56 protein-coding genes and 1 pseudogene (2 of these 57 cut by a window edge) are annotated in these 57671 nt (G+C 50.8%); 27 read left to right on the top strand and 30 right to left on the bottom strand.

Features of this window, described 5'->3' with window-relative positions:
- Window positions 1-54 carry the 5' portion of an NADP-dependent isocitrate dehydrogenase gene (icd, locus tag H8K26_RS11350; protein ID WP_186883252.1) on the bottom strand. The gene continues 1200 nt to the left of window position 1, outside the view, so the window shows 54 of its 1254 coding nt (coding positions 1-54); its start codon is at window positions 52-54; the stop codon falls past the left edge of the window.
- A gap of 182 nt (window positions 55-236) precedes the next feature.
- Here icd and H8K26_RS11345 point away from each other — a divergent pair, with 182 nt between their 5' ends.
- From H8K26_RS11345 to H8K26_RS11335, 3 genes are all read left to right on the top strand, one after another.
- Entirely contained in the window at window positions 237-782 is a 546-nt protein-coding gene (locus tag H8K26_RS11345; RefSeq protein WP_190479569.1) for a pseudouridine synthase, read from the top strand.
- 143 nt (window positions 783-925) lie between these two features.
- Window positions 926-1126: a hypothetical protein gene (locus H8K26_RS11340; protein WP_186896672.1), complete on the top strand. Its 201-nt coding sequence runs from the start codon at window positions 926-928 to the stop codon at window positions 1124-1126.
- 173 nt (window positions 1127-1299) lie between these two features.
- Window positions 1300-1689, top strand: a complete 390-nt coding sequence (locus tag H8K26_RS11335) for a DUF192 domain-containing protein (protein WP_223826993.1) — start codon at window positions 1300-1302, stop codon at window positions 1687-1689.
- 131 nt (window positions 1690-1820) lie between these two features.
- On the opposite strand, the gene rpsT is transcribed toward H8K26_RS11335, so the two are convergent.
- Window positions 1821-2084, bottom strand: coding sequence for a 30S ribosomal protein S20 (gene rpsT, locus H8K26_RS11330; RefSeq protein WP_186883248.1), 264 nt, complete (start codon window positions 2082-2084; stop codon window positions 1821-1823).
- Window positions 2085-2327: 243 nt separating this feature from the next.
- Here rpsT and H8K26_RS11325 point away from each other — a divergent pair, with 243 nt between their 5' ends.
- The gene (locus H8K26_RS11325; protein ID WP_370527152.1) at window positions 2328-2921 is read left to right on the top strand and encodes a GNAT family N-acetyltransferase; all 594 of its coding nucleotides are present in this window, start codon (window positions 2328-2330) and stop codon (window positions 2919-2921) included.
- Between the two features lie 11 nt (window positions 2922-2932).
- Complete coding sequence (locus H8K26_RS11320; RefSeq protein WP_190479567.1) at window positions 2933-4102, top strand: vWA domain-containing protein; 1170 nt, start codon at window positions 2933-2935, stop codon at window positions 4100-4102.
- A gap of 9 nt (window positions 4103-4111) precedes the next feature.
- On the opposite strand, the gene H8K26_RS11315 is transcribed toward H8K26_RS11320, so the two are convergent.
- Window positions 4112-4945, bottom strand: coding sequence for a response regulator (locus tag H8K26_RS11315; RefSeq protein WP_190479565.1), 834 nt, complete (start codon window positions 4943-4945; stop codon window positions 4112-4114).
- A 135-nt stretch (window positions 4946-5080) separates the two neighbouring features.
- On the opposite strand from H8K26_RS11315, the gene H8K26_RS11310 reads away from it, so the two are divergent.
- A complete protein-coding gene (locus H8K26_RS11310) occupies window positions 5081-7072 on the top strand; it encodes a DNA topoisomerase IV subunit B (protein ID WP_190479564.1) in 1992 nt (663 codons plus the stop codon).
- Between the two features lie 164 nt (window positions 7073-7236).
- Window positions 7237-9552 carry a DNA topoisomerase IV subunit A gene (parC, locus tag H8K26_RS11305; protein WP_190479561.1) on the top strand — a complete coding sequence of 772 codons (2316 nt, stop codon included), beginning with the start codon at window positions 7237-7239 and terminating at the stop codon, window positions 9550-9552.
- Between the two features lie 117 nt (window positions 9553-9669).
- Here parC and H8K26_RS11300 read toward each other — a convergent pair whose 3' ends face one another.
- The 7 genes from H8K26_RS11300 to hutU form a co-directional block, all read right to left on the bottom strand.
- On the bottom strand, window positions 9670-11322 hold the full coding sequence (locus H8K26_RS11300) for a diguanylate cyclase (RefSeq protein WP_190479559.1): 1653 nt from the start codon (window positions 11320-11322) through the stop codon (window positions 9670-9672).
- Window positions 11323-11715, bottom strand: a complete 393-nt coding sequence (locus H8K26_RS11295) for a response regulator (RefSeq protein ID WP_186883241.1) — start codon at window positions 11713-11715, stop codon at window positions 11323-11325.
- Between the two features lie 152 nt (window positions 11716-11867).
- Window positions 11868-15587, bottom strand: a complete 3720-nt coding sequence (locus tag H8K26_RS11290; protein ID WP_190479557.1) for a DUF748 domain-containing protein — start codon at window positions 15585-15587, stop codon at window positions 11868-11870.
- Window positions 15588-15924: 337 nt separating this feature from the next.
- Window positions 15925-17133 (bottom strand): imidazolonepropionase, encoded by a 1209-nt coding sequence (hutI, locus tag H8K26_RS11285; RefSeq protein WP_190479555.1) that lies wholly within the window; start codon window positions 17131-17133, stop codon window positions 15925-15927.
- Entirely contained in the window at window positions 17133-17765 is a 633-nt protein-coding gene (locus H8K26_RS11280; protein ID WP_190479553.1) for a HutD/Ves family protein, read from the bottom strand. Before H8K26_RS11280 ends, hutI begins: the two co-directional genes overlap by 1 nt.
- 6 nt (window positions 17766-17771) lie before the next feature.
- The gene (hutH, locus tag H8K26_RS11275) at window positions 17772-19313 is read right to left on the bottom strand and encodes a histidine ammonia-lyase (RefSeq protein WP_190479551.1); all 1542 of its coding nucleotides are present in this window, start codon (window positions 19311-19313) and stop codon (window positions 17772-17774) included.
- 123 nt (window positions 19314-19436) lie between these two features.
- Window positions 19437-21140 (bottom strand): urocanate hydratase, encoded by a 1704-nt coding sequence (hutU, locus tag H8K26_RS11270; protein WP_190479549.1) that lies wholly within the window; start codon window positions 21138-21140, stop codon window positions 19437-19439.
- 178 nt (window positions 21141-21318) lie between these two features.
- Here hutU and hutC point away from each other — a divergent pair, with 178 nt between their 5' ends.
- From hutC to H8K26_RS11250, 4 genes are all read left to right on the top strand, one after another.
- Window positions 21319-22029, top strand: a complete 711-nt coding sequence (hutC, locus tag H8K26_RS11265; protein WP_186883235.1) for a histidine utilization repressor — start codon at window positions 21319-21321, stop codon at window positions 22027-22029.
- Between the two features lie 149 nt (window positions 22030-22178).
- Window positions 22179-22376, top strand: a complete 198-nt coding sequence (locus H8K26_RS11260; protein WP_186883234.1) for a hypothetical protein — start codon at window positions 22179-22181, stop codon at window positions 22374-22376.
- A 51-nt stretch (window positions 22377-22427) separates the two neighbouring features.
- Entirely contained in the window at window positions 22428-23075 is a 648-nt protein-coding gene (locus H8K26_RS11255) for a DUF2242 domain-containing protein (RefSeq protein ID WP_186883233.1), read from the top strand.
- 19 nt (window positions 23076-23094) lie between these two features.
- Window positions 23095-23313, top strand: coding sequence for a DUF3820 family protein (locus tag H8K26_RS11250; RefSeq protein WP_186896685.1), 219 nt, complete (start codon window positions 23095-23097; stop codon window positions 23311-23313).
- A gap of 157 nt (window positions 23314-23470) precedes the next feature.
- Here the strand turns inward: H8K26_RS11250 and H8K26_RS11245 are convergent, their stop codons facing one another.
- The 4 genes from H8K26_RS11245 to H8K26_RS11230 all read right to left on the bottom strand — a co-directional run bounded on the left by H8K26_RS11245 (window position 23471) and on the right by H8K26_RS11230 (window position 28078).
- A complete protein-coding gene (locus H8K26_RS11245; RefSeq protein WP_190479546.1) occupies window positions 23471-24283 on the bottom strand; it encodes an SAM-dependent methyltransferase in 813 nt (270 codons plus the stop codon).
- A 6-nt stretch (window positions 24284-24289) separates the two neighbouring features.
- Window positions 24290-26029, bottom strand: coding sequence for a tetratricopeptide repeat-containing diguanylate cyclase (locus H8K26_RS11240; RefSeq protein WP_190479544.1), 1740 nt, complete (start codon window positions 26027-26029; stop codon window positions 24290-24292).
- 38 nt (window positions 26030-26067) lie between these two features.
- The gene (locus H8K26_RS11235) at window positions 26068-26283 is read right to left on the bottom strand and encodes a hypothetical protein (protein WP_190479541.1); all 216 of its coding nucleotides are present in this window, start codon (window positions 26281-26283) and stop codon (window positions 26068-26070) included.
- Window positions 26284-26371: 88 nt separating this feature from the next.
- A complete protein-coding gene (locus H8K26_RS11230; RefSeq protein WP_190479539.1) occupies window positions 26372-28078 on the bottom strand; it encodes a M14 family zinc carboxypeptidase in 1707 nt (568 codons plus the stop codon).
- Window positions 28079-28218: 140 nt separating this feature from the next.
- Between H8K26_RS11230 and H8K26_RS11225 the strand changes: the two genes are divergently transcribed.
- Window positions 28219-29316, top strand: a complete 1098-nt coding sequence (locus tag H8K26_RS11225; RefSeq protein ID WP_190479537.1) for a threonine aldolase family protein — start codon at window positions 28219-28221, stop codon at window positions 29314-29316.
- 61 nt (window positions 29317-29377) lie between these two features.
- Here the strand turns inward: H8K26_RS11225 and H8K26_RS11220 are convergent, their stop codons facing one another.
- The 7 genes and pseudogenes from H8K26_RS11220 to H8K26_RS11195 all read right to left on the bottom strand — a co-directional run bounded on the left by H8K26_RS11220 (window position 29378) and on the right by H8K26_RS11195 (window position 35118).
- Complete coding sequence (locus H8K26_RS11220; RefSeq protein WP_190479536.1) at window positions 29378-30706, bottom strand: TAXI family TRAP transporter solute-binding subunit; 1329 nt, start codon at window positions 30704-30706, stop codon at window positions 29378-29380.
- Window positions 30706-31509: a competence/damage-inducible protein A gene (locus H8K26_RS11215; RefSeq protein ID WP_190479534.1), complete on the bottom strand. Its 804-nt coding sequence runs from the start codon at window positions 31507-31509 to the stop codon at window positions 30706-30708. Before H8K26_RS11215 ends, H8K26_RS11220 begins: the two co-directional genes overlap by 1 nt.
- Window positions 31494-31706, bottom strand: coding sequence for a hypothetical protein (locus H8K26_RS18035; RefSeq protein WP_390366648.1), 213 nt, complete (start codon window positions 31704-31706; stop codon window positions 31494-31496). The genes H8K26_RS11215 and H8K26_RS18035 overlap by 16 nt, the downstream gene beginning before the upstream one ends.
- Before the next feature lie 5 nt (window positions 31707-31711).
- Window positions 31712-32362, bottom strand: a pseudogene (locus H8K26_RS11210) (EI24 domain-containing protein); the annotation flags it as partial.
- On the bottom strand, window positions 32359-33351 hold the full coding sequence (locus H8K26_RS11205) for a sterol desaturase family protein (protein ID WP_190479531.1): 993 nt from the start codon (window positions 33349-33351) through the stop codon (window positions 32359-32361). The gene H8K26_RS11205 and the pseudogene H8K26_RS11210, both read right to left, overlap by 4 nt.
- Window positions 33351-34109 carry a polysaccharide deacetylase family protein gene (locus tag H8K26_RS11200; protein WP_223826989.1) on the bottom strand — a complete coding sequence of 253 codons (759 nt, stop codon included), beginning with the start codon at window positions 34107-34109 and terminating at the stop codon, window positions 33351-33353. Before H8K26_RS11200 ends, H8K26_RS11205 begins: the two co-directional genes overlap by 1 nt.
- 34 nt (window positions 34110-34143) lie before the next feature.
- Complete coding sequence (locus H8K26_RS11195) at window positions 34144-35118, bottom strand: YVTN family beta-propeller repeat protein (protein ID WP_190479527.1); 975 nt, start codon at window positions 35116-35118, stop codon at window positions 34144-34146.
- A gap of 240 nt (window positions 35119-35358) precedes the next feature.
- Between H8K26_RS11195 and H8K26_RS11190 the strand changes: the two genes are divergently transcribed.
- A complete protein-coding gene (locus tag H8K26_RS11190; RefSeq protein ID WP_190479525.1) occupies window positions 35359-35715 on the top strand; it encodes an FKBP-type peptidyl-prolyl cis-trans isomerase in 357 nt (118 codons plus the stop codon).
- 264 nt (window positions 35716-35979) lie between these two features.
- On the opposite strand, the gene orn is transcribed toward H8K26_RS11190, so the two are convergent.
- Window positions 35980-36564, bottom strand: coding sequence for an oligoribonuclease (orn, locus tag H8K26_RS11185; protein WP_186896698.1), 585 nt, complete (start codon window positions 36562-36564; stop codon window positions 35980-35982).
- 39 nt (window positions 36565-36603) lie between these two features.
- Between orn and H8K26_RS11180 the strand changes: the two genes are divergently transcribed.
- The 3 genes from H8K26_RS11180 to rsgA are packed head-to-tail and all read left to right on the top strand — an operon-like array spanning window position 36604 to window position 39166.
- Window positions 36604-37872 (top strand): M48 family metallopeptidase, encoded by a 1269-nt coding sequence (locus H8K26_RS11180; protein WP_190479523.1) that lies wholly within the window; start codon window positions 36604-36606, stop codon window positions 37870-37872.
- 38 nt (window positions 37873-37910) lie between these two features.
- Window positions 37911-38261: a 4a-hydroxytetrahydrobiopterin dehydratase gene (locus H8K26_RS11175; RefSeq protein WP_190479521.1), complete on the top strand. Its 351-nt coding sequence runs from the start codon at window positions 37911-37913 to the stop codon at window positions 38259-38261.
- Complete coding sequence (rsgA, locus tag H8K26_RS11170) at window positions 38261-39166, top strand: ribosome small subunit-dependent GTPase A (RefSeq protein WP_190479519.1); 906 nt, start codon at window positions 38261-38263, stop codon at window positions 39164-39166. Before H8K26_RS11175 ends, rsgA begins: the two co-directional genes overlap by 1 nt.
- Before the next feature lie 69 nt (window positions 39167-39235).
- Here rsgA and H8K26_RS11165 read toward each other — a convergent pair whose 3' ends face one another.
- The 4 genes from H8K26_RS11165 to H8K26_RS11150 all read right to left on the bottom strand — a co-directional run bounded on the left by H8K26_RS11165 (window position 39236) and on the right by H8K26_RS11150 (window position 43248).
- Window positions 39236-40381, bottom strand: a complete 1146-nt coding sequence (locus tag H8K26_RS11165; protein WP_186883215.1) for an alginate O-acetyltransferase AlgX-related protein — start codon at window positions 40379-40381, stop codon at window positions 39236-39238.
- Window positions 40382-40390: 9 nt separating this feature from the next.
- Complete coding sequence (locus H8K26_RS11160) at window positions 40391-41788, bottom strand: MBOAT family O-acyltransferase (protein WP_190479517.1); 1398 nt, start codon at window positions 41786-41788, stop codon at window positions 40391-40393.
- 20 nt (window positions 41789-41808) lie between these two features.
- Complete coding sequence (locus H8K26_RS11155) at window positions 41809-42465, bottom strand: alginate O-acetyltransferase AlgF (protein ID WP_190479515.1); 657 nt, start codon at window positions 42463-42465, stop codon at window positions 41809-41811.
- A 123-nt stretch (window positions 42466-42588) separates the two neighbouring features.
- The gene (locus H8K26_RS11150) at window positions 42589-43248 is read right to left on the bottom strand and encodes an SGNH/GDSL hydrolase family protein (RefSeq protein WP_186883212.1); all 660 of its coding nucleotides are present in this window, start codon (window positions 43246-43248) and stop codon (window positions 42589-42591) included.
- Between the two features lie 394 nt (window positions 43249-43642).
- Between H8K26_RS11150 and argF the strand changes: the two genes are divergently transcribed.
- From argF to ppnP, 3 genes are all read left to right on the top strand, one after another.
- Window positions 43643-44557, top strand: a complete 915-nt coding sequence (argF, locus tag H8K26_RS11145; protein WP_190479513.1) for an ornithine carbamoyltransferase — start codon at window positions 43643-43645, stop codon at window positions 44555-44557.
- Between the two features lie 48 nt (window positions 44558-44605).
- A complete protein-coding gene (locus H8K26_RS11140; protein ID WP_186883210.1) occupies window positions 44606-45838 on the top strand; it encodes an argininosuccinate synthase in 1233 nt (410 codons plus the stop codon).
- Window positions 45839-45914: 76 nt separating this feature from the next.
- On the top strand, window positions 45915-46232 hold the full coding sequence (gene ppnP, locus H8K26_RS11135) for a pyrimidine/purine nucleoside phosphorylase (protein WP_190479511.1): 318 nt from the start codon (window positions 45915-45917) through the stop codon (window positions 46230-46232).
- Between the two features lie 64 nt (window positions 46233-46296).
- On the opposite strand, the gene murJ is transcribed toward ppnP, so the two are convergent.
- A complete protein-coding gene (murJ, locus tag H8K26_RS11130; protein ID WP_190479509.1) occupies window positions 46297-47850 on the bottom strand; it encodes a murein biosynthesis integral membrane protein MurJ in 1554 nt (517 codons plus the stop codon).
- A gap of 102 nt (window positions 47851-47952) precedes the next feature.
- Here murJ and H8K26_RS11125 point away from each other — a divergent pair, with 102 nt between their 5' ends.
- A complete protein-coding gene (locus H8K26_RS11125) occupies window positions 47953-49041 on the top strand; it encodes a serine hydrolase domain-containing protein (RefSeq protein WP_190479507.1) in 1089 nt (362 codons plus the stop codon).
- A 111-nt stretch (window positions 49042-49152) separates the two neighbouring features.
- On the opposite strand, the gene H8K26_RS11120 is transcribed toward H8K26_RS11125, so the two are convergent.
- The gene (locus H8K26_RS11120) at window positions 49153-49626 is read right to left on the bottom strand and encodes an Lrp/AsnC family transcriptional regulator (RefSeq protein ID WP_186896709.1); all 474 of its coding nucleotides are present in this window, start codon (window positions 49624-49626) and stop codon (window positions 49153-49155) included.
- A gap of 206 nt (window positions 49627-49832) precedes the next feature.
- On the opposite strand from H8K26_RS11120, the gene kynB reads away from it, so the two are divergent.
- The 7 genes from kynB to H8K26_RS11085 all read left to right on the top strand — a co-directional run bounded on the left by kynB (window position 49833) and on the right by H8K26_RS11085 (window position 55326).
- Window positions 49833-50459, top strand: coding sequence for an arylformamidase (gene kynB, locus H8K26_RS11115; protein WP_190479724.1), 627 nt, complete (start codon window positions 49833-49835; stop codon window positions 50457-50459).
- An 82-nt stretch (window positions 50460-50541) separates the two neighbouring features.
- Window positions 50542-51792: a kynureninase gene (gene kynU, locus H8K26_RS11110; RefSeq protein ID WP_190479505.1), complete on the top strand. Its 1251-nt coding sequence runs from the start codon at window positions 50542-50544 to the stop codon at window positions 51790-51792.
- Between the two features lie 75 nt (window positions 51793-51867).
- Window positions 51868-52722, top strand: a complete 855-nt coding sequence (kynA, locus tag H8K26_RS11105) for a tryptophan 2,3-dioxygenase (protein ID WP_190479503.1) — start codon at window positions 51868-51870, stop codon at window positions 52720-52722.
- 258 nt (window positions 52723-52980) lie between these two features.
- Window positions 52981-53220 carry a hypothetical protein gene (locus tag H8K26_RS11100; protein WP_190479501.1) on the top strand — a complete coding sequence of 80 codons (240 nt, stop codon included), beginning with the start codon at window positions 52981-52983 and terminating at the stop codon, window positions 53218-53220.
- 82 nt (window positions 53221-53302) lie between these two features.
- Complete coding sequence (locus H8K26_RS11095; RefSeq protein WP_190479499.1) at window positions 53303-53929, top strand: LysE family translocator; 627 nt, start codon at window positions 53303-53305, stop codon at window positions 53927-53929.
- A 58-nt stretch (window positions 53930-53987) separates the two neighbouring features.
- Entirely contained in the window at window positions 53988-54596 is a 609-nt protein-coding gene (locus H8K26_RS11090; protein ID WP_190479498.1) for a fumarylacetoacetate hydrolase family protein, read from the top strand.
- Between the two features lie 142 nt (window positions 54597-54738).
- Window positions 54739-55326, top strand: a complete 588-nt coding sequence (locus H8K26_RS11085) for a DUF4124 domain-containing protein (RefSeq protein ID WP_186896714.1) — start codon at window positions 54739-54741, stop codon at window positions 55324-55326.
- Window positions 55327-55464: 138 nt separating this feature from the next.
- Here H8K26_RS11085 and H8K26_RS11080 read toward each other — a convergent pair whose 3' ends face one another.
- A complete protein-coding gene (locus H8K26_RS11080; RefSeq protein WP_190479496.1) occupies window positions 55465-56358 on the bottom strand; it encodes an ankyrin repeat domain-containing protein in 894 nt (297 codons plus the stop codon).
- 360 nt (window positions 56359-56718) lie between these two features.
- On the bottom strand, window positions 56719-57671 hold the 3' portion of the coding sequence (locus H8K26_RS11075) for a chemotaxis protein CheW (RefSeq protein WP_190479494.1). Its footprint extends 613 nt past the window's final position; 953 of the gene's 1566 nt are visible here — the last part of the coding sequence; the start codon falls outside the window, past its right edge — the gene reads right to left on this strand; its stop codon occupies window positions 56719-56721.

Genomic DNA, 57671 nt, shown 5'->3' with positions numbered 1-57671 from the left:
AGCATTGACGGTAATTTTTTTACCTTCAGCAGGTACTTTAATATGTTGATACATCGTTTTCTCCGTAGTTAGGCGATCAAGCGGGTCACGCTTTTCTCGTAATATGCCTTGCTTGCTAACATAGCGGTCAATATCGCTATTAACTCTTCTATAAGACACAAGACCTTCATTTCGTATTATGCACTAGTATTTTACTGGATGCCATCTGTTTACAAAATTGCGGTTACCATATTGCCATGAAACTCATCCTATTTAACAAACCATTCAACGTCATGTGCCAGTTTTCCGCTCATCCGGACAGGCCAACTCTGGCGGACTATTTGCACATCCCTAATATATACCCGGCGGGACGTCTTGATGCAGATAGTGAGGGCTTAATTTTACTGACAGATGACGGCAAACTTCAGAATCGCATCAGTCATCCCGATCACAAACAAGCGAAAACCTATCTGGTGCAAGTAGAAGGCATACCTGACAAAGAAACGCTGGAGCGTTTGCGCAATCCTTTAGATCTGGGGGATTTTGTGACTCAGGCATGCACCGTCATGCACGTACAAACACCTGAATGGTTATGGGAAAGAACACCGCCAATTCGGCACCGAAACAATATTCCGACCAGTTGGCTGTGCATTATTCTGTCGGAAGGAAAAAACCGCCAGGTTCGAAGAATGACGGCAGCAGTCGGACTTCCCACTTTGCGCTTGATACGTACTGCAATTGGAGGATTCTCATTAGAAACACATCCTTTATTGCCAGGAGAATGGCAAGAAGTGGGCGTTTGAGTTGCTTTATTGCCTTGCAGCATAATTAATTGCGATTTCCCCTATGTGCTGCAATATCATGTCAACTTATCTGGGTTTGAGTGCGTTATCCAGATGATTCCTATTGAATCACCCTCCCAAATACTCACGCAAAGGAAGTTAACATGAAAAAATTGATCGCCACTCTGATTGCTGGTCTGTTTGCTTCAGCCGCTTTCGCACAAGCCCCTGCACCGGCAGCTTCCACTCCGGCATCTGCTTCTGCTTCGGCTGAAGTTGCTAAACCAGCTAAAAAAGTTAAAAAAACGAAGAAAGCGAAAAAAGCTGCTGCTGAAGCTGCAGCATCCGCATCTGCGACAAAGTAATTACTGCAAATTAATTACCTGATCGCAAAATAAAAAAGGCAGGATGTATTCCTGCCTTTTTCATTTGCGGTAGCATACCTGTTGTTATTTTTTTTAACCTGATTCCAACCATGATGAACCTTTTCCCGAATATCAAACTGAAAGCGGCAAGTATTGTTCTACTCAGCGTGCTGATGCCTCTTGCTCATGCTGAAAGAAAACTGCCTGTCAAACAACTCTCTGCTGGCATTTACGTCATTCAAGCAGAAGTGGCTGCCAGTGATGCTGATCGGGAACAAGGCCTGATGTTGAGAACCAAAATGGGGATCAACGAAGGCATGGTATTTGATTTTGGCGCTCCGGCCGGCGTTTGTATGTGGATGAAAAACACACTGATCCCATTGTCTGTCGCATTTATCGACGGCGAAGGGAAAATCGTCAACATTGAAGATATGCAGCCAGAAACGACCGACTCTCACTGTGCGAAAAAGACGGTGCGCTACGCACTGGAAATGAATCAGGGTTGGTTCAAACAAAAAAATATTAAACCAGGCAGCAAAATTGAAGGCCTGCCACTGCGCTGAGCAGTTTCGCATCAGATACCCAACACATCTGTGTATCTGATGAAATCTGAAGAAGAAAACAAAAAAACCGCAAAAAATGCGGTTTTTTTACATCTGAAATCGCCTGCACTTATCTGCAGGCAGAATAGCAATTAAGCTAAAGCTTTCAGAGCGGAAGCCAGGCGGCTTTTATGACGGGCAGCCTTATTCTTGTGAATAATTTTCTTGTCAGCGATGCGATCGATAGTCGATACGGAAGCTTGAAAAATTGTTGCAGCAGCAGCTTTATCACCAGCTTCGATTGCTTTACGAACAGCTTTGATTGCTGTACGCAGAGTCGAGCGTTGGCTGGAATTGTGTGCGTTTTGTTTTACTGCTTGACGAGCACGTTTGCGTGCTTGTGCGGTATTTGCCATGAGATTTCCTAAACGTGGTCAAAGCGACGAGGTCAAAACATTTGATTAAATGCCACGCCGCAAAATTCTATACAGCTTTGCAGTATAACGGCTTTTATTTTCGTTAGCAAGCATTGCTGTTGTTTTGAGTGAATAGAAGATTATAACCCGTGAAACCATCTTCACTCACCCATTTTTTCATTATTGTTACTGATATTCACAGACTTTTTGTGCAACAGTCTTAAAAAATAACTACCGCGAGGAATCAGTATGGAATGTCAGCCACTACATTTGCAGGGAACAAGCGTCAGTCTGGAGCCTTTAGAGCAGGCACATATTGCGGATATCCGCAATGCGGCTGCCGATGGTGAACTGTGGAAACTATTCTTTACTTCGGTACCCGCGCCGGAACAAACACAACAGTGGCTTGATACAGCGCTCGCCATGCAGTCCCAGCAAAAGGCAATACCGTTTGTCGTCCGCGAGAAATCAGGAGGCAAAATTGTAGGATCTACCCGCTTTTGCAATATAGATCACCAACACCAGCGCCTGGAGATCGGTTACACCTGGTATTCGCAATCGGTGCAACGCTCGGCAATCAACACGGAATGTAAATTATTACTGCTGACCCATGCATTTGAAGTGCTGAACTGCATCGCGGTAGAATTCCGTACCGACTGGTTTAACCGACGTTCGCAAGCTGCAATTGAGCGGCTTGGTGCCAAACGTGACGGGGTTTTGCGCAATCACATGATATTACCCGACGGACGTATCCGTGATACGGTTGTGTATAGCATTCTGCAAAATGAATGGCCGGGCTTAAAAAAGAATTTGCAATATATGCAAAATAAATACTGAGAGATAAACAAGTGCTGATTGATTTTTTCTTTACGTTAAAAGACGCCAAAATTCCTGTCTCGATCAAAGAATTTCTGATGCTGCTTGAAGCATTGGATAAAGGTCTGATCAACATGTCACTCGACGATTTTTATTTCCTATCGCGTACGATCATGGTGAAGGATGAAGCGCATTACGACAAATTCGATAAAGCGTTCGGCATGTATTTCAAGGGGATAGACACGATCTTTGAGCAACGTCCTGACATCCCTCTCGATTGGCTGACCAAGCGACTGCAACGCGAACTGAGCGACGAGCAAAAAGCGGCGATCGAAAAGTTTGGCTACGACAAACTCATAGACAGACTTAAAGAGCTGCTGAACGAACAAAAAGAACAGCATGAAGGTGGCAGTAAATGGATAGGCACGGGTGGCACCTCGCCCTTCGGTAATGGCGGCACGAATCCCGAGGGAATACGCATCGGCGGCAAGGGGGGCAGCCGCAGTGCGGTCAAAGTATGGGAAGAGCGCGCGTTCAAAGATTACGACGCTGAACGTGAACTCGGCACACGCAACATCAAAGTCGCGCTGCGCCGCTTGCGTAAATTCGCCCGTCAGGGTGCAGAGGAAGAACTGGCGCTGGATGCCACCATCAAAGCAACGGCCAACAATGCTGGTTATCTTGATATCAAGATGCAACCCGAGCGCAAAAACAATATCAAAGTGCTCATGTTGCTGGACGTCGGTGGCACGATGGATGATCACATACAGCAAACGGAAGAACTGTTTTCAGCAGCGAAAACTGAATTCAAAAATATGGAATTCTTCTATTTCCATAATTGCGTGTACGACTATCTTTGGAAAAATAACCGTCGCCGTCATGCGGAAAAATTTCCGACCTGGGATGTTTTGCGCAAATATCCACCGGATACCAAGCTCATCTTTGTTGGCGATGCCACCATGAGTCCGTATGAAATTCTGCAACCGGGCGGCTCCGTCGAATACAACAACGAAGAAGCTGGTGCTGTCTGGCTACAACGTTTTGCAACGACATTTCCCAAATATATCTGGCTCAATCCCGAACCGGAAGGCTTGTGGCAATACCGGCAGTCTATTTCGGTTATTCGTCAGGTCATGAGCAACCGCATGTTTCCGGTCACCATAGAAGGACTGGAACGGGGAATGCGATTACTCAGCAAGTAAGCGCCGGGCTTATTTAAATAAGTGTAAGTATTTTCTGATCGTACTGAGCAGAACACGACGGGACAATGGTTTTACCAGAAAACCGTCGCAACGCACCCGCTCCGCCAGCCCGAGTTTGTAATCAAAAGATTGATCGATTAAAAAAATCACGGAAGTCTTTAAACCGTGATTTTGTTTTTTCAGCCCGTCACACAGGTGATAAGGATCGACATCAGGGGTAGACGTGTTGATTAAGGTCAGCGCATGCTGGTTATTCCGATCCAGCATCAGGGAGCTACGCTCATCGGCCGCCAGCGTAACAGTAATACCGTAATGATCCATAATGGCCGCCACGTATTCACGGAATTGCGTGTCCTTATCAACGACCAGAATGCCGCCCTTCGCCATCGGCGTATCACGCATTTTTTGATACACCTGTGGATCGGTAAGATCAAAATCTATGCGTTTATGAGCGCGCCGCTCATGCACGGTTAAATTGATGGTGTGCGCAGCTAAAGTATGTAGTAACAGTTCACGTTTATTGATCAGTTCGTCAAGAATGCCGAAAATATTGCGCCAGCGGATAGGCTTTGGCATCACCTGATAAGGTAAATCAATATCGGTTTTACCAATTAACAACACCGGCATCGCATCGCCGGGATTAAGATCAGACAGTGTTGCAATCGCTTTGATATTGCTGGCATTGACGATATACATGTCCGGATCCTGGACGCACCCCGTCCTCAGACACGTATAGCTGTAACCGGTCTCGCGTGCTACCGCGAGTACTGCAGAAAAAGTTTCTTCCTCTTTGGCGGAAAATCCAAGCAGTCGGATCGCGATCGTTGGAGTTTTTATTGACATCGTTTATCCATCTACCTATTACAGCTACAATAGCTGCCAAAACGTATGCAAGAATACATCTAAAATCATGTATTCCGTATTTAAAAATTGCAAAATATTATTGCACTTTAACCAAAACAACAGATTTCTATTTGCATGGCCACTAAAAAAAATACGACTCCGTCCGACTATAGCGAATCATCCATCCGCGTCCTCAAAGGGCTGGAACCGGTTAAACAAAGACCGGGCATGTATACCCGCACCGAAAACCCTCTGCACATTATCCAGGAAGTCATCGACAATGCGTCCGATGAAGCTTTGGGCGGTCATTGCAAACATATACAAGTCACTCTGAACACTGACGGCAGCGTCAGCGTTGAGGATGACGGTCGCGGTATTCCGGTTGGACTGCATCCGGACGAAGGTGTTCCCACGGTCGAAATTGTATTCACACGTTTGCACGCCGGCGGTAAATTCGACAAAGGTTCCGGCGGAGCCTATGCGTTTTCCGGTGGTCTGCACGGCGTTGGTGTCTCTGTCACAAACGCGCTATCCAAACGCCTGGAAATTACCGTCTGGCGTGAAGCTGGCTTACATCAGTTGACCTTTGCTGATGGCGATGTGATAGAACCACTGCGCAGCCAGCCTATTCCCCGTGGCGATAAAAAGAGCGGCACCCGCGTCAGTATCTGGCCCGATGCAAAATATTTCGATTCTGCGAATATACCGCAAGGTGAGTTACAGCGTTTGCTGCGCTCAAAAGCGGTCTTGCTGCCAGGCGTGAAAGTCACACTGAGCAATGCCAAAACCGGTGAATCGCAAACCTGGCAATACGATCAGGGCTTGCGTGGTTATCTGACCGAAGCGCTGGCCCAGTATTCGCATGGCGAACCACTGATCCCGCTGTTTGAAGGCGAGCAATTCGCCAGCGCGGACACCGAAGGTTTTGCCGAAGGCGAAGGCGCATCGTGGGTCGTGGCCTGGACCGAAGAAGGCAATGTGGTGCGTGAATCGTATGTGAATCTGATTCCGACGCCAGCTGGTGGTACGCATGAATCCGGTCTGCGCGAAGGCTTATTCGGCGCGGTCAAGAGCTTTGCTGAAATGCATTCGCTGCTGCCGAAAGGCGTCAAGCTGCTGCCAGAAGATGTGTTTGCGCGCGTCTCATTTGTGCTGTCAGCCAAAGTGCTGGACCCGCAATTTCAGGGACAGATTAAAGAGCGCCTGAATTCGCGCGATGCAGTGCGGCTGGTGTCTTCATTCACCAAACCACCGCTGGAATTGTGGCTCAACTCGCACGTGGATTACGGTAAAAAACTCGCTGAACTGGTGATCAAACAAGCGCAGTCACGCTTGCGTTCAGCGCAAAAAGTGGAAAAGAAAAAGTCCTCTGGCGTTGCCGTTTTACCGGGCAAACTGACGGACTGCGAATCCAGCGACATTACTCGCAATGAATTATTTTTAGTCGAAGGTGATTCCGCTGGTGGCTCAGCAAAAATGGGACGCGACAAAGAATTTCAGGCGATCCTGCCGTTACGCGGCAAGGTGCTCAATACCTGGGAATCGGAACGTGATCGTCTGTTTGCGAACAATGAAATTCACGATATTTCGGTCGCCATCGGCGTCGATCCGCATGGGACGAACGATAATGTTGATCTCTCGAATCTGCGTTACGGCAAGATCTGTATTTTGTCTGATGCGGACGTCGATGGTTCACATATTCAGGTGCTGTTGCTGACGCTGTTTTTCAAACATTTCCCCCAACTGATTGCACGTGGTCATATCTGCGTTGCGCGTCCGCCGCTATTCCGCGTTGATGCTCCGGCACGTGGCAAAAAACAGGCGCAGAAAATCTATGCGCTGGACAGTGCCGAGCTGACGTCGATCGAAGACAAGTTACGCAAAGAAGGTGTCAAAGACGGCGCATGGAATATTTCCCGCTTCAAAGGTCTGGGTGAAATGAATGCAGAACAGTTATGGGAAACCACGATGAATCCAGACACCCGCCGTTTGTTACCGGTCAGCCTCGGTGAATTCGATCAGGATTTTTCCGAGGGGCGCTTCAACATGCTGATGGGAAAAGGCGAAGCTGCGGCCCGTCGTGCCTGGATAGAAGAACACGGTAATGCTGTCGAGGCCGATATTTAAGGCGCTGAAATGCTTTTTAAGGTCTGAAAATACCCCCCCCAGTATATGTAAACACCCCAATGAATATGCGGACATAAGGTGTATTTTCAGACATACTCCCCAAAAATGACGAATATCGGCAAACAAAGTGGCATTTTGCCGGATGCAACAAAGAATAAAAAACTATGAGCGAACAAGCGAATTTATTTGAACAGACACCGCCGCCAGGCGATGGCGAAGCACTGACGCTGGCGAGTTTCGCCGAACGTGCTTATCTTGATTACGCAATTTCCGTCGTCAAAGGACGCGCCTTGCCGGACGTCTGCGATGGTCAGAAACCGGTGCAGCGTCGCATCCTGTTTGCGATGAACGAACTCGGTCTGAATTCGTCGGCCAAACCGCGTAAATCGGCTGCGGTGGTCGGTGATGTGCTCGGTAAGCTGCATCCACATGGCGATCAGTCTGTGTATGACGCACTGGTACGGATGGCGCAGGATTTTTCGCTGCGTTATCCGCTGATCGATGGACAAGGTAACTTCGGCTCGCGCGATGGCGATGGTGCGGCGGCAATGCGATACACCGAAGCGCGCCTGACGCCGATTGCCAAATTGCTGATGGATGAAATCGATCAGGGTACCGTCGATTTTCAGCCGAATTATGACGGCACCACCGAAGAACCCAAGCTGCTGCCGGCGCGTTTGCCTATGGTGTTGCTGAATGGTGCATCCGGTATCGCGGTCGGTCTGGCGACGGAGATCCCTTCGCATAATCTGACCGAAGTCGCCAAAGCCGCCGTCGCGCTGATCCGCAACCCGGCCATGAAACAGGCGGAGTTGATGGAATATATTCCCGGCCCGGATTTCCCCGGCGGCGGTCAAATCATCACGCCGGCATCGGCGATTGCGGAGATGTATGCGAGTGGTCGTGGCAGCATGAAAGTGCGCGCCCGCTGGAAAATAGAAGACATGGCGCGCGGTCAGTGGCAAGCGGTGGTGACCGAATTACCGCCGGGCGTCTCGTCGCAAAAGGTATTGGAAGAAATCGAAGAACTGACCAATCCGAAAATCAAAACCGGTAAAAAAACACTGTCGCCCGAACAGGTCGCGTTAAAGCAAGTGATCTTGTCGGTACTCGATACGGTGCGTGATGAATCGGGCAAAGATGCACCTGTGCGACTGGTACTGGAACCAAAATCGAAAAATCAGGATCAGGCCGAGTTCATGCAAATGTTGCTCGCGCATACCTCGCTGGAAAGTTCGGCGTCGATTAATCTGGTGATGATCGGTGGCGATGGTCGCCCACGCCAGAAAGGTCTGCTCGATATCATCAGCGAGTGGATCGCATTCCGTTTCACGACCGTCACACGTCGCACCCAATTTCGTCTGAAAAAAGTCGATGACCGCATTCATATTCTCGAAGGCCGCGAAGCAGTTTTACTCAATATCGATGAAGTGATCCGCATCATCCGCGAGTCGGATGAGCCGAAACCCGCGTTGATACAGGCTTTCCGCTTATCCGACCGGCAGGCGGAAGATATCCTGGAAATTCGTTTGCGCCAGTTAGCAAGGCTGGAAGCAATTAAAATTCAGCAAGAGTTGGCAGAGCTGCGTAAAGAAAAAGCGGGCTTGCATGATTTGCTCGACAATCCTGCGTCGATGAAGAAAACGCTGATCAAAGAAATCGAAGCCGATGCAAAGCAATTTGGCGATGCACGCCGCACGCTGATAGAAGAAGCAGTACGCGCATCGGTAGAACAAAAAGTGGTCGATGAGCCAGTCACGGTTGTCATCTCGGATAAAGGCTGGGTGCGCGCCCGCACTGGTCACGGACATGAAGCCAGCCAGTTCACGTTCAAGGCGGGTGACAGCCTGTATGGCACGTTTGAATGCCGCAAGGTTGATCATTTACTGGTATTTGGCTCGAACGGCAGAGTCTATTCTGTCCCCGTTGCCGCCCTGCCCGGTGCGCGTGGCGACGGTGTGCCGATTACGACGCTGATCGATCTAGCGGCTGGCACCAAGATTCTGCATTACTTCGCAGGTAACAATGACACCGGTTTGTTGCTGGCCTCTGATGCCGGTTATGGATTCACCGCGAAAGTGGGTGACATGGTTGGTCGTATGAAGGCTGGCAAAGCCTTTATGACGCTGGAAGAAAACGATTTGCCGCTGCCACCAGCGGTCATCAGCGAAGATGCCAGCGCGATAGCCTGCTTGTCTGAAAATGGCCGTTTGCTGGTCTTCGGTCTGAATGAAATCAAGCAATTATCGAGCGGTGGACGCGGCGTTATTCTGATGGAACTCGAAGAAAAAGAAGCCCTGCTGGCGGCGCAGGCGATCAGCCAGAAAGGCGTCAGGGTAACGGGAACCGGACGTGGTGGCAAAGTGCAGGAAGTGAATCTGAGCGCCAATGCCCTGTCTGTCCACATCAACAAACGTGCTCGCAAAGGCAAGCCGCTGGAAGCAAAAATCAGGGCCAGCAGCTTGCAGAAGCTGGGCTGAGTTAAGCCTGAGCTAAGCTGATACCGATAAAAAAAGCCTGAACGATGTTCAGGCTTTTTTATTTTAAGAAGTCGTTTTCCTCAGCAAGACTGGCAGCCATAAAACAAACCTCAGACCTCAGGCGATCGTAATGCAATTGCGTCCGCTTTGTTTGGAGACGTACATCGCCGCATCGGCAGCATCAAACAAGGTATCGACATCGCCAGATAACTCCAGATCGGCAATCCCGGCAGAAAACGTTGAAGAAAACTCCCTGTTTTCTGAATGCTGAAGAATTTTCGCAAATGCAATGCGGACCTGATCCAGCACCCGGCGTGCGGTACTTGCATCGGTATGCGGAAAAATAACAGCAAACTCTTCACCACCGTAACGCCCGACGATATCTGTACGGCGCAGACGCTGACGCAACAAACGCGCCAACATACGTAATACATGGTCGCCGGCAGCATGCCCATGCTGGTCGTTCACCTGCTTGAAATAATCGAGATCGATCATCGCCAACGCCAGCGGCGTCGCATTGCGATGCGCCTGCAAAATCTCGGCGGCAAGATGCTCTTTGATCGCAGTATGGTTATATAAGCCAGTCAGTCCGTCGCGCATAATCAGCGCACGCAAAGAACGATAGCGCTCGGCACGCGTTGCCAGCGACGAGATCAGGTAATCCGGCGCCACCGGTTTGGTAATGAAATCATCCGCACCAGCACGCACTGCTTCCAGCTGTTTCTGTGGGTCAGCCTCGCTGGATAAAAATACGATAGGCACATCCACGTACGAATTGTCCTGACGAATCAGATGCGACAATTCAATGCCGCTACACAATGGCATGTAGACATCGAGCAGCAACAGCTCAGGGCGGAAATCTGTCATGACAGACAATATCCGGGTTGGCTCATTCAGCAATTGCACGATCATGCCGGCATTGCGCAAAATCTCACCGTAATAATTCGCCGTCACCACATCATCATCGACGATCAGTATCCGGTAGCCTTTCGTCTCATCGCGCTGCAAGATGGTATCGATTCTTTCAGTCAGCTCGACGACATCGACTGGCTTAGTAAAGTAGCCATCACCCTTGGCGTGCACCGCCATCAGGCGAGAATCAAAACTACTCGACTTCGAAATAAAAATCGTTGGAATACGCAAGCGTTGCAGTTGTTCTACTTTCTTTATTTCTTCGACCCCGCCAGTGCCATCTTCGGCAGATCCCATATCGATCACAATCACATCCGGGCGTCGTCGCGCTACCGCCAGAGCCAGATTTTTCGACTGTTCCACGCTGATGGTCTCGTAACCAAAATGCTCAAGTTGGGTCGTAATTTCCTGATTTTGCCGACAATCCTGATTGACCAGATAAATCAGCCGCGACTGATTATCGGACGACGCCACTTCGCTCGCGTCTGCGGATGCGATATCACCCGGCGCATGTTCCTTGTTGAGATTGTTGAGTGCGGCAGCAAAGTAATCGCGAATATCACGGGCGTAATCGTCCAGCTCAGTCTGACTCCACTCTGTGCCGCTTAATAATGGCTTCAGACGCGACTCAAACACCCGCGCCTGCACACCCAACTCTTCAAAGCCGAAAGTGCCTGCGGAACCGGCCATCGTATGCAGATGACGATGCAAAGCCGTCAGTGACTCTTTGTCCTGCGGGTTGTGCAAATACTGTCCTAATGCACCAGTGATCTCGTCAAACCGGGAGGGTAATTTCTGCAAAAAAAGCGCTTCCAGCTTACGCAGTTTCTCTTGCAGGTTATCCATTTTTTCTGACATCTATTTTCTTTCCTGCCAGAGTTTAGCGACTTGTGCGGACAATTCCATAGGATCAAAAGGTTTAGCGATCACGCCGATGGCACCTAAGGAATAATACAGTTCCAATTCTGAGGTCTGCACTTTCGCCGTCATAAAAACCACCGGCGTCGTCGCCGTTACGGGCAGTTGACGTAACTCTGCCAATGTCGTTGGTCCATCCATATTGGGCATCATGACATCGAGCAACAGCAAATCCGGCACAAAGCCCGCTTTCACCTCTGACAGTGCCTGACTGCCTGAACTACAGGTCTTCAGAACAAAGCCGCCAACAACTTCAAGGGCAATCTGCGCCACCGTCTGTATATCGGAGTCGTCCTCAACATACAAAATGTTGACCAGGTTTGCAGATGTCATTCTCACTCCTTAAACAAAATTGTTACGCCCGTCAGATCAGCATAAATCAAGATGATGCTCAAAACAATCCGTCAGCAAAGAACGATATCCGGTTCTGCAGGACTTTAATCGCAGCATCATCGTTGTTATAAAAAGCTGTGCCTGAGATCAGATTACTTCAATGAAAAATCAACGCGGTTAGGAGCGCCCTTATCTTTGATGCCGTCCGCATTCAGTTTGGGGGCAATCAGGAACATGCGTTCGCGACTCACCAGTGCCACATCTTCGAGATAATCGCGCACAGTATCTGCGCGTCTTTGCGCCAAGTCCCGCAAATCATCGGTGTCCACCGTCAGATTTTGCAATAGCAATTGTTCCGCCTCTGCGTCTGGCAGCGTTTTAGCCAGCCCCAGCACATTCCGTGGTTTATTGAATTTTGCAGCATCGTATAAGGATTGCAGAAATTTATGTCGTTCGTCTGCCGTCAATGTCAGCGACTCCGCTTTGATGCCGCGATTTTTCCGGCCAAGTTCACGCCATTTAGCTTCGCGCAAACGATTTTCCAGCATTTCATGACGTACGCCCTCAGTATCACTCTTGACGTCCACACGGCCTGTAATATCCAGATGCAGACTGGTGCGTTCTTTCAATGCTTTTGCCAGGTTGTCGAGTTTTTCAGTTGCCGCCGGCGTCAGAACTGCACTGCCGGGATTGAATTCAAGATAGGCCAGCTCTTCACCACCACCAAACATCGATCCCAGTAAGGCAAACGGTGACGTCACCGCCTTGGTAATGATGTTCACAAACACTTTAAAAATAATGCTGCTAACAGAAAACTGCGGGTCGGCTAATGAGCCAGAGATCGGTAAATTAATCGTTATCCGGCCTTGGTTGTCACGCAACAGCGCCACTGCCAGCATCACTGGTAATTTGGTCGCACTCGGGCTGTCCACCCGCTCACCAAACGTCAGTTGATCCAGCCTCACCTCGTTCTCAGCCGTCAATTGCTGGTTCTCTATTTTGTAACTTGCCTGAGCCGACAATTTACCTTTTTCAATCACGTAGCCCGCATATTTAGCCGCATACGGCGTCAGCTTGGTCAGCTCGATCCCGTTCGCACTGCCTTTAATATCCAGAAATACCGGTGTGGATAAAGGATTCATGCTGCCTGAAATCAGCAAAGGTGCGTCATCATCCACTTTGCCATTCAGTTCCACCGTTGCCACTTGTGGGTTGTCGGATGAAATCGTGCCTATGCTACCGCTGATGCCAGTCAGGTTTGCATGGTAATTCGGTTGTATGAAATTGTCCGTAAAGTTTACGTTGCCACCGGTGATGACGGTTTGCCCTATGCGCATAACGACGGAGGATGGCGTACCGGTGACCGGTACTTTCTGCGTCACGGTGGTGCTACCGGCAAGGCCTGCAGTGGTTTTCGGCGTCATCTCTTTCGACGTCGGCACTGCGTTCGCAGGTACATCCTTCGCGGTTTGGCTCACCAGAATATTCTGTAAATTCAAGCGCGCCTTGTCAGACAACACCAGACGCGCAAAAAAATCATTCAGGCTCAGTTTTTTAACATCAATCAGTTGCTTGGTTTTTCCTACGTTCGCGTGAATGCCTTCGGCCGATATCGCTTTCCAGTCCAGAAAATCCTCCTCTGTGCCATTTTCAAATATCTGAAAATTATTCAGACTCAGCATGCCGTCGTAATCAAACTGACGGTCGGCTTCCAGGATATTTGTCAGTACCAGCTTGCCCTTGGCAGTGCCGCCACCTTTAACAATCTGCACATTCAGAAATTGCGAAAAATACGAAGATAGTCGCGCAATCGGCAAACTCTCTGTATCGACATTCACGTTTACTTTTTTCATACCGGCAGAACTACTGCCATCCAGATTCAGCTTGGAACGCCGGTTCAGTTTCGATTGCAGACGGAAGCTGACGTCTTTAGAGAGATCGCTGCTCAGTTGCCCCAGATTCAGGCTGATGCTGTTCAGGTTTAATTTCACTTCCGGTGTGACCGACTGATCGAGAAAATCGATTTCACTATTTTTCAGATCAAATTGATTCAGGCTGATTTTCCACGGCGCAGCTGCTGCGCTCTTGGCAGGTGGCTGTTCAGCGTTGGCAGTTCTGACGACGTTCCCTTTGGTCGCAGAGGAAGCTGACTCGGGCAACCAGCTCTGCATCAGCATCGTCGCCGATTTATCGCGCCGGATATCCGCCCGCAAACCATCAAATTCCGCGGTTCCCATTTGTATCGCACGGTTCGTGGAGTCAAGTAGTGTTTTGTTCAGCGCAAAAGATTTGAGCGCAATGCTACCGTCACTGGCGTTCCCTTTCAGCAGCAGATCACGCAGTCTGAGCGATAAATTACTAAGCTGAAATTCGCCAGCCTTCAGACTGACGCTGGATTCCGCATCCAGTTTGCCACTCAGATTCGCCTTCAAAAACGGATTCAGAAAAGCCTGATAATTGGCGAGCGCCACATCGCTGATGGCAAGCTTGCCATTCAGCGTAGAGGAAAAAATCTGCAATTGCCCGTCAAACCCGATTTTTTCATCGGCTTTTGTTTCCAGACTCAGTTTCAGTTGTGCTGGCTTGACGTCTTTCGCGGTCGATAACTGCTGCGCACGCAGGCTGATGTTTTGCAATTCCAGTTTTTGTTCTGGTTTGGCATGCACGGCATCAGAAAAGTGTATCTGTCCATTCGCGACCTGCAGATCGTGTACCTGCACGAGTGGCAACGGTGCAGTGGTTGCTGTCGCTGTTGTCGCCGTCACTACTGGTGTCGCTGTGGATGTTTTTCCGGCTGCAGCAGTCGTTACCGCCCCTGATTTACCAACGGGCGCAGCTTGCAGATTCGCCCAGTTCAGGCCATGCTGCGCATCAAAATCCAGCCATACCTGTGGTGCGCTCAGGCTCAATTGTTGCAACTCTGTCGCCGCCGTCATCAGATTCATCTGACGAATCTGCGCCTGCAAACCTTCCAGCTTCAGCAAAGGCTGACTTTGTTTATCTTTCAGGAAAACATCATGCAAACGCAAATCACCGGACAGAAAAATTTCCATCTGCTTTTTCTGGCTGAAAGTCAGATTGAGCTTGCTGCTCAGTCTGGCGCTGCTTACCTGCACCGGTAAGGCGACTGGCACATAAGGAATCAGTTGCGCCAGATCTAATTGATCGAAATCGATCGCCAGCGTGCTTTCGTGCGTTTCAGAAAATGGCTTGGCGCGCGCCTGCAAAGAAAAATCCGCACCGTTGATGTGGGCAGATAATCGGGGCTCGACAAAGCTGTCTATCTGTTTCGGGAAATTGGAAATGAAAGGTAAGCCTACCTGCAAGTCTGTCAGTTTAAATTGCTTACCGAAGACCTGGTCATCAAAGACGATAGTACCTTTGCTGATCTGTATGTTGGCAACAGAAAAACGCAGCGGCGCGTCACTTTTGGGAGCTGCTGCAATTTTATCCAGCACGTCGCTGACGTTATAGCGACTATGCTGAGCCGCACTGTAACGTACCAGATGCACATCCGGCGCAGTCAGATAAAATTCATCGAGTACCAGTGCGCGATGAAACAAGGATGTCATTGACAGATTGACTCTCAGCTCTTGCACCGCTAAAGCCGACGTTTTCTGATCGGCTTCATAGAGACGCACATTCGTCGCCGTCAGGGCAAGCGAAAATGGAGAAAAGCTGACCTCGCCGATATCCAGTTTGCGGCCAGTTTGTTGTTGCACCTGCTCTATCGCCATGCGTTTTACAAACACCGGCAGAAATAAATAGCTGAGCAACATCAGCAGCACGGCTAGCACCAGTCCCCCGGCAAGCCAGCGCCCCGTTCTCCAACGTTGAAAACGGGTCGAAAAAGAAGTAACCGGTAATGCCACTGTGAGCCTCTGCGTGTAGATAAGGTAGATAAAATGAAGCAAAAATCGCTGAAGCGCCTCATTTTTCAATTGAATATTATTTTTCCAGCATTATACGTCTCGCTAAACGTCAAAGCGGGGAAAACCCGGGCTGCGTGGGTTAAATAATGTGTCAAAAGATTACCAGAGTTCGTTCAGATGCTATCGATACGCATTCGAACGGAAGCGCGTAAAGATTAAACAAACCGTGAACAAGCGCCGACCCGGGCAGGGCTTAATGTTGACAAGTGTCAGTCAGGTGCAACAGCGGCAAGCCTTTGTTTCCGGCTCATACGCTTCATGGGAAAAAACCGCGCCGTTATTCTGGTCGCCCGCCGAAAACCCTGCTCCAGAGTGAATTCGCACCGATGTGATAGGCCAGATCTGCCGGTCGCTGTATCTTCCACAAAATAAAATCGGCCATCTTGCCAACTTCTAAGGTGCCGCTGATGCTGCTCGCCCCTAATGCCTGTGCGGCATGGCAAGTCACGCCCTGCAGGGCTTCCAGCGGCGTCAAACGAAACAGGGTGCAACCCATGTTCATTGTCAGTAACAGTGAGGTCAGTGGCGATGTGCCGGGATTGCAATCGGTCGCCAATGCGATCTTCACACCGGCAGCACGTAAGGCCTGCACCGGCGGCATTTGCGTTTCACGTAAAAAATAAAAAGCACCGGGCAATAACACCGCCACCGTGCCGCTGGCAGCCATCGCGGCGATCCCTTCCTCCGACAGATATTCCAGATGATCCGCCGACAAGCCGTGATAACGCGCAGTTAACGCCGCCCCACCCTGATCGGATAATTGCTCTGCATGCAGCTTCACCGGCAAACCAAGTGCTTGCGCGGCCAGAAATACCCGCTCGGTCTGAGCCGGCGTAAAACCGATTTTTTCGCAAAAGACGTCAACTGCATCCACCAATTCTTCCGCCACCAATGCTGGCAGCATGTGCTCGCACACCAGTGTGATGTAATCATCTGGCCGACCTGCATATTCCGCTGGCAAAGCGTGCGCTCCCAGAAAAGTTGTCTTGACGCGAACCGGAAACTCACGTCCTATGCGCCGCGCAACACGCAGCAGCCGCGCTTCGCTAGGCAAATCGAGACCATAGCCTGACTTGATTTCCAGCGTGGTCACACCTTCACTAAGCAACGCGCGCAGACGTGGCAAAGTCGCTTGCAATAGCTCATCTTCCGTCGCGGCTCTGGTCGCCGTGACGGTGGAAAGAATACCGCCACCTTGGCGGGCAATCGTTTCATAACTGACGCCATTCAGACGTGCTTCAAATTCATTGCTACGGTTACCTGCATACACCAGATGCGTATGACAATCGATCAGTCCCGGCGTGACCCAACAGCCAGCGCCATCGTGCTGTGTTGTGACCGAATAATTCGGGGGTAAGGCATTGCGCTCACCCAGCCAGACGATCTTGCCGTCACGGACAGCAAGCGCGGCATCATTAATCTCGCCATAACCATCTGTCATGGTCGCGAGGTGGATGTTGGTCCACAAACTATCCCAGTGCAACATCAGTCCACCCCGTTATCGAGAAATTCCAGCGTGATCAGATATACGATGGCGCCCTCATCGGCAGTCAGTTCCAGTGCTATGCCTGATGCAGGACGGTTTTCATTCAACAGCATAAGATCGCCGCTGCAAAATACTTCCTCCGCTGTTTCTGGCGTTGTCAGGCGAGCGCCACCGGCAACGCAGTACAACAGCATCTGCCGGGCGTCTTGCGCATGGATGCGATGTTGTCCGGCCAATAGCTTTTGCATGGTATGGGTGCAGACATCGCGGCGCGTCATCATGTTCAGATCCGACACGCTGCCCTCTGATAATTCAGCCGTTACCGCAAGCTCGCCTGCAAAGCAATACGGCGCGCTGTTTTGCGTCAGATGCACCGCACCCGATGGTGTAGTTCCCTGCTCTGCCTTCGTATGCAAAATCAAACCTGCGCCAGACAACACGGCAAGCGTTCTGTCTATGCCGGGGAAACTGGAAAACGGCCCATCAACCTCGACTTGCGCCGTACTCAGGCGCCAGATGAAATTATCCAGACTGGCGCCAGCCGGAAAAATCGCCAGCTCAGTCGTGCTGCCGCCGCCATTTTTCCAGGGCATCGTCTGATAATCACTCACCGACCAACGCTGCATCAACATACACCGTCAAGCCAGATATAAATGCTGATACAGATGCTGGCATTCTGCACTGATGCGGCCTGAGACCACCAGCTCTTTTGCTGCCTCGATATCGGGTGCGAAAAAACGGTCTTTCTCATAGAACGCAACCTTATTCCGCAAGGTCTGATGCACCTGCGTCAGCATAGGCGAGGTCTTCAGTGGCGCATGGAAATCCACGCCCTGCGCCGCCGCCAGCAATTCAATACCGACGATGGTCGCGGTATTCTGCGCCATTTCATGCAAACGACGGGCACCATAGGTCGCCATACTGACGTGATCTTCCTGATTGGCCGAGGTCGGAATCGAATCGACGCTGGATGGATGCGCGTGCGATTTGTTTTCGGAAGCGAGTGCTGCCGCTGTCACATGCGCGATCATGAAGCCGGAATTCAGGCCCGACGATGGCACCAGAAATGGCGGCAAACCAGATAACGAAGCATCAATCAGCAAGGCGATACGGCGCTCGGAAATCGCACCGATCTCGGCAATTGCGAGTGCCAGCGTATCCGCCGCAAAAGCGACTGGCTCGGCATGGAAGTTACCACCGGAAATGACTTCGCCGGTATCAACAAATACCAGCGGATTATCGGTGACGGCATTCGCTTCGATCAGCAAAGTGCGCGCTGCATTATTGATGATGTCCAGACAGGCACCCATAACCTGAGGCTGGCAGCGCAGGCAATATGGGTCTTGCACGCGCTCATCGTTGACCAGATGGGATTGACGGATTTCGCTACCGACCAGAAGCTTACGATAAATTTCTGCCGTCGCGATCTGACCCGGCTGACCACGACTGCTATGTATGCGAGGGTCAAACGGTGCGTCACTGCCTTTGGCAGCATCGACCGACAAAGCGCCGGTAATCGTGGCTGCTTCCAGCAAACGTTCCGCCATGAATAAGCCATGCAAAGCGAGCGCCGTTGATACCTGAGTACCATTGATCAATGCCAGCCCTTCTTTCGCGGCCAGCACCACCGGCGTGATGCCAGCATTCGCCAGCGCCTGTTTTGCCGATATCAGTGTACCGTTGACGCGCACATCGCCTTCGCCCAGCAGCGCCAGTGTCATGTGCGATAACGGTGCCAGATCGCCGGAGGCACCGACCGAGCCCTTGACGGGGATGGTAGGCATAATGCCAGCGTTGAGCATCGCGATCATGGTGTCGATCACAACCGCGCGGATGCCGGATACCCCACGAGCCAGGCTGGCAATTTTCATCGCCAATATCAGACGCACGACCTCATCAGCAATGAATTCGCCTGAACCCACCGAATGAGACAAAATCAGATTGCGTTGCAAGAGTTCAAGCTGATCATCTGGAATGCGGGTTTTCGCGAGTTTGCCGAAGCCGGTGTTGATACCGTAAGCCGCATCACCTTTGGCAACGATCTTTTGTATCATTTCTGACGATGCGTGTATCGCCGGGTAAGCAGACGCGACCAGTTTTAATGGTGCCGGACTGATCCAGATGCGGTGCAAATCTGACAGCGTGAATTCGCCAGGATGTATCTCAAGATGCTTACTCATTTTTTTGCTTTCTCAATAGGGTGTCGCAATGGATTGTCTCAATGTCTGCGCGCCTCTTCAGGCATTTTTGCGCCAGGACGCCCGTTATACGCGGGCATTTTCTTGTCAATTCAGACGATCTGCTTATTTAAGCATCGGCAAATTCAAGCCTTCACGCTTGGCGCAGGCCACGGCTTGTTCGTAGCCAGCATCGGCATGACGCATCACGCCGGAACCGCAATCATTGACCAGTACGCGCGCAAGACGCTTCGCTGCGGCGTCCGTCCCATCGGCTACAATCACCATACCGGAATGCTGGGAATAACCCATACCAACGCCGCCGCCATGATGCAAAGAAACCCAGCTGGCGCCACCGGCGGTATTCAGCAAGGCATTCAACAAAGGCCAGTCAGAGACGGCATCGGTACCATCCCGCATGCCTTCTGTTTCGCGATTCGGGCTGGCGACCGAACCGGTATCGAGATGATCGCGACCGATCACGACCGGTGCTTTGAGTTCGCCGTTTTTGACCATGTCATTAAAGGCCAGCCCGGCGATATGACGCTCGCCCAGACCCAGCCAGCAAATACGTGCAGGTAAGCCCTGAAACGCGATACGTTCACCCGCCATGTCCAGCCATTTATGCACGCCTTTGTTGTGTGGGAATAATTCCTTGATTTTGGCATCGGTTTTCCGGATATCTTCCGGATCACCCGACAAAGCCACCCAGCGGAATGGACCTTTGCCGTCGCAGAACAGCGGACGGATATAGGCCGGTACGAAACCGGGGAAATCGAAGGCATTTTTTACGCCGGTATCGAATGCAACCTGACGGATATTATTGCCATAGTCAACAGTAGGAATGCCCATCGCATGGAAGTCCAGCATCGCCTGTACATGCACCGCACACGCCTGAGCCGCATCCGCAGTCAGCTTTGCATGTTGTGTCGAATCGTGCTGGGCAGCCTTCCACTGCTGCACGCTCCAGCCTACAGGCAGATAGCCATTGATCAGATCATGTGCCGAGGTCTGATCGGTCACCAGATCGGGTTTCATGCCGCCCGCTTTGGCGCGCTTGACCAGCTCAGGCAGGATTTCAGCGGCATTGCCGAGCAAGGCGATAGAAACCGCTTCTTTACGTTCGCAATGCTGCTGTATCAGTGCCAGCGCATCGTCCAGGTCTTTCGCTTGTTTATCGACATAACGGGTACGCAGACGGAAGTCGATACTGCTTTGCTGGCATTCGATATTCAGCGACACCGCACCGGCAAAGCTGGCCGCCAATGGCTGCGCACCGCCCATGCCACCGAGGCCGGCAGTCAGTATCCAGCGTCCACCCCAGTCGCCGTTGTAATGCTGGCGTCCGGCTTCGGCGAAGGTTTCATAAGTCCCCTGCACGATGCCCTGAGTGCCGATGTAAATCCAGCTGCCTGCGGTCATCTGACCATACATGAACAAGCCTTTGCGGTCGAGTTCATTAAAGTGTTCCCAGTTGGCCCATTTCGGCACCAGATTGGAATTCGCGATCAGTACGCGTGGCGCATCTTCATGCGTCTGGAATACACCTACCGGTTTGCCTGACTGTATCAACAGGGTTTCATTGGCTTCGAGCGCCTTGAGCGAAGCCAGAATCTGGTCATAGCACTCCCAGTTACGCGCCGCGCGGCCTATACCGCCATACACCACCAGATGCTTAGGATTTTCAGCAACGGCCGGATCCAGATTATTTTGTATCATGCGATAGGCCGCCTCGGCCACCCAGGTTTTACAAACCTTCTCGGCACCATGCGGTGCGTGAATAACACGGCTAGCATCCCAGCGTGGATCGTTTTGAAGAATATCGGACATACGGTGTCTCCTGATCTCAGGTGTTACGGGGAAAATGTAGCCGGGCATTTTGATGGCCGGTAGCGCTGAATATTGACGTTCCCTTCAGAGCAGCTTTTTTTGAGTTTAAGTTGTATATACAACTTTTGCAAGCGGATTTTTAGTGAGACAATAGCGCAACTATTTCAGCAGGAATCCCGTGCCAAAAGTACAAGTTAATGCCCCCGTTTTCCAGACGATCAAAAATTATTTACTGAAAGAGATTCAGTCCGGTACCTGGAAAGAAGGCGATGCAATCCCATCTGAAGCGATGCTGGCAGAACAATTCAACGTCTCGCGCATGACGGTCAACCGCGCAGTGCGCGAGCTGACCAGCGAACAGATTCTGCACAGGATTCAAGGTTCAGGCACCTACGTTGCACAACAAAAATACCAGGCAACGCTGGTGGAAATCAAAAGCATTGCCGAAGAAATCCGTTCGCGTGGGCACGTGCATAGAAGTGAATTACATCTGCTGGCGGAGCATCCTGCAAGTGAGCAACTTTCGCAAGAATTTATGGTCAAACCGGGGCATCGTCTGTTTCACTCAGTCATCGTTCACTTTGAAGATAATGTCGCGATTCAGGTAGAAGACCGCTGGGTCAATTCCAGTGTCACACCCGACTATCTGCAACAGGATTTCAGCAGCATGACACCGAATGAGTATCTGGTCGCAGTAGCACCGCTGCAAGGCGTTGATTACCGGATAGAAGCGATGATGCCGCCAAAACAGATCGCCGCGATGCTGCAGATTGCCGTTAAGGATACTTGTCTGGTATTGCACAGAAAGACCCGCTCAAAGGGAAAAATCGCAACCGTTGTGACTATGTGGCACCCGGGGAAACGCTACCAGTTTGCTGGCAGTTTCTAATGACAAAATAACTGAGCACGTCATCGAAAAACCGCTCTGACACGTTGCAACAACCGGACTGATACGTTACGACATGATTTGGTAACAGTCTTGTAACAACGTTCATTCTGCCAAGCAGTTAAAATGCAGTCTGAATTAAGGAAATTACCATGGCAAAAAAGAATGAGCTTGATCCGGAAACCGAAGCGCTGATCGCATGGTGCACAGAAGTTGAAGGTTTTTTAGTTGCCGGCGGGGCGACCATCGCGCAGGCACAGGATCATATAGAAGAACAAATCGAGTGGTTCACCGATTTATTTTTTGATGGTTTAAGTCCGGAAGAAGCAGCAAAAGAGGCGCTCGCTTGAGGATAGATCATAGTAAAACCAGCCTCTGCTCACATGAAGTTTAGATTAAAAATGCGCCGTTTATTTTTGTACTTGTCAGTCGCACTTTCTTTGAGTCTGGTCAGTGCCTGTTCCACTACCAAATCGCCCTCCCAACAACATGAGGAATTTGGTGCCAGCGGTGTATTTACGCGCAGTTTTCCCGGTACGGAGCAATCCGCCTGCGAAGCAGCGCGACGCGCATTGCTGAGCCAGGGATATGTTATCAGCGACTGGAAACCTTCCATCCTGAAAGGTCGCCGCAAATATCAGCACGATGCCGAAGTCCATGCGGAAATCGAGTTTAATGTCGTCTGTGTCGCCAACAGTCTGGGCAGCAACAGCACCACCATATTCGCGAATGCGGTACGCGATCGTTACTCACTGAAAAAGAGCAACACCTCTGCCAGTATCGGCGTCAGTGCTATCGGCTCCGTCTCTTTACCATTTGGCACAACGGATGATGCGCTCGTTAAAGTCGCCAGCGAAACGATACCAACCGGGCAGTTTTACAACCAGTTTTTTGATCTGGTTGAACGCTATCTCGATAGTGTACAAATGCCGAATGATCCCGATGCAGAAAAAAAAGAAAGTGCTTCTGTAAAGGCACCGCCGGCTGAACAATCAGCCGCGCCGGATCAGGCGGGTAAAGAAATAAGTAAGTCGAATGCCGATAACTAAGCTTCCATTTGAAAAACCCATGCAAGCAGATGATTTGCAGCGATTGCTGACACTAAAAATGCCTTACGGCAAATATGAAGGCAGATACATCGCCGATTTGCCGGGGCATTATCTGGGCTGGTTTGCGCGTGAAGGTTTTCCCAAAGGAGAGATAGGCAGATTATTGGAGCTGATGTATGAGATTGACCATAATGATCTGCGGGAACTGCTGAATCCTTTGCGGCAGTCGACAAAATAAACAACTCAGGCCAGCCCTGCGTTGCCTCAATATCACTCAACGCCGTTCCACTCATATCCGATCAGCCTGCGGAGACGAACTGGAAACTAGAAAAAAAAGCAGCACAAAGAAATTGTGCTGCTTTTTTTAATTCAATAAATACCTATACAGGTAAGGCTCAGGCAAGTACGGTGTCTGACAAGGCTCGCAACTGATCGACGACATCCTGATCAATTTGCATCTTATTTGCAGCCGGAATCACCAGTGTGGTGATCTGCTTCAGCGCCGCCTGCGGCAATTCACAGAGACGAATTTTATCCGCCCGTGTCTGCTCCAGCGGGTGCGTAGCAGCCTCATACAAAATTACCTCATGATCAGGTGAATATGTTTTCATGAGCTTATTCACAATGATCTGCAAATGCGCCGGTTCCGTCTCAAAACGCTTGAGTGTCAGATCACCGGCAATACCGATCTGCCACAAAACAAACAATGCAGTCGGGTCGATCTGGCGCTGATAAATCATGAATTGGGTGGCTTCCATCGATTGCATACCAAAAGTACCCGGGTCGATTCCCAGATCGGCGACCAGACAATCCAGTGCGGAAATCCCCGGCTCCATATGTGCTTCAAAACCCTCCTGCCGCGCATCAGCAATTGCCAAGTGTGAGATGCAGGCGAAAATACCGGGATGCCCATAAAATGCCGCGCATACTCTTTTACCCTGCCGGACTTCATGCAGGATCGTATCAGCCATGCGACGATAAGTATCCCGCCGGGTCTTGCCATCGACTTTCGTATCGTCGTAATGATCTAATAAACAGACATACTCCTTTGCCACACCTTGCAACCATTTGCGGGTGAACATGTTAGGAACGGCAGCGATCACCACGTCAAATGACTCGATATAGCTTTTTGCCAACGGCGTCAATTGTCCCGCCATACGCATACCAGTGCCGACACAAACTAATTTCCCTGCTTTTTTATTTAACATTGAATTCTATGAAAATACGGAAACGCGATTACGTCCATCTGCTTTGGATTGATACAGCGCTTTATCAGTCGCTTGCATCAATTCCTGAAAATTAGTGATGCCGCTAGTGTTCATCGTCATTGTCGCGAGGCCAAAACTTGCGCTTAAAGGAAAACGGATGCCACGGGATTCCGTATCAATCATAGTAATAGCATGCCGACAACGTTCTGCAAGTTGCAAACCGATTTCCGGTTCTGCCGCTGGCAAAAAGATAGCAAACTCCTCGCCGCCAATACGCCCAAAAACATCACCTTTACGCAATACACCGGCAACAGCCTGACTCACATTTTTCAATACCCAGTCACCAGTTGGGTGACCAAAACTGTCATTCACATTTTTGAAAAAATCCATATCGAACAGGATCAGGCTGACCGCTGCAGTACGATGCTTAACCCCGGCTTCTGCTGAACTCATGAAGTGTGAACGATTGCTGATCTGCGTCAGCCCATCCAGTTCTGCATGGCGTTGGAAAATATTTTTCTGCCTGATAACTTTCCACAACCAGACGCCCAGCACACAAATAAAACACAGCACCAAGGCGATGATCAGCAATAGATTCTGATTGCTCTTCTTCTCTAATTTTTTTTCAACATCGAGAATTTTGTTCTTTTGTTCGAGTAAAACCATTTGATTGGCTTTGTCCTGAATCTCGAACTTAACACGCTGGTAGGCCAGGTTTTTCTGCAACTGTTGATCAAGCAGCTTATTTTTTAAAGTCAGCGCCGTATCGGCATACTCCAGTGCTGAGAAATACTGCCCCTGTGATCGCTTAATATCCGCCATAATTTCACTGGCTTTTTCCAATAACAAAACGACATTTTCTTTTTTTGCCCTGGTATATGCCTGAACACCGTATGACTCAGCCTGCTGCGTATCTCCCGTTTTTAGGTAAGCTTTAGCAAGTGCCGTTTCCAGCTGTATTAAGTAATCAGAACTCTGATTGCTTTTTTTCAACTCCACAGCTAAAGATACTCCAGCCTTGATACCCAGAGCATAATTACCTGACTCGATCACATCAATATTGGCGATGGTTTTAATCAAAAGAGACATAATAAAAAACTGTTGTTCATCACAAGACTTGATAGCACTATTCAACAGTTCATTGGCTTTTTGACGATTGCCCTTTAAAAAACTGATTTCAATCTGATCGCCGATCCCTAGGCAGGTCGCCAAACCTGGACTTTCTTCGCGATCCAGTTCTGACAAGCGTAACGCATACATCATCGATTCGTCATACGCCCGCAATGAATTCAGAATAACAATTGCTGATTGGAAAACATCAATCTTGGCATTTTTATTTTTCAGACTGGGGAGCAATACTATGCTCTGATTCATATAACTCAGCGCATTTTCATACTCACCTAAATTGATGTAGCCATCCGATAGTTGATATAAAAATCGGGCTCGATAGTCGATGTCAGAAATATCTGAGATGACAGACTGAACAAATTGCACACGCTCGCGGTGTTTTCCAAGAAAACCGAGCGCCGATGCACGCAAAAGCAGAAATTTATTTTTTTGTTCAGTAGAAAACGTAGTCTGCTGCGACGCCAGTTCGTCTAGTATTTTGAGTGATGCATCGGGAGAAGTGCTTAAAGTCTGACGTACTTTTTGAAAAAGCACATCATTTTTCGCATCTGTTGCAGCATTCACCTCCCGAGGCAGAATAACGATGAGCAGCATCGCGCATAACAATAAAAGCCTCATGGATTCTTTATCATTATTAAGCGCACGCTCTTAACAAATCAGTGAGTGGTCTCAAGAGACTGAAGCTTCGGCAAGTCCGCCTCATCAATCCCAATTAAATTGGCCACCTTCGATTTATCGCCGGAAATCAGCGAATTTTTTTCTTCCTCACTCAGACCAAAACTATCCATTGCGGCGACAGGGTTGGCTGCAAATGCTTCACGTGCGTCAGCGTTTTGATCCAGATAATTCAGATAGTCCAGCAGTTTTGACATAGTGTTTCTCAGGTAAAAGTTGATGACATTACTTCCAAGAAAACATTCTATTCGGTTTCATCTTAAATGTAAGCAAAAGTTACCGACATTAGATTATCCGCAACACCGGGTAACAACGCCATTCTGGTTCTCTGTAGCGCTCGCAATGCGTGAAAATAAAATCGAGTACCGCTTCCTGATTATTCAGTAACTCGGGATGGCTCTGCTTCCAGGCATCAAACAAAGCCAGAGTAGCCGCTTCGTCGTGCAGGATTTCCGCTGCGGTATCCTCGAATACGTAATCGGAATACGCTTCCTTTTTTTCCAACACACTATTGAAGAAACCCCAACGGAAAAAGCTGTCATGCGCCTGTGGCTCCAGCGTTTCCATCACATAACGTGCCTGTGGCTGATTAAGAGCAATCAGGTAATCACCAGGCTCCGCCTGCACTGTCTGCTGGCTGCTGACGAGCGTCAGCTGGTCGTGAAAAAGATGCCCCTCATACGCGTGCGGACGCGACTGCACAGATTCAATCTGGTAAGCCTGCACCTCAAGCATCTGCGCTTTTTCGACGCGCTGCATCTGCACAGCATTCCATTGCAGTCGCTCGATCACATCGCGCCATGCTTGTGGCACCAGATAGGCTTTGGGACGCGTAACTGTCACATCGCTGACAAAGTGATTGAAGTAAGGAATCGGTTTTTCCCAGGGCTGACTACGGTCATAGGCTAAGCGAGTGTAATGACCAATCACGCTGGGGCGATACACTGCCTGATATCCTTTGAACAGAAAGCTGGATGGACGGCTTTGATCTACCTTCCAGCTGACGGCGGCGTGCGTACTGGTTGCGGCAGCCTGTCTTGCCTGCGCCCTCAGCATTTGTATCTGTGCCGCATTCGCAATGGTGAAGTCCAGCACAGTTTCGACCAGTGCCCGCATCGATGCGTAGCGGTCAGCAAATGGCTTGAGCATGTGCGTTTCAGGCATAAAACCTATCGTGTGATGCAACGCGGCGTAGCCTGTGGAAAAACGCGGTGTTTCCAGAAAATCTTCAATGCCGTGATCCGGAATATCTTTCACCGGATTCACATACGGGCAAGTCGGCCAGCCACGTTCATTCATCTGTGTATAAATTGCAGGTAACATCGTCTCGCGCAAAAAGCCGCCGAGCGCACTCCCCAGCTTATCGGCCTGGGTCTGTATCAACGTCATCGTGTACTGGTAATCTGCGCCGTTAGACGTATGCGTATCGACCATCACATCCGGGCTCCAGGCACTGAAGAAGCGATTGAACACCTGCGCATTCAGACTGTCGCATTTGATGAAATCGCGGTTCAGGTCAAGATGCAGACTATTACCGCGAAAGCCGAACATCTCTGGGCCATCCTGATTCACACGTGATGTATTTTGACGATTGACGCAGCCATCAACGTTATAGACAGGGATAAACAAAAACACGGTTCGTCCTAATGCCGCCAGACGTTCCGGCTGTACACAAAAGTCACGCACCAGCGCCATACAAGCGTCTATCCCTTCCGGTTCACCCGGATGAATACCATTGTTATTAAAAAAGACGGGGCGGCCTTCGCGTTGCAGCTGCTCACGATCAAACACGCCATCCGCCGTCACGACGCCCGCATGAATAGGTCTTCCTGCATCGGATCTGCCTATCTCAAAAAACTGTAAGGTCCGGGGAAATGCTGCGGCAAGTCGCTGATAGAATTGTATGCACTCTTCCCAGCTGGTAGTTTGATTCTGATTGCCAGTTTCATAGGGAGTTAAAAATTGGTGTGCAAGCGTGGGCGTCGTGCTCATATTCAGGATTCTGCAAAATGGAGTAAGGCTTCGATTTTAGCTTACATTCCGACTATCCAAAAACACACGGCAGAGATGGCATACTGGAGCCTGCGATTTTATCCGCACTACCAAAGAAAAGAATCTGACCGGAGAAGACTGTGAATAACGCCGAGATTATTGCCCTGAAAAACACCTGTCATACCATCCTGCCCGGTCATAAAGCTCAGACCCCGGCACAGAGTTTTGCACAGATGGCGAGCTGGTGCGAAGCAAATAATATTGAGCATGATGTGTATGGTGAAGGCGATTTTCTGCAATCATTTGAGAAAAAAATTGCCGGTCTGCTGGGGATGGAATCTTCAGTATTTTGCATCAGCGGCACTATGGCGCAGGTAATCGCATTAAAACTGGCCTGCGAAGAACGTGGCAGTTCGCTGGTTGCGCTGCATCCGACCTCACACCTGCTTTTGCACGAACGCAGTAACTTTCAGGTCTTGAATTATTTCACCGCATTGAACATCGGTAACCCGCACCGTCCCTGGGTACTGCAAGACCTGCAAACCCAGCCCGAACACATCGCCGCTGCGCAGTACGAATTACCTATGCGTGAAATAGGCGGGCAATTACCGGGCTGGGACGAACTCAATGCGATAAAAACCTATTGCCGTCAGCAAGACATTCATCTGCACATGGATGGCGCAAGATTATGGGAAGCTGCCTGCGGGTTCAATAAGCCCTTGAACGACATCGCAGCAGGCTTCGATAGTGTCTATGTTTCTTTTTACAAAGGTATAGGCGGATTTGCCGGTGCCATGCTTGCTGGTCGCACTGATTTCATCGCGAAAGCCAGAGTCTGGATACACAGGCAAGGTGGTAATGTGTTCCGGCGCACACCGTATGTCGTTGCCGCTGCTATGCAATTCGATCAACGTCTTGCGGCGATGCCAGCGTATTTTCAGCGCACCAGGGAAATCTATGCTGTATTAAAAGACTATCCGGCATTCATCGCGAACCCTGCAACACCGGACTGCAATATGCTGCATCTGCATTTGCCGGCAGACAAAGACACAGCGATACAGTTGCGTAACCGCATCGCCAGCGAACATGGCATCTGGCTATTTAACAACGCAGTGCATACAGCGCTGCCGGGCTATTGCATGTTTGAATGGTATGTCGGTGATCAGATGCTGGACATCAACGACAACACATTGCGACAGGCATTGGATTTGCTAGCAACTGGCTTGGCGATGGGATGAGACAGTGCGCTTGCGCTGCCAGAGCGAACAGCAGAACTCTGGCTACAGCAGCGCACTGAACTTATCGGGCTTTCAGCAAAGATTGCACCCGGGTTCGTACGAACTGGATATGACTGCGCAGACCATATAATTCTTCTGCATACGACAAGGGAACGCTGATGCGGTTCACCTTGTCTTCGATTTCATCAAGATAATTCAATTGCTTTTCCAGCGTCGCTTTTTTATCTGAACTGCTCAGGTTATCGATGATCTGCTCGACCGTACGTAACTGCCCGTACCAGCGATAAATTCTGGAGCGGATACGCCAGACGTACAAAGGGGGAATGATTTTGGATAAGGGCAAAAACAAAGCCCCCAGCGCAACGATGACTACCCACATGCGCTCGATAAAATTTGCGACCCAGAAAGTCAGATAACGTTGCAGCACCGGCGCACCGTTCTTATAGAATTTTTCAGCTTCGCCCGACACCGGAATTTCGGTGTAACGATCGGAAGGAAATTCACCCTGCTTACTCAGCCAGTCGGCACGGCTGTGAATTTTAGCCGCTGCCTGCAACAACAGACCGGTCAATGCCGGATGCAGACTTTCGTGCGCCACCAGCGTTGCTGTCGGTGAGATCAGATGATAATCGCGGGCAGGCAAATCCAAGCCGATATCGACGATGCCGCGCGGCAAAGTCACTTGCGAAAGATAAGGAAAACGGCGGGTATAGGCTTCCGCCTGCACAAAATCAAATAAGCGCACACCAGGCGTCTGCAACAACATCTGTACCAGCGGCGCATCACTGGCGATGCTGAATACCAGCACATCTAACTGCCCCGCCAGAAATGCCACTGTCGCAGGCGTGTCATCAAGATGCTGGAAACTGACATCGCCGGCACTCATGTTATTCACCGATAAAATCTGCTCGAAAATACGGCCAACACCGGTACCGTCGGGGCCGACATTAATGCGTCGCCCTCGGAACTGGCTGATGGTCGTGAATTCTTTTTTATCGCGGTAAAAAATCCAGATCGGTTCGTAAAACAAACTGCCGAGCGACACCAATCCTTTTTCCGCCGCTTCCGTACGATCGGTTGAGCCGCTACGCACGAAGCCGACTTCGATTTCCGAATCTGGGTCACTGATGCGTTGCAAGTTTTCCTGTGAACCTTGCGAGGTTTTAAAGCGTAGCTGAATCTGATTTTTTGCTAACTCCGCAGCATATAACTTGGCAAAACGTTCGTAAGCACTATTTTCCGGACCGGTGGAAATGTCGATAATGCGCGGCGGCGCCGGATCCACCAGCCAGAACCCGAGGCCGCAAACGATCAGCACCATCAGCGTCACCGGACCAAACGCGATGATCAGGTCGCGCAGCGAAAACAGGGTGAACTTGATCTTTTGCATCAGGCGTCGGAACTCAGCGGTACCGGCACATATTCAGATTGAAAATGATCGAGGCCTGCGAGCATTTTTATAAATGCGGCTTCCACCTGTGCAGGATCACCTTTGACGCCCAGCTCGATATGTCGGCGCTGCGTCTCTGTGCCAACGCTGGGCAGACTGAAGACTTTAATCAGCGGAAATTCAGCTTCCAAAGCCTCCATTAACGGCGTCAGTACAGACTCTATTGCTTCGTATACCAACACGGCTTTTTCTGCTCTTGCCTGTTGATGAAACAGATGGGAATAATGCGTGTCCAGCACCCACTCTATCATCGGCCAGGCCATCACCGGAAAGCCCGGAACGAAATAATGCTGACGTATCGCAAAGCCGGGAATTTTGTTGTAAGGATTCGGAATCAGCGCCGCACCTTGCGGAAACTCGCCCATCTTCAGGCGCTGCAAATGATCGGGGCTATTCAGATCCACGGTCTTACCGGCCTCCGCCGCCATTTCCAGTACCCGTTGCTGTATCAGTGTCTTCGCTTCAGTATGTAATTCCAGCGGCAGATTCAGTGCTGCGGCGGCACATTGACGGGTGTGATCATCCGGTGTCGCACCGATGCCGCCAGTCGAAAAAACGATATCGCCGCTGGCAAAACTGCGTTGCAGGGTTGCCGTAATCCGTTCGCGGTTATCACCGACGTACTCAGCCCAATCCAGTTGCAGACCGCGCGCATTCAATGCGGCGATCACTTGCGGCAAGTGCTTATCCTGGCGTTTCCCTGAAAGAATTTCGTCACCGATGATGATCAGACCGATAGCCATATGCGTTCCTTTGTTGGAATTCGTGATGCTCTTATTGTACAAGAGCAGACGATGCTGCTGCCCGCTGTTGTGCCAGCGCCGCCAGACAATAGTGCTGGAACCACAGACCGGAAAAAACAAATACCAGCACATACAACCAGATCGCAAATCCAGCGATCACCGGCAAAAACATTACCGCCATCACACCGCCCAGCCACAACAGACCCGGCGCGGCACCGAATATACCGGCGACCGTTCCCATCAGTAATAAAGACCAGCGATGCTGTTTCATCAGTGCGCGACGTTCATCAGCATCGGCATATTCAGCCAACGCGTCATAGACGATCACGCGATAAGTGAGCCAACCCCATAACAAGGGTTGCAATACCAGACTCACAGGTGGAAATAAAGTCAGCGGTAACGTCAGCAGCCAGACAACTGCAAAAATCACAAATGAACTGAGTGAATACCCTATGCTTCCGAGCAAAGAACCACCATGCCGTTGTTCCAGTTGCGGATAATGGCGGGACCCGACATGTTTGCTGATCGCAGGCATCGCAAACAAGCCTATGCACAATAAAGCTGTAAACACCATCAGCGGTAACAACAGCCACATCGCCACCAGCGGCACCACCATCGCTTTTAATGTGAACAAGCCTATCATTCCGAGGATGTCACCAGCGGTCTGAAAACTGTTGTGATCGGCAAACCATAGTTGCAGATAATCGATCAGCGCCTGCAGACCAAACCACATGGCGACGCTCCAGATCAACAGCGCAGCCAGAAATGGAATGAAGGTCAGTAACAACATGCGAAAGTGTAATTGCGCCGCAACCGCTCTCCCCCATGCAATACCCACCGCAGCAATATTCATGAGTGCGTTTCCTTTTCCATACCGGTCATGCGTTTGAGCCCCAGCCATTGCTGCGCCCAGAATCCACGACCATAATCGCGGGAACATCCTTCCGGTGCAGGCAACTGATCACGAATGCCGGTCTCGGCATATTCTTGACTGAATAAGGCTGTGCCAAACAGCACATCCCATAGCGGAAATAACACAGCAAAATTATGCCCGCCCAAGGTGCCTTTGCCTTGCGTTTCATGCCCCAGACCAATCGCGTGATGCATGCGGTGATAGCGTGGCGACACCAGTAAATAATCACCGAACCGGCCGAAATGCAGGCGCACATTCGCATGCTGCAGACTCTGCAACATCTGCGATGCCATCACCAGCATCACATACTGACCGGGCTCCACGCCAATCACAATCGCGATCATGCCCATGTAAATATCACGCAGGAAATCATCCAGCAAATGATTACGGTTATCGCTCCACAGATTCATATTGCGCTGGCTGTGGTGCAGACTGTGCAAACCCCACCACCAGTTGAACTGATGGCTGGCGCGGTGATACCAGTAATCAAAAAAATCCAGCACAAACAGATAAGCAATAAATAGCAAGGCCGGATATTGCAAGAAACCTGACCACAGATTTTCCAGATTAAAAGGATTGACGCCCTGCAAATGCAAGACCGCTGTCAGATGATCAAATATCGGTGTCAGCAGAAAAAACACCGCCATCGAAAACGCGCCCAGGCGATGCAAGGCGGTATAAATAAAATCGTTCCAGCGGGCGTAACGGTCGGAGATCTTATGTACCGGTATCCAGGACTCCAACGGGCGCAAGATCAGGAACAAAATAATCAGTTGTAATACACCGAAGATAAACCACTCAACACCCTCAAATGAATCTTCCACATATTCACCCAGCCCGACATAAAACATCGTCGGCTGCACGATGGCTTGAAAAATCCAGGATTGCAGGTTGGTCAGTAAATCTGAGAAGTAAGCAATGAAATTCATTATTTGCCAGTGGTGTAAGAAGGATGCTCGCGTAGCGTAGCAAAACAAAAGGATTTTTGCTCAAGCCCGGTAATTAATGGCTCCAGATTTTCCGGTGCCCAGGCCTGCTTGCGCGACCAGATGCCGAGGTGCGCCATGAAAATATCGCCATCACGTAAATGATCCAGTGCGCGTTTTAACAGCAACACATTACTGAATTTTTCGCTGGATAATTCATCGCCGGAAAAACCGGCAGGCGCCCATGCGACATGATGGTAACCGCAAGCTTCGCCCGCTTTCAATAAATTCGGTGTCAGCTTACCGCCAGGCGCGCGCCAGTAGGGATCAAGTTGCTTACCGGTCAGCTGCAGAAAACGCTGGTTCACACGACGCAATTCGCTGCAATATTGTTGCGGCGTCCACGTCAGTTTTTTTCCTGCATCAGCGCCGAACTGCGGGCGTACTTCAATCCGGCCATCAGGCAAATCACCGATCACATAAACGTGATCGAAAGTGTGCGACCCGAACGCATGGCCTTCATTTGCCAGCGTTTTCCAATAGGGAGCCCACGATGGATCGAGAGAATAATCGTCACGCACCGTTTTTTCGTTCGCCAGAAAAAAGGTGGCCTTGATCTGATGGCGACGCAGTGTTGCCGCAATCAATTCCGCCTGCGACTGGCTGCCGGTATCAAACGTCAGATAAATCGTTCCCTTACATGCGGCAGAATGAGCGGCAGCGGTCGCAGCGACAGCGCTGATCTGCACCGGCAGAATCAACGCTGCCAGTGCGGCTGCAAGGTAAGGATGGTGCTTAGATGTTGCCGGCACGATTGGCAAAGAAAACGCCATGTGGGGAGCGGCCAACCGGAATCAGCTTGATGACTTTTCTGGAAGGAATATCCACGACCGCTACTTTTTTAATCCAGCGCAGAGTCGCCCACAAAGTCTTACCATCTTCACTGACTTCCATGCAATCAGGGCCGCCGGGAACAGGAATACTGCCGACCATTTCCAGCGTTTGCTGATCCAGAATATTAATTTCATTCGAGGTACGGTTCGACACAAACACATGACGCTTATCGCCCAGCGCACGGAAATTATGCGTGCCGACACCAGCTTTAATCCGCTTGACGGTTTTTTGTGTGCGCCAGTCAATCACTTCAACGTAGTCTTTCCCCATGATGCCGACCAGCAGATATTTATCATCCGGCGTCATCACGATACCTGCAGGCAGCTTGCCGACAGGTATCGTCCATTTTACTTTCTGGGTCGCCAGATCAATTGCCGACACCTGATCACTGCCCTGCTGGGTAATAAACACCGTCGTGCTGGCGGCATCAAATGCCATGTGGCTAGGTAATTTTGCCAGCGGCACACGGTTCACCAGTTTCAGATCCTGCCCATCGAATTTATAGAAATCGACGCGATCAAGGCGCAGCGAATTCGAGATAAACCATTTCTGATCCGGTGAAAAACCGATCTGATACGGATCAGCAATATCCTTGATGCGACGCTGGATCTGACCACTCTTAGGATCAAGAAATACCAGCTCATCACCAATCGCATTCGCCACAATCAGGGATTTATTATCCGGCGTCGCCATCAGATGATGCGGCTCTTTACCGATAGGAAAGGTACTGATTTCTTTGTACGTCTGCTGATCCAGCAAACTGACCGTCGCGTCACGCGAATTCAGCACGACCACGACATTTGACTGCGCTGCCGGTACAACCGCAGGAACCAATAAACCAAAAAACAGAGATGCCAACAAAGAACGACTACGCATGAAAGAAGACCGCCAATAAATGAATCAAGTCTGCATTTTACCGTGCATAGTCGTCAACGGCTTAGATCAGGCTTGCTGTTTTTTTACTTTTCGGCCGATATTGAGAAAAATCAAGGCGGCAACTTTCACTCGGGAAACACCGCACCACGAAGAAAAGGGCATCATCCGGGCAGATTCCAGCGCCGGACTCTGTTTTTGCTCTACAATTGCGCCACTTTTTTGACAAATTAAGGGGAAACCATGAGCACAATTACTACCGTCAGCGGTCTGCAATACGAAGATAAAATCGTCGGTGAAGGCGCAGAAGCACAAGCAGGCAATCACGTTGTCGTTCATTACACAGGCTGGCTGCAAAATGCCGACGGCAGCGCTGGCGCGAAATTTGATTCCAGCAAAGACCGCAATGATCCTTTCTCTTTCCCACTCGGCGCTGGTCACGTGATCAAAGGCTGGGATGAAGGCGTACAAGGCATGAAAATCGGCGGCACCCGCATCCTGACCGTCCCATCCAGCCTCGGCTACGGCCCACGCGGCGCCGGTGGCGTGATTCCACCAAATGCGACTTTGATTTTTGAAGTAGAACTGTTAGGCGTTTAAGCACTGGCTGCGCTGAAAATGGCCTGAAAACAGCCTTTTTGGCCCTGTTTTTGCCATTTTTCAGGGAGTATCCGATTCAATTGCGAACATCTCTTTATAAACAAAGGATGTTAGCGATGCCAAAATACATACTCCCCGGGAGTATATGAAAAATCAGGAATAAAAAAGCGACGGCCATTTTGACCGTCGCTTTTTTTATGTCTGCCTATGTCTGCTGCTGTATTCCTATGCCTGCAACGCCGCAGAGGCAGCATCGCACTCAGCTTATTCCTTGATGAAATGCTGACGGTAATACTTGAGTTCTTCGATGGATTCAACGATGTCGGCCAGCGCGGTGTGTTTCTGGTGCTTTTTAAAGCCTGTCGATAATTCCGGTTTCCAGCGGCGGCACAGTTCTTTCAGCGTCGAGACATCCAGATTGCGGTAGTGGAAAAATGCCTCCAGCTTAGGCATGCCGCGCGCCATGAAACGGCGATCCTGACAAATCGAGTTACCGCACATCGGCGATTTACCGGCTGGCACATACGGTTTCAGGAACGCGATCAGGGCTTCTTCAGCATCGGCTTCGCTGAACGTCGATGCTTTGACTTTATCGATCAGGCCGGAGCGGCCATGTGTGCCTTTATTCCAGGCGTCCATTTTGTTCAGCGTTTCATCCGACTGATGGATGGCAAATACAGGGCCTTCTGCCAGCACATTCAATTGCGAATCCGTGACTACCACAGCCACTTCGATAATGCGGTCATTATCAGGGTCAAGGCCGGTCATTTCCATGTCCACCCAGATCAGATTCATTTCATTTGGGCGTGCAGGCGGTGTGTTTGCTTGAATGTCGGTCGCTTGTGACATAATTCTTCCTTAGCTTTTTTACGAATGTCACATTTTCCCATGATTTCAGTCGCCTTTTCGGTTTTCTTCATTTCCTTTCTGCTGGTCACGCTACTGGTGCAGTTCTGGCTGGGCTCGCGCCACATTCGCCACATACTGCAACACCGTTCTCAGGTGCCTGCGCAATTTGCCGAAAAAATCCCGCTGGCAGCGCATCAGAAAGCCGCCGACTACACCATCGCGAAGACGAAACTGGGTCTGGTTTTACTGATATTTAACGCGCTTGTCCTGATCGGCTTCACCTTGTTTGGCGGCTTGCAGTGGCTGTCTGTCACACTGGTCAAAATCACCGGCCCGGGCATGTGGTATCAGATCAGTCTGATCGCCGCATTTGCTGTGATCAGCAGTTTGCTGGAACTGCCATTTTCGTATTACTCGCAATTCGTGCTTGAACAGAAGTTTGGCTTTAACAAAATGACGCCGGGCCTGTTCTTTGGTGACCTGCTAAAAAGCACGCTGCTGGGCGCGGTGATTGGCCTGCCACTGATCTGGGTGGTGCTGACGCTGATGGATAAATCCGGTGCGTTGTGGTGGCTGTATGCGTGGCTATTCTGGAGCGGTTTTCAGTTATTGATGATGCTGATTTACCCCAGCGTGATCGCACCGCTGTTTAATAAATTCACCCCTCTGGAAGATGATGGTCTGCGTGCGCGTATCGAAGGCCTGATGCAGCGCGTCGGTTTTGCCTCCAAAGGCTTGTTTGTGATGGACGGGTCTAAACGCAGCGCCCACGGCAATGCGTATTTCTCAGGGTTTGGCGCATCTAAACGCATCGTCTTTTTTGATACTTTGTTGTCGCGTCTGGCGCCGGCTGAGATTGAAGCGGTACTCGCGCACGAACTCGGTCATTTCAAATTAAAACACATCGTCAAACGTATGCTGGTGATCTTTGGTATGTCACTGGTTTTTCTGGGTTTGCTGGGCTACCTGAAAGAGCAGATCTGGTTTTATACGGGGCTTGGTGTTGAACCTATGCTGCTGGCAAAAAATGATGCGATGGCGCTGATTTTGTTTATGCTGAGCGTGCCGGTATTCACCTTCCTGTTTTCGCCGCTGACTTCGATCAGCTCGCGCAAACATGAATTTGAGGCTGATGCCTTCGCCGCCAAACATACCGATGCCAATGATCTGGTTGCTGCATTGGTGAAACTATATGAAGACAATGCGTCTACCCTGACACCTGATCCGCTGCATTCTGCTTTTTATGATTCGCATCCCCCAGCGACGGTACGGATTAACAAATTACTGGCGGCATCTTCAGCCGCGTAATTTCATGAATAACGTCAAAAATAATATCAGGAACAACCATGATTAAAACCGCCGATCTGCTAGCTAAAAAATCACAGGAAACCTTCACCGGATTACCGGAATCGGAATTACCTGCTTATCTGGCTGCCACGCCGGGCTGGGCAGTCGATGGCGCGCGTATCGCCAAAACTTATCAGTTCAAAAATTATTACGAAACACTGTCGTTCATCAACGCGATTGCGTATGTGATTCACGCCGAAGACCATCATCCGGAACTGGTCGTCACTTACAACCGCTGTGTGATCCGCTTTGACACGCATACGGTGAACAGCGGTAAAGGCGGCATTTCAGAAAACGACTTCATCTGTGCCGCTAAAATCGACGCCATTTTTGAGCAAAGTTTTTCCTGATGGCGCATCTACAAGGTCTGGTTATCGCTGCACATGGTCGTCATTACCTGATACAGGCAACGATCAACGGCGAAGTACAAAAACTGCATTGCGTCACACGTGGCAAGAAAAGCGATGTCTCTGTCGGTGACGTGGTTGAATTCGCTCTGACGTCGAAAAATCAGGGCGTGATCGAAGCGATTACGCCGCGTAAAACCTTGCTGTACCGCTCAGATCAGTACAAGTCAAAAATGCTGGCAGCGAATCTGACCCAGCTATTGATTGTAGTCGCGACAGAGCCCAGCTTTACTGACGATCTGGTCTCGCGGGCACTGGTTGCGGCAGAATCTTCCGGCATCAAGCCACATCTGATTCTGAACAAAGTGGATGTCACCGAATCACTGCCGAAAGCGCGTGAACGTGTCGGCTTGTATGCGAAGCTAGGCTACCCGGTGCATGAAGTATCGGCTAAAGCCGATCCTGAAGGCACTCGGATGACAATGGAAAACCTGATGCGCGGCCAAAGCACGATATTGATAGGCCAGTCGGGCATGGGGAAATCCTCGCTGATTAATCTGCTGATTCCCGATGCGGAAATCGCCACCCGTGAAATTTCGGCAGCGCTGGATACCGGCAAACACACGACGACGTTCACCCGTCTGTATCAAATGGATGAAAACTCGTATGTGATTGATTCGCCGGGCTTTCAGGAATTCGGTCTGCATCATCTGAGTGAAGGCATGCTGGAACGGGCGTTCCCGGAATTTTTACCTCATCTGGGGCACTGTAAATTCTACAATTGCCACCATCACGCCGAGCCTGGCTGCGCAATTCTGGCGGCAGTAAAAGAGGGCAGTATCGCCGCTATGCGGCACGAGCTGTTTGAACAACTCGTGCATGAATCGGCACAAACGGTCGGTTACTGATCGCTACGGATTGCTGAATTTTTACGCTGACTTTTCCATTGAATTTTCCATTGAATTTTCAGCGTTGAATTACAGCTTGCCTTGCTTCAGGCTTTCCAGCCAGGCACGCTCTGAGGGTTTGAACGGCTTTTGCAACATGCGTTCTGGAATCTCCCACACTACGACTTTTGGCGGTTCCTGCTGCAATGCTTTGCTGTGCAGATAGGCTGAGGCAGAACCGTCAAAATCACCGCCATCTTTGGCCAGATTCGCTACCGGTGCCGCCAGATGCTGACTCAGAAACGGCACAAAATTACCGCGCAAGCTGAATGAGGTGCCGATTAAAGCTACCGCAGGCAATCCGCCGTCACCAAACAAATCGTCGCTGTTATTCGCGACTGGTGCCACGGTACTGGTCGCAGTCCTTTCAATTGCGGGACGTAAAGCAGCCGGTAATCCATCCAGATTGGCGACGCGGAATAAATCCCCCATGCGCTCTGCGATCACGGTTTTCACCGCACCTGCAGGAAGCTCCGCATTGAACTTATCAACCAGGCCAGCACTTTGCAAATGCCTGGCAATCGCTGCCGCCGCTGCATTCGCACCTGCCTCACTCCAGTGCGAATCGGTCCGGTAATAACGCTCACCACTGAAACTGCTCAGTGCAGGATACAGATCGATCACCTCAACCTGTTTTGCACGTAAAGCCTTAATCCAGTCATCGCCGCGTTGGGCAAAGCCCGCTGGCCGGTGCAGGCCACACAGATGCTGCTGTTCCACCCGTGATTTATCCGGAACGACCGCCACCACCAGTTGCACGCCTTGCTTTTTCAGGCTTTGCGCAATCTGTCCGACCATGTATGCGCGCGCATTTGCATTCTGTGCGCCGCCGTCAAATGTCGTCAGCTCTTCCTGTAAAAAAAACCAACCGTCACAACCGACACGCACATTCGGGCCTGCATCGCGCGCAAGATTCCATCGAACCGCCCGCTCAAATTTGGCAAATGTTTTACTCCATGAAAAATGTTCATTGAGCTGCGTCGTAAACATCCGCGTCGCTTCACCCTGAACAATCTTCTGCACGTCCCCCATCTCTCGCCACTTCTGCAGTGGCACTTCTTGCAAAGACGATACCGTCGCAACCAGGCCAGCAGCAAGTATCGCTGCAAACGACAAGGCTGGCACATAGCGCCACGCTCCGGCTTTTTTTGCATCAAAGGAAAAAGATTCGCTCATGTTTTCCTCTTAAAACTGGAAGTACAAAAATGGAATTGCCTTTTGCCCTGCCAGTACGATCACTGCATAAGCAAAGGTAAGTACTGGCCAGACCATACTCCAGCTCATAATACCGAGACCGCCCTGTTTCGCTATCCGGGTCGCAGGATAAACCACGCAAATCAGACCTATCACAAAGGTCAGCAAAATACCGGGACGCAAAGCCAGAATGATTTCATCACCGATACTCATACCGTTTAAACCAAGTTGTCCCGCCCACATGTCGAGCGCATTGTCGAAACCTGCGGCACGGAAGATCGTCCAGGCAAACATCACCGCCAACAAAGTCAGGCTGCGCGAAGCAAAATTGGGCATAGACCAGCCACGTTGAGTAAAAGCGCGATCACAGCACAGTGCGCTACCGTGAATGATGCCCCAGATCAGATAATTCCAGTTATCACCGCCATGCCATAAACCACCGATTGCCATCGTCAGCATCAGATTCACATAGGTGCGGATTTTTCCCTGGCGATTACCGCCGAGGCTGATGTAAAGATAATCCCGTAACCATGACGACAGGGTCATGTGCCAGCGCCGCCAGAAATCCTGTATCGACACCGCAAGATACGGGTTATTGAAATTTTCCTCAAAATGAAAACCCAGCATCAGCCCAAGGCCAATCGCCATTGCGCTATAACCGGCGAAATCAAAATACAGTTGAAACGTATAGGCAATACAGCCAACCCAGGCATCGCCAAAGCCGGGATTTTTCAAGCCAAACGCCAGTGCCACCACCGGTGCCAGCGTATCGGCAATCAAGACCTTCATCGAAAAACCAATCATGAAACGACGTGCGCCAAGCGTGAATTTTTCAAATGAAAAAACACGTTCGCGCAGTTCTTTGTCGATCACTTTATAACGGACGATGGGGCCGGCAATCAGATGCGGGAACATCGCCATATACGCACTGAAAGAAATAAAGCTGTACTGTGCGGGTACGGTCTTGCGACGCACATCCACGATATACGAAATCGCATGTAATACCGTGAACGACAAGCCTATCGGCAGCATCAGGTTTTCCCACGGTATGACGGGCATCTGCCGCCCCGTGAGTATGGTGTTGAGCGACGACACCACCATGTTGGTGTATTTGTACCAGACCAGCGACGCCAGATTCAACACTATGGTTGCCGCCATCAGTCGTGTTTTCAGGCGTTCATCATTGGTTCGGTCAATCAGGATCGCAGCACCCCATGCAAGGATGGTCAGCGCAATAATCAACAGCAGAAATTTAGGCGTCCACCATGCATAAAACAACCAGCTGCCAAACAACAAAGTGTGATTGCGATACTGCTGCGGGGTGACCAGATACAGCGCAAAAAACAGAGGCAGAAATAGCGTCAGAAACTCAAGAGAAGCGAATACCATGAGAAAAATCCTGATTCAGATCAGGAAGTGGAATCGCGTACAAAAAAAGTCTGACGACCTTTTTTCGCAGGAATCACGATAATGCTGTAGCGTTCACCCGCTTGCAATTGCGACATATCGACCGCTGCACCGGCAGCGTCAGTGCCACAATTCGCCTGCACTGTGAGCGCCACTGGGTTCACCAGACGGCGTTGTGTTGTGGCTGGTTTAACGCCTTCAAAAATCGTCGCGGCCTTGGCGCCCCCCGTCAGCGAGGCGGCAGCGCAACTGCTATCGACATTCATCAGAGAAATAGAAGAACGCATGGCATTGAAATCGGTTGGCGCTTCGCGCACCAGCATACTTTCAAGCGCCGTTCCTTTATTCAGGATGGTGACAGTAATAAATTCACCCGGCTTCGCCACAACTTCCACATTGGTTTTAGCGGCACCGACTTGCACACTGGCCTTCAGTTTATCGCCGGCCTTGACCGGATAAAACCGCGAAACACGGCTCTCATTTTTAACATCCAGACTCACTTTAGCGGCGCCGTTGACGACAACGGCCTTATCGCTGCTGGCATTCAAAAAGCGCACGAAGGATGAATCCTGACCAGGTCCGGTTTCATACAAAGGATTATCTGCGTAAGCGCTCAGAGACAAGACGGAAGCCAGGCAAGTAAGGATAATTTTTTTCATTTTGATGAATCAGTCTATGCGGTCAAAGACAAAGCCGACAATACAAACAGGCATCATGCCAGCCAAAAACACCCGTGCGCCACAGATAAAAATCTGGTGGCGCACGGCCGGTCAATCTGGATATTAACGTTTGATTGAATTCAGAATCGCAGGTGTGGCGATCGCATTACCGATCGCACTGCCCCAGGATTTATAGCCAGCACCGTCGAAATGCTGACCGTCAATCGTGCCCCATTCGCCAGGTTTAGACAGGCTGAGTGAATCGATATAAGTGCATGGCGCCACGATCTCAGACAGGTAACCAGACATTTCTTTGGCACGGGCATAAGTTTTATTGAATTTGCCGCCTTCAGTACCCCAGGCCGGGCCAACCCAGACGCAACTCACATTGTTATTTTTGACGCCTTTAGTCAGACGGGAAACCTGTTGCCAGACCCAGTTTTTTTGCAGTTCTGGCTGAGAATACGACGCCATCGTATCGCCATTCACCACAACCACCAGATTTGGTTTGTAGGTTTTGACCAGTTCATTGAACGGACGCGTCATTGCATCCTGCCCGGTTTTCACTTCAACCGGACCATCTTTCAGACGAACAGCACCGCCGCAAGAAGACTGGCTCTTTACCATCCAGTCACCGGCGGCGACGCCGCAGGCACCGAAAGAATAGACGACGGCACCTTTATTCATCAGATCATCGTGCAAAGTCGTGATCAGATAATCAGGTGTGGACATATGGCTATCGCCAATAATCAGGACGGTCAGTCCGGCTAAAAGTGCACTCATAATAATTAATCCGGGTAAATGTTGTTCAATACAAATGATCTGCCAGCTCAAATGCCAGTCAGATTAACGACAAATTCTCTGAAGAAACAAATTCTACAATCAGAGGCATTATAAATAGCTTACCGAGAACCAATGATGTCAGAACAATAAGATTATCAAGTAGAGTTACTTTTTTTTACTAATTCACGAAAATTAACAATTCCGCACGCAATCAAACAACATTTCAATATCGCAACAACAAAGCTGATTTTTCGCAAATAAATGTCAAAAGCGCCCACAAATTAATTTTCAAACCCGTCATCTTCTGAATTTAATATGGGAAAGCCGCTTTAATCCTTTATAATGAAGCAGTTATAACAGGCGGCAGCAAGCTCACTTGCTGCCGGTTTTATTTATGGCTATCAAACACTTCCTGCAATTTTCCGATTTCACGCTGACCGAATTTGAATATGTGATGCAACGTGCGCGCATCATCAAACAACGGTTCAAAGCTTATCAGACCTATCACCCTCTGCTCGACAGAACGCTGGTGATGGTTTTCGAGAAAAATTCCACCCGTACCCGTCTGTCATTTGAAGCTGGCATGCATCAGCTCGGCGGCGCGGCAATTTATCTGAATACGCGTGACAGTCAGCTTGGTCGCGGCGAACCTGTTGAAGACGCAGGTCAGGTCATGTCCCGGATGTGCGACATCATCATGATCCGCACATTCGAACAAGAAATGATAGAAAAATTCGCCGCCAATTCGCGCGTCCCTGTCGTCAATGGTTTAACCAACCAGCACCATCCGTGTCAGGTTCTGGCCGACGTGTTCACCTACATCGAACATCGCGGTTCTATCACGAGCAAAAAAGTCGCATGGATAGGTGACGCGAACAACATGCTGTATTCGTGGCTGCAAGCCGCCCAGATATTCAATTTCCATCTGCATATTTCGACACCCAAAGGCTATGACATGGATATGTCGCTGGTCAGCGCAGATCCGTCGCAGTACACCTTGTTCGACAATCCATCCGATGCCTGTGCCGGCGTTGATCTGGTGAATACCGATGTCTGGACCAGCATGGGTTACGAAGCCGAAAATCAGGCGCGTCTGCAAGCATTTGACGGCTGGATTGTGGATGAAGAAAAAATGGCTCGCGCCAATACGGATGCGCTGTTCATGCACTGTCTGCCTGCTCATCGCGGCGAAGAAGTATCAGCTGGCGTGATCGATGGCCCGCAGTCTGTGGTCTGGGATGAAGCAGAAAACCGTCTGCACGTACAAAAAGCTTTATTAGAATATCTGGTTGTTGGCGAAATCAGCTAAGCCGGATCAAGCACACACCGTTTTAAATAGACATTTTGAAAGCACACTATGAGCGATATTAAAAAAGTCGTCCTCGCCTATTCCGGCGGTCTGGATACCTCAGTCATACTGAAATGGCTGCAAGACAATTATCAATGCGAAATCGTGACCTTCACTGCCGATCTGGGCCAGGGTGAAGAGCTGGAACCGGCACGTGCCAAAGCGATCAAATTCGGCATTAAGCCAGAAAACATTTATATCGATGACGTGCGTGAAGAGTTCGTGCGCGATTTCGTTTTCCCTATGTTCCGCGCCAATACGATTTACGAAGGTGAATATCTGCTCGGCACATCGATTGCCCGTCCGCTGATCGCCAAACGCCTGATCGAAATCGCTAAAGAAACCGGTGCCGATGCGATCTCGCATGGTGCGACTGGCAAAGGCAACGATCAGGTGCGTTTCGAACTCGGTGCTTATGCGCTGATGCCGGGCGTGAAGATCATTGCACCATGGCGTGAATGGGATTTATTGTCCCGCGAAAAACTGATGAAATATGCAGAAGACGCAGGCATAGAAATCGACCAGAAACACAAAAATGGCGGCGCACCGTATTCGATGGATGCGAATTTATTGCACATCAGTTTTGAAGGTCGCCACCTTGAAAACCCAAGTGCTGAAGCAGAAGAATCGATGTGGCGCTGGACAGTCAGCCCGGAAGCAGCACCAGATGCACCAGAATATCTGGACATCGAATTCGAGCGCGGTGACATCGTCGCCCTGAACGGCAAGCGCTTGTCGCCAGCAGCGGTGCTGACTGAATTAAACCGTCTGGGTGGTAAACACGGTATCGGTCGTCTCGATCTGGTGGAAAACCGTTATGTCGGTATGAAATCCCGTGGTTGCTACGAAACGCCAGGCGGCACCATCATGCTGCGTGCGCACCGTGCGATTGAATCGATCACACTAGATCGCGAAGTCGCGCATCTGAAAGATGATCTGATGCCACGTTACGCCAGCATGATTTACAACGGCTACTGGTGGGCGCCAGAGCGTATCGCTCTGCAAACCCTGATCGATCAGACACAACAAACGGTCAATGGCTGGGTACGCGTCAAGCTGTACAAAGGCAATGTGATCACCGTATCGCGTGATTCCAAAACAGATTCTCTGTTCGACATGAACATTGCTACTTTTGATGAAGACGGCGGCGCTTACAACCAGGCGGATGCTGGTGGCTTCATCAAGCTCAACGCATTGCGTATGCGTATTGCAGCAAATGCCCGCGCAAAACGCGGTCAGTAATCAGGAAATACACCCGCTTTTATCAATGCATCTCAGCCCGCTTTTTATGCGGGCTGTTTTTTTGGAACAGAACAACATGACAACTCAATTCGACCAGGTCAGCGTCGTAAAAAAAGCGAATATTTACTTCGACGGCAAATGTGTTTCCCACACAGTATTGCTGGCTGACGGCACAAAAAAAACCATAGGCGTGATTTTCCCATCCAGCCTGGTATTCAATACAGGCGCGGCTGAAATCATGGAACTGAACGCAGGCAAATGCCGCATCCGCGTCAAAGGCGACAGCGAATGGTCAGTATATGAAGGCGGTCAGCAATTTCAGGTGCCAGCCAATTCCAGCTTTGAAATTGAAACGCTGGAAACTCTTGATTACGTTTGCCATTTCGTCGTGTAAGTTGTATTCAGAGGTAATAAAAAAGGGATGCCGCGGCATCCCTTTTTTATTATCGGAGAAACACTCAGACCTTCGCTGTTTTCCTGAAATCTTTCGGACGGAATCCCATCACCGCCAGCACACCGAAATACGCCGCCGCCGATATCAGTATCAGCACGAACAAAGCACCGGCGCGCAGCAACGGCGTATGTTTCATCGCCAGCCAGGGTATCTGATCTGACATCCACGACGATACCGCGGCCATCAGCATTAATGCCGCAGCGAGTTTAATCAGAAACATCAGCCAGCCTTTTTGGGGATGGAAAATACCGCGGCGACGCAAGCCGATAAACAGCAACAGCGCATTAACACAAGCGCCGAGCCCGACCGATAAAGCCAGACCGGCATGCGCGAACAAAGGCACAAACACCAGATTCAGCAATTGCGTTGCGATCATCACGGTCAGCGCGATTTTGACTGGCGTGCGTATATCCTGCCGCGCGTAAAAACCCGGTGCCAGAATTTTCACCACGATCAGACCAATCAGACCGATGCCATAAGAAATCAGGGCATGCGAAGTCATCTGCACCGCATGATCATCGAATTTACCATGGTGAAACAAGGTGGCAGTCAGCGCTTCGGGTATCGTTGCCAGCGCCACGGCAGCGGGCATCGCCAGTAGGAAAGTCAAACGTAAGCCCCAATCCAGCAATGCCGAATACTCGGTGGTATCGCCATCGGCATTGGCTTTCGACAAGCCCGGCAGCAAGATCGTGCCTAAGGCCACACCCAGCAACGCGGTTGGAAATTCCATTAAACGATCTGCGCTGGCAAGCCAGCTGGTGCTGCCAGCAACCATTTTGGAGGCCAGACTGGTGTTGATCAGAATACTGATCTGCGACGCCGACACGGCCAATATCGCCGGCAGCATATTGCGCACGATGCGGCGCACGCCTTCGTCCTGCCATGCGGTATGCGGCCGCCAGCCTATGCGTGGCAACATGCCGATTTTGACCAGAGCCGGTACCTGTATCGCCATCTGCAGCACGCCGCCGACGAAAACCGCGATCGCCAACGCATAGATAGGTTGCTCAAGAAAACGTGACAGCCACAAAGATCCCGCGATTGAGGTCAGGTTATAAATCACCGGCGTAAAAGCCGGTATTTTGAATTCGCGCCAGGTATTTAAAATGCCGCCAGCCAGCGCCACCATCGACATGAAACCGATGTAAGGGAACATGATGCGCGTCATCACCACGCTGGCGTTAAATACGTCCGGCCGGTCAAGCAAACCGTTCGCCGCCACATATAAAATCACCGGCGCACCGACGATGCCAGCCGCGCAGGTCAGCAGCAAAGCCCAGGTCAGCAAAGTCGCGACATGATCGACCAACGCCTTCGTCGCTTCTTCGCCCTGCCTGACTTTATATTCGGCCAGAATCGGCACAAAAGCTTGCGCAAACGCGCCTTCGGCAAATAAACGGCGTAAAAGATTCGGAATACGGAACGCGATATTGAATGCATCGGACAGTGCATTCGCACCGAACTGGCTGTTAATCAGAATGTCGCGCGCCAGGCCTGTAATACGCGACAACATCGTCATGCCGCTGATAGAAGCAAGAGTTTTGAGTAAATTCATGGTGCGGCATTATATCGCGACACCTATCCTGCACTGCACAATCTTCCGTTTTTACCGTGATTTGTTACACTGCAGATTCTGATCTGTTCCCGGAGTAGAGCCATGTACCGCCTCTGTCACCTTAGTCACTTCCTGCGCAGCAGCGCACTCATCGTTCTGAGTCTGTTGAGTTCTCTATCCACCCAGAATGTCGCGGCAAAACAGCCTGATGCGCTGGAAACCGCCGCCAGCCAGTTGTTTGCCAGCGGTTTCCGCGGTGCGATACTGGCAGCGCGCGGCGATAAAATTTTGCTGCAAAAAAGCAGCACCGACTTTGGTGATCTGCAACGCCCTTTCCGTTTCGCCTCGATCACCAAGCAAATGACCGCGATTCTGATAATGCAGGAAGTGGATGCCGGACGTTTGCAACTCGATCAGCCGCTGGGAAAGTATTGGCCAGATTATCCGAATCCGCAGGCGCGCCAGATCACGCTGCGGCAGTTGTTGACGCATTATTCCGGCCTTTACAATGAAAACGCGGAGCCCACGTTTCACATGCGCAATGCCAATCAGGGCGACAATATGCAGGCCTTCGCGGGCGGCATCTGCGCAGGGCCAATGAAGAGTGCGCCCGGCAGCACGTTTGATTACAACAACTGCGATTATCTTGTGCTCGGCGCGATGCTGGAAAAAATCAGCGGCCAGCCATTTGCCCAATTACTCCAAAAACGCCTGTTCCAGCTTGCAGGTATGAAAAACGCTGGTATGTACAACGCCACGATGCCGGACAACCCAACGCATGTGCACGGCATCTTGGGTGGCAAAGCCGAACCGGAAGTGAATTTCGCCAGTTACGGCGCGGCAGGTTCATCGTATGGCACGCTGCAAGACTTACTGGCCTTTGACCGCGCCTTCATTGCAGGCAAACTGCTGTCGTCTGCCGCCCGTGCTGACATGCTGAAACCGAATGCCACCGGCGGCGCGCTCGGCGTCTGGGTCTATCCGTTCAAAGGTGCCGATGAACGCAAACCGACCACCATCGTCGAACGCCAGGGTTGGATTGCCGGGGTGCGCATCCTGAATCTGCTCGACATCCAAAACGGCCATATCCTGATCCTCGTCAGCACCAACGGCGACCTTGATCTGACCCAGACCTGGAATAATCAGGGCCCGGCAGCAGGAATCCTGAAAGCGCTGTTACAGAGTAAATAAGCCTGTCAAACGGCTTCCGGAGGCATAAATATACTCCCGGGAGTATATTTAAAAGCCCTTTGTTTATGCTGAGAATAAGGCGAAAATCAAAGATACTCCCCTGAAATTGGCTTATTCTGCGAGCAAAGCAGTGTCAATCTGCTGGGTATCTTTCAGCGTCTGCAAGACGATGTTCGAACGGATATCCAGCACACCTGTGGTTTTGTAGAGGCGTTCAAGGACGAAGCTGGAATAGTGTTTCAGATTGCGGGCGCGCACGCGCAGCAGGTAATTGGCGTCGCCGGTGATGATGTAGGAACCGGTCACTTCCGGCCACTGCTGCAATGCCTGCGAAAAACTCTCATGCCATTGTTCGACATCGCGCCGCATCGTCACCTGCACAAACGCATCCACTTCCAGCCCGACTTTTTCGGTATCGATCACGGCGCAATAGTGATGAATGACGCCAGCCTCTTCCAGCATACGCACCCGCCGCAGACAGGATGAAGGCGACAGAAACACTTTGTCCGCCAACTCCTGGTTGCTGATACGGCCATCGGTTTGCAGGTAATCGAGAATTTTCAGATCGGTCGCGTCGAGTTGCATGGTTTTCCTGTTTTCTGGTGCATTTGCGCGATGCACAAACGCACATTTGCAATTTCCGTCAAATAACCTTCATTTATTCGCAGTATATTCTACCGATACCGTTTTTGATATTGTGATTTGCAACAATTATTCAGGCAATCCGGCATAAAATCTCTGCCTGTTCTGTTGAGGAGTTTGCCATGTCTGATCTGTCTAAGTTGCCTGAAATGCCCCGCTTGTGGGACATCACACCGGCGATACAACCGGGCATTCCGGTCTGGCCGGGCGACAGTGCTTACAGCGCTGAAACCACCTGGCAAATAGCTGATGGCTGCCCGGTCAAAGTCAGCAAGATCACGATGTCCACCCACACCGGCGCGCACTGCGATGCGCCTTCGCATTACGATGTCGACGGCAAATCCATTGACCAGGTCGCACTCGATACGTATATCGGTGCCTGCCGCGTGATTCATAGTCTGGGCGTGGCACAGGTTTTACCGGAACACGTCAGCGACTATCTGCACAATTTACCGCCACGCGTGTTATTCCGCACCTATCTGCAGGCGCCGCTGATGCAATGGGATGCGGATTTTCCCAGCATTGCCCCGGCAACTATCGATCTGCTGGCGCAACACGGCGTCAGACTGATCGGCATAGACAGCCCGTCTTTCGACCCGCAGGAATCCAAAACGCTGGATGCGCATCTGCGCATGAAACAGCATCAGATGGCGATATTAGAAGGCATCGTTCTTGATGAAGTGCCGGAGGGCGATTATGAATTGATCTGTCTGCCACTAAAACTCGCCGGACTCGATGCCAGCCCGGTGCGGGCGGTACTCAGGGCGCTGCGATAAATCAACACAATAATCAACGCAATAATCAACGCAAAAAACACGAACGCATCAACACGCTCACTATTATTTTCAGGAGATGGATATGACCCTAGCCCACGGCCGCGCAGCCTGCGAGCAACTTGATCAGCAAGATCCGCTGGCCGCTTTACGCGATGAATTTATTTTGCCGGACGGCGTGATTTACCTCGATGGAAATTCACTGGGCGCGCGCCCGAAAGCGTCGCTGCAACGCGCGCAGGAAGTGATAGCGCAGGAATGGGGCACCGATCTGATCAAAAGCTGGAATAAAGCGGGCTGGTTCGATCTGCCCTCCACGCTGGGAAATCAGCTCGCACCGCTGATCGGCGCGCAGGCAGATGAAGTGGTCGTCACCGATTCGACCTCCATTAATCTGTTCAAAGCCATCAGCGCGGCGTTGCAGATGCAGTCTGGCGATGCGCAACGCAAAGTCATCATCACCGAGCGCAGCAATTTCCCTACCGACATTTACGTGGCCGAAGGCATCACCCGCTGGCTGGATCGCGGCTATCAGATACAACTGATCGATACTCCTGACGAGCTGCCGCAGGTCATCAATGAAAAAACGGCACTGGTGATGCTGACGCATGTGAATTACCGCACTGGTTATCTGCACGATATGCGCGCGGTGACCGCCCTGATACATCAGCATGGCGCGCTGGCCTTATGGGATCTCGCGCATTCTGCCGGTGCGGTGCCTGTGGAACTGAACGCAGCGCAGGCTGATTTCGCGGTCGGCTGCACGTATAAATATCTGAATGGTGGCCCCGGCGCGCCCGCATTCATCTGGGTACCGCAACGCCATCAGGCTGCATTTCAGCACCCGCTGTCTGGCTGGTGGGGGCATGCAAGCCCGTTCGCGATGCAGCCACATTTTGAGCCGACGGCCAATATTCGCCGCGCGCTGTGCGGTACGCAACCGATGGTGTCGCTGGCGCTGGTCGGCTGTGGCCTTGATATTTTCGGACAAACCACGATGCAGGCGATACGCAAAAAATCGCTGGCGCTGACCGATTTATTCATCGCACTGGTTGAAAGCCAGTGCGCCGCACATCCGCTGGAACTGGTCACGCCGCGTTCTCATCAGCAGCGCGGCAGCCAGGCCAGTTTCCATCATCCGCATGCTTACGCGATTATCCAGGCCTTGATAGAACGCGGCGTGATCGGCGACTACCGCGAACCCGGCATCATGCGTTTTGGCTTCACACCTTTGTACGTGCGTTATGTCGATGTGTGGGACGCCGTTGCCAGCTTGCGCGACATACTCGACCGCGAAGATTACGATCTGCATGCCAAACGCCATGCAGTGACCTGATCACAGCGGCGATACAGACACCGAGCAGACAACTGAGCAGACCAAGCAACAGCAACGATAAAAAAGAGGAACACAATGAGTAACGACAATACCAGCGCAGGCAAATGCCCGATGTCATGGCATGGCGCGCAGATGGATTTTTCGAATGACATGAGCTACGGCGACTATCTGGGACTGGATCAGATACTGACGGCGCAACATCCGCGCTCGCCGAATCATAATGAAATGCTGTTTATCGTCCAACACCAGACCAGCGAACTCTGGATCAAGCTGATGCTGCACGAGCTGCATGCGGTGCGGCAACAGATACGCAACAATGATTTGCCGCCCGCATTCAAAATGCTGTCACGCGTCGCCCGCATCATGGATCAGCTGGTGCATGCCTGGGATGTGTTGGCAACCATGACGCCGAGTGAATACACGGCGATCCGCCCTTATCTTGGTGCGTCATCCGGTTTTCAATCGCATCAGTACCGCGAACTGGAATACCTGCTCGGCAATAAGAATGCGGCTTTACTGAGCGTGCATGAAAGCAAACCGGCGATCCATGCCACGCTGAGCGATGCACTGCACACGCCATCGATTTACGATGAAGCCATCATGCTGATGGCACGTCAGGGTCTGGTGATTGATGCTGAGCGCTTGCAAGCCGACTGGACGCAATCGACGACATCCAACGAATCCGTCAAAGAGGCATGGCTGCAAGTCTATCGTGCGCCGGAACAGCACTGGTCTTTATATGAGCTGGCAGAGAAACTGGTCGATATGGAAACCGCATTCCGCATCTGGCGCTTCCGTCATGTGACAACGGTAGAACGCATTATCGGCTTTAAAACCGGCACCGGCGGCACGGCTGGCGTCAGCTATCTGCGCAAAATGCTGGATGTGGTGCTGTTTCCGGAATTGTTCGCCCTGCGTACGGCGCTGTAAGCATGACCGCCTGCCAAACCTGACTCAAGAATCACGTCGCAACATCCTGGCTGCCCCCCTCTCTCGCAGCGGCTTGCCGGGATGTTGATGCCGCGCAATCTTTCTGCCCTTGATGGATTTATAATGTGAGCGTGTTTCCCGGATACCCACTTATTGATTATCCATCCCGTCACAGCAATCTTATTACCATCACCAGTTGCATGATGAATGTCCGTAACAGTAAGAGGGCATAAGAACGATGTCGCGGCTGGATTGATTATGGAGTCTGACATGCACCGCCACGGTATTACCGCTATTCCTGATTTCCCCGCGTCTGCCACACCACTTGACGCTCAGCGCCACGATCTGCGCACTGCAGCGTATGTAGAAACAGCAATCCGCCTGCAACAAAGCCACGGCACCAGTTGCGCACTGGAATACCTGCAGGCCAATGATGTCGATCCAGTCACCAGTGGTCGTGTCCTGACCCATCCGGAAAGACGCCGCCACTCTCTGTAATTTCAGCATGACATCAGATACCCGGTTGAAGGCAAATCGCAGATAATGTTGATTTGCCTGTGTACTTTTTCCGGACGATGCCATGCTGACTTTACAAACCGCACTGACTTTCTTTGGTATTTCAATTTTGCTGGGACTGACGCCCGGCCCCGATAACCTGTTCGTGCTGATGCAATCGGCAACGCAGGGACGCAAAGCAGGCATGCTGGTCGTCTTCGGTCTCAGTAGCGGCATCATCGTCCACACCTGCGCCATTGCGATGGGGCTGGCCGCTCTGTTTGCCGCCTCGGCAACCGCGTTTCTTGTTCTCAAATTCGTCGGTGCAGCTTATCTTGCGTATCTGGCGTGGGGCGCATTTCATGCTCCGGTCGGCGATACGGCAGGCAACAGCGCGCCAGTCATGCGTCCGGCGCAACTGTATTTGCGCGGCATTATCATGAACCTGACGAATCCTAAAGTCGTGTTATTTTTCCTCGCGTTGCTGCCGCAGTTTGTATCGGCGGAACGTGGTGCGATAGCGCCGCAGTTTTTTCAGCTTGGTGCTATTTTCATCGTCGCGACGCTGATCACCTTTGGCGGCATCGCCTGGTTCGCCGCCAGTGTTGGTCAGCGTTTGCGCCGCTCGGCACAAGCACAGCGCTGGCTCAATCGCAGCGCGGCGACTGTGTTTGCCTTACTGGCAACCAAACTCGCGTTGGCGCAACGCTGAGAAAGTTTCTTGCATCAATTAAACTGCTCGCTTTGACGACAGAAATTCAGGAGTAAACATGCATACCGTAATACGCGAAAATCAGGCCGTCGTGCCATCCAAAATCGTCTGCGCCGGCCGCAATTATGTCGAGCACATCGCCGAACTCGATAATGAAGTACCGACGGAACCCGTGATTTTTGTCAAACCAAATTCGGCTCTGTCTGACGAACTGCGCTCGGATGGCGACGATATTCATTACGAAGGTGAAATCAGCTTCCTGCTGCACAATGGCAAGATCGATGCGGTCGGCTTCGGGCTGGATCTGACCCGCCGTGCGGTGCAGACCAGCCTGAAAAAACAAGGCTTGCCGTGGGAACGGGCCAAAGCCTTTGATGGCTCGGCAGTATTCAGCCGCTTCGTACGCTTTGACGGCAATCTGGACGCTTTACGACTGGAGCTGCTGATTAACGGACAGCTCGCACAACAGGGCGGCACACCGCTGATGCTGTTTAAACCTGCACAATTGCTGGCATCGATACAGAGTTTTATGAGTCTCAATGATGGCGACATCCTGATGACGGGCACACCGAAAGGCGTGGGACCAGTACAGCGCGGTGCAATTTTCACCGGCAGGATTTATTCCGGCGACAGCCTGCTGGTCGAGCAGCAATGGACTGCGTTGTAATCATACAAAAAAAATAAACCATCACTTTGTAACAAATATTTTACAATACCCCTCGATAAAATCTTTGTCTCCCGCCGCTGAATTACTGGTCAGAAAAAAGCGCGGGAACAATTCATTACCTTTATTTTTGACTGGAGTATTCATGCTCAACCCGGTTGTCTGTTTTTCTGTTGTGCTTATCCTGCTCGCACCGCTATCGGCACACGCTGATTTAAAAAAATGTGTCAGCAGTTCCGGTACGGTTACCTACACAGATCAACCTTGTGCCAGCAAAGCAGGCGAATCAGTCAAGGAAGTCCGTGACGATGCGGCATTAAAGAAAATCAGCTCGCGCATCAAAGAACAGGATGTGGGAAAAAGTTGTTGGCAACTGTCGCATCGCTATTCACAATGCAACGTCGCTGTTGAGCATTTGCTGATGTCGAATTTCCGCGAAAACTGCAGTATCCCGATGAGTCAGTTCGAGCGTGAACGGGCCAAGGAGAATTCACGTTCAAGAAATTATCGTGAAGAACAAGAAGGAAATGATCTTGAATACAACCATCGCTATACCAGCAAAAGCCGCGATGTACTTGAATGTGATGGTCTGCAAAGAAATATGTGGGATTTTCTGAAATCCACATTCAACGACAAGATCAGCCAGCAAGACGCAAAAGCCATCGATTACAAACTGCAAGCAGCTCCTGCAGACGGGCGCGATCCCGTCATTCTGAAACGTAATAAGCATTAAGCGTCACAGATACTACTACTGCAAAACCACCGTAAAAAGAGCCTCAAAAAAATAGCTTCATACACAGCCAGTAGCGCGTATGAAGCTATTTTTTTTATGAAGCATTTTTTATAAAACTTTTTTCACTGTCGTCGGATTTTACAGACGGTCAATCACGCTCACATTGTGATAACGGTAATTGTCACGCGCTTCGATGGCGAGATCTTTAGGCGTATTGCCGTCTTCATCTCTGACAGTCACCGGGGCACCGGCGGCCAGCAAGGTATCCACCACATTATTTGACTGTGCCGTCATCGCCGCAAAATGCAGTGCGGTTCTGCCCTTTTTATCCGTGAGATAAACCGAGGCCGAATTGCGCAATAACTCGGCAACGATATCGTTCTTCCCCTCTTTGGCGGCGTAATGCAGAGGCGTCATTCCCAGCGCATCTTTGGCGTCAATATCGGCTCCCGCACCCGCCAGCACACTGATTGCTTTAACGCTGGCGTAATGTATGGGAACACGCCCGACATTATCCGGCTCATTCATGTTGAGGCCTTTGGCCACCAACAGCGCCAGCACTTTATTATCCATGCCGCCTTGCGCAGCGATATGCATCAGGGTTTTACCGTCACGGCTACGTTCGGCCGGATTTAATCCCAGCCCCAGAAAATACTCTATCCGGTCGCCCTGCGCCCGCATCGCCACAGACTGCAGCAAAGTCATGTCGCGCATGATGCCGATGTCTTTCGGTTCAGCGCCATTCGCCACGATCCATTTCAGACTATCCAGTGAAGCGCTGCCTGCCACATCGTATAAGAGCCGGTTCATGCGGGCGGTTCCCGCTTTTCTGGCGACATCAGCGAGATTGCTGCGCTCGTTGTTATTATCGATTAAACCTTGCTCAAGAAAGATGGATTGCAACTCCATACGCAGCGGTGCTGATTGCGCCATCCTGCGATTATTAGTCGTACACCATGCCATCAAGCTGACCAGAATCAAAACGATGAAGATTCTTGCCCACACCATGCCACGAGAAGCCTTACCACTCATTCGTACTCCGTCACGAAAAATTACAAAATAGATATGGCCTATTTTACTGAGTTTTATTTTTAGTGAGGGCATTTTCTGATGTCTCACAATGACGGGACGATTTCCATCCTTGTCTCAGGCTCGCCATCTGGCGATGGCACGTTACCGTATCAGCATGCCCTTACCGGGCGCTGAATGAAGGTTTTTTATTGAAAAAATACTGGGGGGAGTATTTTTTACACCCTTTATTTCATGCCGACAATCAGCATGAAATCGCAGATACTCCCCCTTTTTCAGTAAATAAAGGATGAGTGCAGAGGCAAAATAGTTGGCGTCAGACGGGGCATGAAAAACAACATGGCAGCGATTTTTCGTCAGCGTTCAGGATGCCAGCGCCTGCTGCAAAGGTAAATATTCTGCCGGATTCAGAATGCTGTAAGTTTTTTCCTGATCCTGATCGCGGACGGTGATGATCTGAGTGACGCCACTTTGGCGCCGCCCAAATGCCGCAATTTTGCCGCTTCTGGCGGGTAGCAGTATCAGCAACTGCTCAACCGCAAGCCCGATCAGCATGCCGTCGATACGCATGATCAGCACGCGGCGTTCCGGGCTATCCGGCGTTGGCGTCTGATTGCTCAGCATACGCAAATCCCACAAGGCCAGGGTCTGCTGATTCCAGATAAAGTTCCCCAGCTGCGCAGGGTTTCCCGCTGTATTTGTATCAAGCTGAGCCGGAAAATAAACGATGGCCTCCAGCCAGCGCATGCCGACCGCCCAAGCGCGTCCGCCCTGCACCACCACATGCGCTTGTAACGCAGCATCCAGGTCCGCCTGACTCTGTTGATCTGGTTGCTGGTTTTGCTGGTCTTGTTTGGCACTCTCTGCTTTCTGGCTCAGCGCACTCAGGGAACATGTATTCACCAGTTCAGCCCCATCGACCAGCAACAGGCGTTCCGCCGCATTCAGATGCAATACGCCGCTTAATACGGTGTTGACAGGTAAACCAGCACTGGCAGCCGTTTGCGCTGCGCTGGTATCGAGTGGCGTCACCGCGCGGGCGACCTGTACCGGTAAGCCCGCATAACGCCCCTCACTGCCCAGTATCACCAGCAAGTTTTCTTGCGCTGATGCCGTCGTGTCGTGTGCAGATTCATCCGCTGCTTGCGGTGGTAAGCCTAATGCCGCCATCGTGCGCAAGACCGGCACATCACGTTCGCGCCAGATCGTCATACCCAACCACGCCGGATGGCGTCCTAATATCGTGGTAACGACAGGCATGGAAATCACAGCGGCAACATCGGCAGCGGGAATCGCCAGCACCTGTCCGGCAAGCT

This window comes from Cognatundibacterium aquatile (assembly GCF_014699135.1).
Lineage (GTDB): Bacteria > Pseudomonadota > Gammaproteobacteria > Burkholderiales > Burkholderiaceae_D > Undibacterium > Undibacterium aquatile.
Note: the sequence above shows the minus strand (reverse complement) of the source record. Positions and strands in the feature narration are given on the sequence as shown.

Bases quoted from the DNA above. Each gene is read 5' to 3' on its own strand.
- H8K26_RS11345 (WP_190479569.1), top strand. From the start codon at position 237: ATGAAACTCATCCTATTTAACAAACCATTCAACGTCATGTGCCAGTTT.
- H8K26_RS11340 (WP_186896672.1), top strand. From the start codon at position 926: ATGAAAAAATTGATCGCCACTCTGATTGCTGGTCTGTTTGCTTCAGCC.
- H8K26_RS11335 (WP_223826993.1), top strand. From the start codon at position 1,300: ATGCCTCTTGCTCATGCTGAAAGAAAACTGCCTGTCAAACAACTCTCT.
- rpsT (WP_186883248.1), bottom strand. From the start codon at position 2,084: ATGGCAAATACCGCACAAGCACGCAAACGTGCTCGTCAAGCAGTAAAA.
- H8K26_RS11315 (WP_190479565.1), bottom strand. From the start codon at position 4,945: ATGTCAATAAAAACTCCAACGATCGCGATCCGACTGCTTGGATTTTCC.
- H8K26_RS11310 (WP_190479564.1), top strand. From the start codon at position 5,081: ATGGCCACTAAAAAAAATACGACTCCGTCCGACTATAGCGAATCATCC.
- parC (WP_190479561.1), top strand. From the start codon at position 7,237: ATGAGCGAACAAGCGAATTTATTTGAACAGACACCGCCGCCAGGCGAT.
- H8K26_RS11300 (WP_190479559.1), bottom strand. From the start codon at position 11,322: ATGTCAGAAAAAATGGATAACCTGCAAGAGAAACTGCGTAAGCTGGAA.
- H8K26_RS11295 (WP_186883241.1), bottom strand. From the start codon at position 11,715: ATGACATCTGCAAACCTGGTCAACATTTTGTATGTTGAGGACGACTCC.
- hutI (WP_190479555.1), bottom strand. From the start codon at position 17,133: ATGTTGCACTGGGATAGTTTGTGGACCAACATCCACCTCGCGACCATG.
- H8K26_RS11280 (WP_190479553.1), bottom strand. From the start codon at position 17,765: ATGTTGATGCAGCGTTGGTCGGTGAGTGATTATCAGACGATGCCCTGG.
- hutH (WP_190479551.1), bottom strand. From the start codon at position 19,313: ATGAGTAAGCATCTTGAGATACATCCTGGCGAATTCACGCTGTCAGAT.
- hutU (WP_190479549.1), bottom strand. From the start codon at position 21,140: ATGTCCGATATTCTTCAAAACGATCCACGCTGGGATGCTAGCCGTGTT.
- H8K26_RS11260 (WP_186883234.1), top strand. From the start codon at position 22,179: ATGGCAAAAAAGAATGAGCTTGATCCGGAAACCGAAGCGCTGATCGCA.
- H8K26_RS11255 (WP_186883233.1), top strand. From the start codon at position 22,428: ATGCGCCGTTTATTTTTGTACTTGTCAGTCGCACTTTCTTTGAGTCTG.
- H8K26_RS11250 (WP_186896685.1), top strand. From the start codon at position 23,095: ATGCAAGCAGATGATTTGCAGCGATTGCTGACACTAAAAATGCCTTAC.
- H8K26_RS11245 (WP_190479546.1), bottom strand. From the start codon at position 24,283: ATGTTAAATAAAAAAGCAGGGAAATTAGTTTGTGTCGGCACTGGTATG.
- H8K26_RS11240 (WP_190479544.1), bottom strand. From the start codon at position 26,029: ATGAGGCTTTTATTGTTATGCGCGATGCTGCTCATCGTTATTCTGCCT.
- H8K26_RS11235 (WP_190479541.1), bottom strand. From the start codon at position 26,283: ATGTCAAAACTGCTGGACTATCTGAATTATCTGGATCAAAACGCTGAC.
- H8K26_RS11230 (WP_190479539.1), bottom strand. From the start codon at position 28,078: ATGAGCACGACGCCCACGCTTGCACACCAATTTTTAACTCCCTATGAA.
- H8K26_RS11220 (WP_190479536.1), bottom strand. From the start codon at position 30,706: ATGCAAAAGATCAAGTTCACCCTGTTTTCGCTGCGCGACCTGATCATC.
- H8K26_RS11215 (WP_190479534.1), bottom strand. From the start codon at position 31,509: ATGGCTATCGGTCTGATCATCATCGGTGACGAAATTCTTTCAGGGAAA.
- H8K26_RS11205 (WP_190479531.1), bottom strand. From the start codon at position 33,351: ATGAATTTCATTGCTTACTTCTCAGATTTACTGACCAACCTGCAATCC.
- H8K26_RS11195 (WP_190479527.1), bottom strand. From the start codon at position 35,118: ATGCGTAGTCGTTCTTTGTTGGCATCTCTGTTTTTTGGTTTATTGGTT.
- H8K26_RS11190 (WP_190479525.1), top strand. From the start codon at position 35,359: ATGAGCACAATTACTACCGTCAGCGGTCTGCAATACGAAGATAAAATC.
- orn (WP_186896698.1), bottom strand. From the start codon at position 36,564: ATGTCACAAGCGACCGACATTCAAGCAAACACACCGCCTGCACGCCCA.
- H8K26_RS11180 (WP_190479523.1), top strand. From the start codon at position 36,604: ATGATTTCAGTCGCCTTTTCGGTTTTCTTCATTTCCTTTCTGCTGGTC.
- H8K26_RS11175 (WP_190479521.1), top strand. From the start codon at position 37,911: ATGATTAAAACCGCCGATCTGCTAGCTAAAAAATCACAGGAAACCTTC.
- rsgA (WP_190479519.1), top strand. From the start codon at position 38,261: ATGGCGCATCTACAAGGTCTGGTTATCGCTGCACATGGTCGTCATTAC.
- H8K26_RS11165 (WP_186883215.1), bottom strand. From the start codon at position 40,381: ATGAGCGAATCTTTTTCCTTTGATGCAAAAAAAGCCGGAGCGTGGCGC.
- H8K26_RS11160 (WP_190479517.1), bottom strand. From the start codon at position 41,788: ATGGTATTCGCTTCTCTTGAGTTTCTGACGCTATTTCTGCCTCTGTTT.
- H8K26_RS11155 (WP_190479515.1), bottom strand. From the start codon at position 42,465: ATGAAAAAAATTATCCTTACTTGCCTGGCTTCCGTCTTGTCTCTGAGC.
- H8K26_RS11150 (WP_186883212.1), bottom strand. From the start codon at position 43,248: ATGAGTGCACTTTTAGCCGGACTGACCGTCCTGATTATTGGCGATAGC.
- argF (WP_190479513.1), top strand. From the start codon at position 43,643: ATGGCTATCAAACACTTCCTGCAATTTTCCGATTTCACGCTGACCGAA.
- H8K26_RS11140 (WP_186883210.1), top strand. From the start codon at position 44,606: ATGAGCGATATTAAAAAAGTCGTCCTCGCCTATTCCGGCGGTCTGGAT.
- ppnP (WP_190479511.1), top strand. From the start codon at position 45,915: ATGACAACTCAATTCGACCAGGTCAGCGTCGTAAAAAAAGCGAATATT.
- murJ (WP_190479509.1), bottom strand. From the start codon at position 47,850: ATGAATTTACTCAAAACTCTTGCTTCTATCAGCGGCATGACGATGTTG.
- H8K26_RS11125 (WP_190479507.1), top strand. From the start codon at position 47,953: ATGTACCGCCTCTGTCACCTTAGTCACTTCCTGCGCAGCAGCGCACTC.
- H8K26_RS11120 (WP_186896709.1), bottom strand. From the start codon at position 49,626: ATGCAACTCGACGCGACCGATCTGAAAATTCTCGATTACCTGCAAACC.
- kynB (WP_190479724.1), top strand. From the start codon at position 49,833: ATGCCCCGCTTGTGGGACATCACACCGGCGATACAACCGGGCATTCCG.
- kynU (WP_190479505.1), top strand. From the start codon at position 50,542: ATGACCCTAGCCCACGGCCGCGCAGCCTGCGAGCAACTTGATCAGCAA.
- kynA (WP_190479503.1), top strand. From the start codon at position 51,868: ATGAGTAACGACAATACCAGCGCAGGCAAATGCCCGATGTCATGGCAT.
- H8K26_RS11100 (WP_190479501.1), top strand. From the start codon at position 52,981: ATGGAGTCTGACATGCACCGCCACGGTATTACCGCTATTCCTGATTTC.
- H8K26_RS11095 (WP_190479499.1), top strand. From the start codon at position 53,303: ATGCTGACTTTACAAACCGCACTGACTTTCTTTGGTATTTCAATTTTG.
- H8K26_RS11090 (WP_190479498.1), top strand. From the start codon at position 53,988: ATGCATACCGTAATACGCGAAAATCAGGCCGTCGTGCCATCCAAAATC.
- H8K26_RS11085 (WP_186896714.1), top strand. From the start codon at position 54,739: ATGCTCAACCCGGTTGTCTGTTTTTCTGTTGTGCTTATCCTGCTCGCA.
- H8K26_RS11080 (WP_190479496.1), bottom strand. From the start codon at position 56,358: ATGAGTGGTAAGGCTTCTCGTGGCATGGTGTGGGCAAGAATCTTCATC.